Genomic DNA, 50,557 nt, shown 5'->3' with positions numbered 1-50,557 from the left:
TAGTAACACATTTATTAGTTTGTAAATGTGTCTACCTATATCAGGATAAGACAGTAAACAAGCGGTAAATACAATACGCTGATTTAAAGGGAAGTATTCAGTATAAGATTATGGCAGTATTTCACCTTCCGCTGTCACCTTTACGTAGATTTCCCTTTCCCCTTGCTCCATCTCTACCAAAAAGTAACTGCCATCGGGAGTCTCAATAAAGTCGGCATCATCAATGACATAACCGGGATGGGCAGCCGTAACGGCGTTCTTCACTACATCCTCCAGATGTCTCTTACTGATATCCCAGATAGTATAGACCCATGCACCCTCAGCGGTGAACATCACATCCTTGCTGATACTTCCGTGCACGATTTCGACTTCCGTCATACCGTTCTTTTCTTTTTCAATATCCACAATGCGGGCATTGGGATATTTCTCTGCTATAAAATCTTTGATGGCAGCGGAAATATCAGAAGGGAGATAATCTTCGGGAGAACCGCCGTTGTGCGCATCGGCCACTTCCTTCACCAGAATGCCGTCCTCCGAATAATAGAGGTCCATTTCCTGATTACCTTTCTCCACTTCGATGATGTAGACAACAGCCATTTCCTTACGTTCCAGCTTGTCTACATCTTCCACCTTCCATACATTATAATAGGTACTACTCTCGTAAGAGCTTCTCACCGGAGCGGGAAGGTCTGCATAACGGAGGTCGGTTTCGGTCATCTGCCATACACCGTCTTTGGTGAACCAGGCCTCCTTTTCGAAATTGTCCTCATGGAAATCAGCCACATAATATGCACCTTTTGTTTCCCATTCTATACGCTGGGCATTGGGATGCTCCTTGGCCAACGCATTACTCAGTTCCGCGGGCACGGAGATTCCGTCGTTGTCGTCATCATCACAGCTTTGCAAGGCAAAGGCAAACACGCCTAACGCCAATAATAAGAAGTACTTTTCCAGTTTCATAGTCATTTCGTTTTTTTACATTATCAATACCAAGTTTGTTCATTTTGTATGGCAAAGATGAAGCCTAAATCTGGAAAGAATCTGGAAGAATACTCATATTTTGCAGAAAACAGCTATCTTTGTGCCACTAAAAGCGTTCATAACAAAAGAGATACATAATAACACAATGGAAAAGAAATTCAAACGTACCACCGTGACCTCGGCATTGCCGTATGCCAACGGCCCGGTTCATATCGGACACCTGGCAGGCGTTTATGTTCCTGCCGACATCTACGTCCGCTACCTGCGACTGAAAAAGGAAGATGTTATCTTCATCGGCGGCTCCGACGAACACGGAGTGCCCATCACCATCCGCGCCAAGAAGGAAGGCATCACCCCGCAAGACGTGGTGGACCGCTATCATACGCTTATAAAGAAGTCTTTCGAAGAGTTCGGCGTCTCCTTCGACGTGTACAGCCGTACTACCTCAAAGACGCATCACGACACGGCTTCCGACTTCTTCCGCAAGCTGTACGATAAGGGAGAATTCATCGAAAAGACCAGCATGCAGTATTACGACGAAGAAGCCAAGACCTTCCTTGCCGACCGCTACATCACCGGCGAGTGCCCCCACTGCCATGCCGAAGGCGCTTACGGCGACCAATGCGAGAAGTGCGGCACCAGCCTCAGCCCCACGGACCTGATTAATCCGAAGAGTGCCATCAGCGGCAGCCAGCCCGTGATGCGTGAGACGAAGCACTGGTATCTGCCGCTGGACAAACACGAGGAATGGCTTCGCCAATGGATTCTGGAAGACCATAAGGAGTGGCGTCCCAATGTTTATGGCCAATGCAAGAGCTGGCTCGACATGGGCTTGCAGCCGCGTGCCGTGAGCCGCGACCTGGATTGGGGTATTCCCGTTCCCGTAGAGGGTGCCGAGGGCAAAGTGCTCTATGTATGGTTCGACGCCCCTATCGGCTACATCAGCAACACCAAAGAGTTGCTGCCCGACACATGGGAGAAATGGTGGAAAGACCCCGAAACGCGTCTGGTACACTTCATCGGAAAAGACAATATCGTGTTCCACTGCATCGTGTTCCCCGCCATGCTGAAGGCAGAGGGTAGCTACATCCTGCCGGACAACGTGCCGAGCAACGAGTTCCTGAACCTGGAGGGCGACAAGATTTCCACTTCACGCAACTGGGCGGTATGGCTGCACGAGTATCTCGTTGACTTCCCCGGCAAGCAGGATGTGCTGCGCTACGTGCTGACCGCCAACGCACCGGAGACAAAAGACAACGACTTCACCTGGAAGGACTTCCAGGCACGTAATAACAACGAGCTGGTTGCCGTTTATGGCAACTTCGTGAACCGCGCCCTGCAACTCACCAAGAAGTACTTCGACAGCGTAGTGCCCGCCGCAGGCGAACTGAACGACTACGACCGCGAGACGCTGAAAGAATTTGCCGACGTCAAGGCAGAAGTGGAGAAGTTGCTGGATGTATTCAAATTCCGCGACGCACAGAAGGAAGCGATGAACCTTGCCCGCATCGGAAACAAATACCTGGCAGACACCGAGCCGTGGAAGCTTGCCAAGACAGACATGGAGCGCGTAGCCACCATTCTCCACATCTCGTTGCAGTTGGTCGCCAACCTTGCCATTGCTTTCGAACCGTTCCTGCCCTTCAGCAGCGAGAAGCTTCGCAAGATGCTGAACATGGACAGCTTTGACTGGGCAGAGCTGGGACACACCGACCTGTTGCCTGCCGGACATCAGCTGGGCACCCCCGAACTGCTGTTCGAAAAGATAGAAGACGACGTCATCCAGGCACAAGTAGACAAGCTGCTTGCCACCAAGAAGGCAAACGAAGCCGCCACCTACAAGGCAAACCCCATCAAGCCGACCATCGCCTTCGAAGACTTTGAAAAGCTGGATATCCGCGTAGGTACAGTGCTTGAATGCGAGGCAGTGCCCAAGATGAAGAAGCTGCTGAAGTTCAAGATTGCCGACGGGCTGGAAAACCGCACCATCGTCAGCGGCATTGCCCAGCACTACAAACCGGAAGAACTGGTAGGCAAGCAAGTGCTGTTCATCGCCAACCTCGCTCCACGCCAATTCAAGAACGGGCTGGTAAGTGAGGGAATGATTCTCTCTGCCGAGAATTATGACGGCTCGCTGGCGGTGACTTCACTGCTGAAAGAGGTGAAGCCGGGCAGCGAGGTGAAATAAAACAGTAACAAGGTAACGAGTTAACAAGGCTACAAGGAGGAAGGAAAAGCCTCGTGGCCTTGTTAACTCGTTGCCTTATCAACCAATAAACTATGTCCGATACATCACTCAAAGAAAAAACAGCCAAAGGCCTCTTCTGGGGAGGATTCAGCAACGGCATACAGCAGTTGTTAAATCTGGGATTCGGAATAGTCCTTGCCCGTCTGCTGGATGCTTCGGATTATGGTATGGTAGGGATGCTTACCATCTTCTCCGCCATTGCCGCCGCCTTGCAGGAGGGTGGGTTCATTTCGGCACTGACCAACCGGAAGGAGACTTTGCACAAGGATTACAACGCCGTGTTCTGGTTCAGCCTGATGTGCAGCACTACTATATATATATTACTCTTCTTTGCCGCACCGCTGATTGCCGACTTCTACGATACGCCCGAGCTGATACCGCTGTCCCGTCTCTCCTTCTTGGGATTCGTCATTTCCAGCATGAGCATTGCACCGAGGGCATATCTATTCAAGAACCTCAGAATCAAGGACACTACCGTCATTTCTATTTCAAGTCTGATAGTCTCCGGTATTGTGGGCATCACATTGGCGGCAAACGGATTCGCCTATTGGGGGATTGCATTGCAAAGCATCTCTTTCATCACCGTAATGACGATTCTTAACTTCTACTTCTCGCATTGGAGACCCCGCTTCCGGTTCGACTTCACACCCATTAAGGAGATGATAGGGTTCAGCAGTAAGATAATCATTACGAATATCTTCACCATAATCAATAACAATTTGTTTTCCGTCTTGTTGGGTAAGTTCTATTCGGAACGGGAAGTGGGTAACTTTACGCAGGCAAACAAGTGGAACGGCATGGGACATACCACGATTACGGGCATGATAAACGGCATTGCACAACCCGTCTTTACCCGGGTTGCCGACGACAAGGCACGGCAACTTGCCGTATTCAGAAAGCTGCTGCGCTTCACCGCCTTTATCTCTTTCCCCGCCATGCTGGGATTGAGCTTGGTATCGAAAGAACTGATTATAATCACTATCACGGAGAAGTGGCTGCCCAGTGCCGATATCTTGCAACTGTTATGTATTTGGGGAGCATTTATTCCCGTCATCAATCTGTTCTCCAACCTGCTCATCAGCCGGGGACATTCTTCTATCTATATGTGGAGCACCATCAGCTTGAGCCTGCTGCAAATAGCAGCTGTATGCGCCATATACCCATACGGGTTGGAATGGCTGCTGCGTATTTTCGTCATTATCAATATCGGCTGGCTGTTTGTATGGTTCCGTTTTGTCAAGAGGGAGATAGGATTAAGACTGCGCGATATGCTGAAAGACATCTCTCCTTATCTCTCCCTATCCATTGTACTCGTAGTGTCAACTCACTATGCTACTCAGCCCATAGAAAACCTATACTTAAATATGGCAGCCAAAATCATTATGGTAGCTGGGCTTTATGCACTGGTTTTGTGGAAACTACAATCTACCATCTTCCGGGAAAGCATTGAATTCCTCTTAAAGAAAAAAAGAGCATGAGCCGCATAGCCTACATCATATCCGCCTACAAGGATGCCCCACACTTGGCACGCCTGGTTGCCGCACTGGATGACCGGGCAGACTTCTACGTGCACATCGACCTCAATGCCGATATACACCCTTTTGAAGAAGCCTTGGGAGACAAGGTCACTTTCGTGCCCCGCCACCGGATAAGCTGGGGAGGATGGGAACAAGTGGAATATCAGAAAGAATTGCTTGCCGCCGTATTGCACAGCGGCATCCCCTATACCCGTGTAGTATGCCTGAGCGGGCAAGACTATCCGTTATGGAACAACAACGCCATCCACCACTATTTCGAGGAGCATCAAGACACTGAATTCATCGGCGGTTTCAACCTGACACGCTGCACCGTGAAACAGCAGTTGCACAAGATAACCCATTACCACCCTTTCCGTGACCTGCCTTGGAAGAGTATATGGTGGAAGAACAAACTCATCGTAGCATCGCGCAAGCTGGCACAGATACTCCCCATCCGGAAAGCCCCTTTTGCACCCTTGGAGGGCAAGCAGGCAGATGTCTATTTCGGTTCCGACTATTGGGCCATCACGTTGCCCTGCGCACGATATGTATATGAAAAGTTGTGCACGGAGGAGAAGCTGGTGAAGTATTTCAGAACCAGCTTTGTACCCAGCGAACTGTGCATACAGACCATCGTATTCAACTCCCCTTTTGCCTCAAAAGGGCTTCTTTTAGAGGGAGAATACCCCGGACTTACCCGTCTCACCCCCTTGCACTACATAGACTACGGCGCATCCATCCGCGTGATGACACTCGAGGACCTGCCGGTATTGCAGCAGTCTGGAAAGATGTTCTGCCGGAAAGTGGTAAGCGGGGAGTCCGACACACTGATAGAAAAACTCAAGTCCGATTTCGCAAAAGAAGATTGAAATGGAAAGTGCTCCTTTCAACTATTATCATTATTTTTGCAGACATCAATCAAAAATGGTATCCATGGTGAAGCAATATACCCCAGAAGAACTGACCCAACTACATCAGGTGCTATACGAAATACTGGAAGAGATTGTGCGCATCTGCGACAAACACAATATTCCCTATTTTGTAATCGGCGGAACAGCAATAGGGGCACTCTATGACAAAGCGATTCTTCCTTGGGATGACGACATAGATATAGGTATGAAACGGGAAGACTACAATAAGTTTCTCCAGATAGCCTCCCAAGAACTGAGAGAACCATACTTTCTTTCATGGATACATACCGACCCTCATAGTCCTTATTACTTTGCCAAAGTCAAGAAAAACAACACCTTGTTTGTCGAAGAGATGTTTAAAGATGTACCTATGCATCAGGGAATCTTTGTCGATATATTCCCTTTTGACCGTATTCCAAACAATAAGCTATTAAGGAAGATACAATATGAAGCCGTCAACTTTCTGAAATGCTGCCTGATGGGAAAAGAGGTATGGCTATGGAAACACTTCGGAAAATGTCAAATATCCAACCCTACCAATCGTGGAGCTGTTGCCTGCCTTCTGAACCGGATAGTTGATATGACACTCTCTAAAAAGACAATCTACCGTTTGATGGTGATAATGCAAAGTTGTTTCAACTCATGGAAAACTTTGTATTACAACAATGTGATTACCACTACCGACCATGTTTTGGAGACGAGTCTCAACCATTTACAACCAATCAAATTCGGTCCACTTTATCTGAAAGCACCTGATGGATTGGAAAACTTTCTACGGTACAACTATCCCACTTTACACCGGTATACAGAAGAAGAGCAGGACAAGATAAACAATCATTATCCGGCAGTTCTTTCTTTCAACATACCAAATGACCATATAGCCACCTCCTAATCCAACAAAATTGCCATGAAACCAGCCCTTGTAGATGTATCTGTACTGATTCTTTTCTTCAACCGCCCCAAACTGCTGGCGCAAGTATTCGAACAAGTGAAGAAAGCACGCCCCGCACGACTGTTTCTCTATCAGGACGGCCCGCGCGGCGAACGCGACATGCCGGGCATAGAAGCTTGTCGCAAAGTAGTGGCAGACATCGACTGGGAATGCGAAGTACACCACAACTACCAAGAGAAGAACTACGGCTGCGACCCATCGGAATACATGGCACAGAAGTGGGCATTCTCCTTGTCGGACAAATGTATCGTGCTTGAGGATGACGACGTGCCTGCCGTCTCTTTCTTCGGCTTCTGCAAGGAACTGCTCGACAAGTATGAGCACGACACACGCATCAGCATAATTGCCGGATTCAACAACGAGGAGATTACACCGGACATCACTTCCGACTACTTCTTCGCCACCACCTTCTCCATCTGGGGATGGGCGAGCTGGCGGCGGGTGACGGACCAATGGGATGAATTCTACACCTTCCTGGACGACAAGGAGAACATGCGGCAACTGAAGAACCTCATCCACACACGGCGCTACCGCAAAGACTTCATCTACATGTGCCAACGCCACCGCGAACACGGGAAAGCCTATTACGAAACCATCTTCCACGCTTCCATGTTGTTCAATTCGGGTCTGAGCATCGTGCCCACCCGCAACATGATAAACAATCTGGGAGCCACTGCCGACTCCACCCACTTTGCCGGCTCCGTACACACCATGCCGCGCGGTTACCGCCGCATCTTCACCATGAAACGCTACGAAGTGGAGTTTCCGCTGAAGCACCCTCGCCACGTCATCGAGAACACTGCCTACAAGGATAGCGTTTACCGCATCATGGCATGGCGGCATCCCTGGATAAAGATTGCACGGTCGTTCGAGGAACTGGCGTTGAACCTACGGTACGGCAACTTCACCATCATATGGCAAACGCTGCAAAAGCGTATCCGGAAATGGATGAAACAAGACCGGCATCTGTAACAAGAAAAAACATTCAAAAAAGAAGAAACGAACAACAGTCATGAGAGTACTACTTATCAATACATCCGAACGCATCGGCGGCGCAGCCATCGCCGCCAGCCGTCTGATGGAATCACTCAAGAACCACGGCATCAAAGCCAAGCTGCTGGTACGCGACAAGCAGACCGACCAAATCTCCGTTGTGTCACTGGACCATAACTGGCGCATGGTGTGGAAGTTCGTCTGGGAGCGCATCGTCATCTGGAGCGCCAACCGCTTCAACAAGAAGAACATCTTTGCCGTAGACATTGCCAACACGGGGACAGACATCACCTCACTGCCCGAATTCCAGCAAGCAGACGTCATCCATCTGCACTGGATAAACCAAGGGATGCTCTCGCTGAAGAACATCGAGAAGATTCTCGCCTCGGGCAAGCCCGTCGTCTGGACCATGCACGACATGTGGCCCTGCACTGGCATCTGTCACCATGCCCGCGAGTGCACCCACTACCAGCAGGAATGCCACAACTGCCCCTTCATCCACGGAGGCAGAGGCAAACGTGACCTTTCCTACCGCATCTTCCACAAAAAGCAGGCATTGTATCGCAACCGTCACATCAACTTCGTCACCTGCAGCCGCTGGCTGGAAGAACGTGCCCGGACAAGCGCCCTCTTCTGTGGACATGCCGTGACGTGCATCCCCAACCCCATCAACACCAACCTCTTCAAGCCCCGCAACCGACAGGAAGCCCGCAGCCGTTGCCTACTGCCGCAAGACAAAAAGCTCATGTTGTTCGGCTCGGTGAAGATTACGGACAAACGGAAAGGCATTGACTACTTGATAGAATCGTGCCGACTGCTGGCCGACAAGCATCCCGAACTCCGGGAACAGTTGGGTGTCGTCGTCTTCGGCAACCAATCGCAACAACTGGAAAACCTGCTTCCATTCAAAGTCTACCCGCTGAACTTCGTCAGCAACGAACACCAACTGGTGAACATCTACAATGCCGTGGACATCTTCGTGACCCCCTCGCTGGAAGAGAACCTGCCGAACACCATCATGGAAGCCATGGCATGCGGCATTCCCTGCGTCGGATTCAACGTGGGCGGCATCCCTGAGATGATAGACCATCTGCACAACGGCTACGTGGCACAATACAAATCCTCGGAAGACTTTGCCAACGGCATCTACTGGACGCTGACCGAACCCGACTACCCCAGCCTCTCGGAACAAGCCTGCCGGAAAGCCATCTCCCACTATTCGGAGAACGTCGTCGCCAAGAAATACATTGACCTTTACAACAAAGTAACCGGAAGAAATGCATAACCACCCCACCCCGAAATTCAGCATCATCACCGTGACCTACAATGCCGAAGCGGTACTGGAGGACACGATTCAAAGCGTTATCTCGCAAACCTACCACCACGTAGAATACATCATTGTGGACGGTGCGTCCAAAGACAGCACGCTCTCCATTATCGACCGTTACCGCGACCGCATCACCCGCATCGTGAGCGAACCGGACAAGGGACTGTACGACGCCATGAACAAAGGCATCCGCCTTGCCACCGGCGATTACCTCTGCTTCCTCAATGCTGGCGACAGCTTCCACGAGGACGACACCTTGCAGCAGATGGTGCGTTCCATCTCCGGCAACGAACTACCCGACGTGCTGTACGGCGAAACGGAACTGGTGGACAAGGAAGGTCACTTCATCCGCATGCGCCGCCTCGCCGCCCCGGAAGTGCTTACCTGGCGAAGCTTCAAGCAGGGCATGCTGGTCTGCCATCAGGCCTTCTTTGCCAAAGCTTCCCTTGTAGAACCCTACGACCTGCAATACCGCTTCTCCGCCGACTTCGACTGGTGCATCCGGGTGATGAAGAAGGCACGGACCTTGCACAATACCCATCTCACCCTCATCGACTATCTGGAAGAGGGAATGACCACCCAGAACCGGCAAGCATCCCTGCGCGAACGCTTCCGCATCATGGCGCGGCATTACGGACTGATGAGTACCGTAGCCCATCATGCCTGGTTCGTATTACGGGCCGTGATAAAGAAATAGCACAAATTTCGAGGACAAATATACTTTGTTCCCGCAAGACCTATACCTTGCGGGAATCTCCCCTATACCCAGCTCTCTACAGTATAGGAGTGAGTACCCAAAACATCCCCATGTTTTCACCTAAAACATCCGGATGTAATGGAGCAAAACATCCCCATGTTTTGGGGTAAAACATCCGGGTGTTTTGGAGAAAGACATCCGGATGTTCTGCATATTAAGTCCTATACCGTGAGGGGCTAAGTCCTAAGACGTAGGAGATTAAGTCCTAAGGCAAAGGAGGCTGGGTAACTGTAAGCAGCGCCTTCAACTCTTTTACCCCTTCCGAAGCTCCCTTTTGAATGACATGTATCGGACGCATGACGTGCGTGTCCACCGGCTTGGGGTCTATCAGATACACTTCGGCGGCACGGGGCACGTAGTTCAGCAGTCCCGCAGCGGGATAAACGTTCAGGCTGGTGCCGATGATGACGAAGATGTCCGCCTGCTCCACATACCGGATGGCAGTCTCAATCTCCGGCACCGACTCGCCAAACCACACGATGAACGGGCGGAGCTGCGTACCGTCGCCCGCCTTGTCGCCCAACTTTACTTCATATTCCTCCGGCGCCAGTTCCTTGACGAAATGCGGATTATAAGGGTCGCGGCTGGAACAAACCTTCGTCAGTTCCCCATGCAAGTGTATCACGTGCGTACTGCCGGCACGCTCGTGCAGATTATCTACGTTCTGGGTGACGACCGTTACATTGAAATCCCTCTCCAGGTCGGCAACGCCCAGATGCCCGGCATTCGGCACCACATCGAGCAACTGCTTGCGACGTTCGTTATAGAAATTAATGACCAGTTCCGGATTACGTGCATACCCCTCGGGAGTCGCCACCTGCTCCACCGGATATTTGTCCCATAATCCGCCCGCATCACGGAATGTGCTGATGCCGCTCTCGGCGCTCATACCAGCACCCGACAATATGACCAAGTTCTTCATTTTCCGCTCCTTTCCTTTATTAAAGTAAGACAAATATAAGAAGAATGTTCAAGTTGTGATATAAATAAGAAAAATTAAATACTTAAAAGCCTTATCATTCAAATAAAAGACGTACTTTTGCCATTCGTAAATTTGCAATAGACTGGAAAAGAAACCAATCCGGTCGTCAACAAAAGAATCTTATGGACAAATTCAGTTATGCTATCGGCCTTGGAATAGGTCAGAATCTTTTAAGCATGGGTGCCAAAGGCATTGCAGTAGATGACTTTGCACAAGCAATCAAAGACGTTTTGGAGGGCAACCAGACGGCAATCAGCCACACAGAAGCCCGTGACATCGTCAACAAGTACTTCGCCGAACTGGAGGAGAAGATGAACGCAGCAAACATAGAAGCCGGCAAAAAGTTCCTGGAAGAGAACAAAAAACGCGAGGGAGTTGTTACGCTTCCCAGCGGACTTCAATACGAAGTTATCACAGAAGGAAACGTCGGTCACTATGCCAAAGCAACCGACCAGGTACAATGCCACTACGAAGGCACACTGATTGACGGAACGCTGTTCGACAGCTCCATCAAGCGCGGCCAGCCTGCCACATTCGGTGTAAACCAAGTGATACCCGGTTGGGTGGAAGCCCTTCAGCTTATGCCCGAAGGTGCCAAGTGGAAACTCTACATCCCCAGCGACCTGGCATACGGAGCGCAGGGTGCCGGCGAGATGATTCCTCCCCACAGCACGCTCGTATTCGAAGTCGAATTACAGAAAATTTTATCTAAATAAACAAACAAGTAAAAGCAAAATGAAAAAAGTAACATTTCTCATGGCTCTTGCAGTAGCTGCCGGCATGGTATCTTGTACTGCTCAAAGTCCGAAAGCTGATTTGAAGACGGACATCGACTCATTATCTTACGCCATCGGTATGGCACGTACAGAAGGTTTGGACCAGTATCTTGCACAACAAGGCATTGACTCAACCCAGATGTCAGAATTCCTGAAAGGTTTCAACGAAGGCGCAGCCAAAATCGATAAGAAAGACGTGGCTTACATGGCCGGTCTGCAAGTAGGCCAGATGGTCAGCAAGCAATGGGTGGAAGGCTTCAACCAACAAATCTTCGGCAACGACTCCACACAGAGCATCAGCCGCGAAAATCTGCTGGCAGGTTTCGTAGCAGGTGTCATCGGCAAGGGTGGTGCTATGGATATGATGAAAGCTCAAGAGTACATGCGTACTCAGATGGATGCCATCAAAGAAAAAGCAACTGCAGAAAAGTATGCTGACAACAAAGCTGCCGGTGAAAAGTTCCTGGCTGAGAACAAGGCTAAAGAAGGTGTAGTAACTACCCCGAGCGGTCTGCAATACAAAATCATCACCAAGGGTAACGGTGCCGTTCCTGCCGACAGCAGCAAGGTGAAAGTAAACTACAAAGGTACGCTGATTGACGGAACAGAATTCGATAGCTCTTACAAGCGCAACGAACCTGCTACTTTCCGTGCCAACCAGGTAATCAAAGGCTGGACAGAGGCCCTCACCATGATGCCCGTCGGCTCTAAGTGGGAACTCTATATCCCCTACGACCTGGCATACGGTTCAAGAGAAACCGGTAGCCAAATCAAGCCGTTCTCTACTTTGATATTCGAAGTGGAACTGCTGGGTATCGAGAAGTAATGTAACAATCCGAAGGGAGGGGCAAAACCCTCTTGATACTTCTTTTAGGCGCGGATTACGCGGAATACGCGGATTTGGTAAACTAAATCCGTGAAATCCGCGTAATCCGCGCCTTATCGTTACCCCTCACTTTTATTCATTTTTCCGTCCCTTTTTATAGATAAATTAAAATAAAGTCCTATATTTGCTTACTATTTGATAACAACAAGAACTTTACTTATTTACTATTATGGAAAAAATAGACAATCTTGACCGGCAGATTCTGGAAATCATTTCCCAAAATGCCCGTATCCCTTTCAAGGACGTAGCTGCTGAATGTGGCGTGTCACGTGCTGCCATCCATCAACGTGTACAGCGCCTGATTGACCTTGGCGTTATTGTTGGCTCAGGCTATCATGTAAATCCCAAGTCCCTTGGATACAGAACCTGCACTTACGTAGGAATCAAGCTGGAAAAGGGCTCCATGTATAAGACGGTAGTTGCTGAGCTGGGCAAGATTCCCGAAATCGTAGAATGCCACTTCACCACTGGTCCGTACACCATGCTGACCAAGGTATATGCCCGCGACAACGAGCATCTGATGGATTTGCTGAACAACAAGATGCAGGAGATTCCTGGCGTAACCGCTACCGAGACCTTGATTTCCCTGGAACAGAGCATCAAGAAGGAGATTCCTATTTGCCCCGAGAAATAACGAACAACAATGGATTTCTTGAACGAATATCATCTGTCGGGCCTTGTCATAGGTATCTGCACATTCCTCATCATCGGCTTGTTTCACCCCATAGTTGTGAAAGCCGAATATTATTGGGGCACCAAGTGCTGGTGGATTTTCCTTTTACTCGGCATCGGCGGCATCATTGCCTCCCTTTATACGGAGAACATCATGATAGCCTCCCTTTTGGGCGTCTTTGCATTTTCCTCGTTCTGGACCATCAAGGAGATATTCGAGCAGGAAGAACGAGTGAAAAAAGGCTGGTTTCCCAAGAATCCAAAACGAACTTATAAGTTCTAAGGACAAAGGTTATAAGGAATTTTATCCAAAAGTCTTGCATATTTCAATAGAAAATGCTACTTTTGTCCCCGCTATCCAAGCAAGGATGCATCGGACTTGTAGCTCAGTTGGTTAGAGCAACAGACTCATAATCTGGAGGTCCCTGGTTCAAGCCCAGGCTGGTCCACAAACTAAAAGGCTCATCTCTAACGAGATAGAGCCTTTTTTAGTTCATGGAGACCTCCGATTAAGGGTCTGTTGCTTGGTTATATTTAGTATTGTATTAGGTATTTGTTGACTAATTGTTGACTGATTTAAACATTACTAACATGCTGACTATCAAAGCCGAAATCAAGAAGAGTGAACTAAAAGTTGACGGAACGTACAATGTTAAGATTAGATTTACTTTAGACCGTAAGGTTAAAAGACTATCAACTAATCTATTTATAACTTCAAAAGACCTAACTAAATCCCTCAAATTTAAAGAGGACACTTCCATTAAAAGAGCGATAGATGGACTGGTGCTTTATTACAGAGAACAGTGTTTCAAACTACAATTAGACCAAAATCATTATTCGTTAGATGAGATAATTGAATTCTTAAACGGAGAACAAGAGAAGCAACAAACCATTGACTTTATAAAGTTCAGTCGTGAGTGGATAGCTTCTACCACCATAAAAGGAGCACCCAATTATACAACTGCCATCAATGCTTTGGTACGGTTTGTTGGCAAGGAAGAATTGGATATTAATTTGATTACCCTTGACTTCTTAGAAAGTTTTAAAGCATTCTTGAATAAAGAACGCGAGATACGGACTAAAAGATTAATGCAGCAGGGTAAACGGATACCTTCCAATCGTTCACTCTCTCTATATTTGATAAGCATTAAGAAGCTGTTCAATGAAGCCAAGAAGAAATACAATAAGAAGGAGAAGAATTTAATCCTAATCCCCAACTCACCCTTCATGGAACTTGAAATACCCAAGCAGGAAGCAACAAGAAAGAGAGCCATATCCGCAGATATTATAAAGAAGCTATGGAAGCTACCCTATAAAGATATGAAGAAAGGCTACAAATCTACCTGCCGTTATAATTTGGCAAAGGATTGTTTCATTCTATCATTCTGTCTTATGGGAATCAATTCAGCAGACCTTTACAATGCCACTGAAATGGAAGGTAATACAATCGTCTATAATCGTACCAAGACGAAAGACCGTAGATTGGATAAGGCTCAAATGAAGGTTGACATACCCAGATTAGTCCTGCCTCTTGTTGAGAAGTACAAGGACAAGACTGGTAAACGTCTCTTCAATTTCTATCAATATTATGCTGACGAGAAGGGTTTCAATAAGGCTATCAACTACGGCTTAAAAGAAATTGGTACAATATTAGAAATTGACGATTTGGAATACTACGCAGCAAGGCATAGTTGGGCTACCATTGCACTTAATAAAGTTGGCATTGATAAATATATAGTCCATGCAGCACTTAACCATATTGACGATGCAATGAAAGTAACGGACATCTATATTGAACGTGATTTCGTAAATGAGAACAAGGCTAATGCCAAAGTCGTGAAGTACGTGTTTGGAAAGCAGTAGTTACAATCTGTAGTAATTTATAATGCCGCTCTGTTGCATAATGGAGTGGCATTATTTATCTTTACGGCACTAATACAATTAACCATGCCAATAGATAATTTCACAACAGATAAATATGTAGGGCAAGAAGAGGAATTACTGGAATATGTAACTGTAATTGCCGATAAGTTTCACCCAGACATGGAAATTCAAGAAGATGGAAGCTCTGTTCTTTTACCGTCACAATCCCCTTATCAATTCATGCAACGGTACAATGCAGGTAAGCTAAATGTATTCTTCAATTATGACAACTATATGAGGAATGACAATATAGACAGTATTCAAGCCATCATAAAGGCATTGGGCATTGACTCCGATAAATTCTGGTATCTACTTCTGTTTATAAGCGATTACGTTAGTGGGAAGGCATTAAATACTTGGAAATTCAATGACACGTCCAAAGGAGAGATAACAAAGTTCATTGAAATGGTAAAGCTGAATGAAGCTGATTTTAATGATGCAATAGGTTTCTCCCATAAACTCCCAATGACATTAAGTTTACAAGTGAAAGGCAAACGACTAATCATCGATAACCCCAATACCATATCATTCATGGCGGCTTTCTGTGAGGAAGTATTGGCAGAGGTTTCAGAACATGGTTTGTTCAATCAAGCAAGGTTTGAGCCAAACGGCTACAATACATCAGACTCCGTACAGATATGGCTGTTCACCCAAATGCTACTGTACTTCTTTGAAGCCTATCCCCAGTTCGATAACCAGCGTGGCAAGAGCGGTGACACTCCCAAGAGCAAACTACTGTTCATATCCAAACTGGTCTATTTCACCAAGCTGACCAGAAATGAGGCATATAATGACAATGACGATAATATAAAGAAGATAATCAAGCAATACAAGGATACTAAGATAAACACAATAAACCCCATATACGGATAGTATAACTATCTGATAATTAAGCAATCCACTTTTATATTCTCTTAAGGGGAGTATAAAGGTGGATTATTTTATTCCCTAATGCCCTCCCCTAATATCCCCAACTTTGCAGCGTAATCGAAAGACAAACGGTGCGCACCACTCTCGATTCACAAAATAAACTAATGTCTAATTTCTAAATTTTAAGATTATGTCTAAATTTAGTTTACAAGGTTTGGGCACACCTAAAAGTGCATCCTACGACAATGAGAGTGCGTACAAAGAATTACTCTCAAGAATGGATAAAGGTGAACGGCTTACTATAGAAGTTTACACAGACAAGGATGGTTACTCCTCATTTGGTATTCAGACCGGGGTAGTATCTAAATTCAAGCTGAGACTCAACCAAGACATCTTACTCAAGATAATGCAATACTTGACCAACAATGAAACGGAGGATGTGAAAGTAGAGCCCAATGATGTAGAGCCTTATGGAGAAGGCAAGGACTTCACAATGGACTTGTTCAAGCTTATGGTCGATAATGGGTTCAAACCACAGACCGTTCCCTTGTTTAGAGCAGTCTATGGCAAGGTCAAATCGATATTCCATTTCCCCAAAGGACGGGTAGAGTTTAATCTTGAACGTACCGACGAACTGATGGACTACTTGGCAGATAAGCATCTGTTGTAATCTGTACACTCAAGGGGAGAGTTACCAGTAAAGCTCTCTCCTTGTTTCCCCCAATCAATAACATTTTAAAGATATACCATTATGAAGATTAATACTATAAAACTGAATAAAGACAAGAACGGTAAGGTTCCCTATCTGAAAACCATCCTAAAAGAGTAACGGCACAGACTTTGAATGATTACTTTAACTATACCCGAACCACCATCAACGGTAAGGAGGGTTTAAAGATAATCAGCGAACTTTATTAGCGAGGTCTGGGGAAATTCGGAGGAAGCTTACTTTATAGACCCCCTCCCAGAAATACCAGCCTCTCGGAATATACTACCTCCATATGCTTGTGATGTAGTAATAAATAGCTCCAACCTTCATGGGCATGGAGTTATTTGCATTTAGGGGCATTCCTGCTATCCTAAAGTCCAATACGCTGCATTATATACCCCAACTCAAATTAGGCAGTCTCTAAATAATACCCCCTCCCTTCCAGATACGGAAACTCTTTCCATACAGTTATTAAGACTGCATAAAGTGCAATTATCAGCCAGAAAGCAGGCATGAGGTGTATATTATGCGCTTAATTGTCATGTTACCCCTAATGTCCCTCACCTCTCTTAGATGGGAAATGAACGGTTTAACGCAATCGCATTCCAGACCGCAAACGCTTTGGCTACGGTATTACTGGCTACTACAGTAATGTCTGTGTATTACAGAGCACAATTGCGGAAGTCTATGGGGCATTACGTTATAAAGCGCGCCATTCCCTTTAATTCACTTATTACTAACCAATAAATTATCGCTTATGGAAGATTTAAAGGCAATTCTGACGGTTGGTGCAATACTCGTTGTACCGTTCATTGCAGCACCAAAGGCAATGTTTGCCATAGTGCTGTACATTATCATTTATATGGCATTCAGATGGAGAAATTTCTAATTATCAACTTAATAATTTACAGATTATGGAAGCATTACAGATTATGCCAGTCATGGCACAGAGAAGAAACTGCAATTTAGGCGAATTTGCAGAGGATGCAACGGTTGTAACGGACGATACAAAGGGGAAACGACCTCTGTTCATAGAGGCTAATACAGTTGAAGCGACCTTACAGCATTTGAGGGACGACTGTATAATTCCAGTATTCGCCAAAGACAACGAGGCTACACTGTCGCACGTCTCGTTCATTGAGACGGTGCAGGATGCAGCACATACTTTCTTTAACGGTGAACGGATAGGGCAGCCGGATATAAGGGTGTCACACGTTATCAAGGGTCGTATTCCAGAAGCAATACATAAGCCTGCCAATCAGTTATTGGAGAGTGACAAGACCATTTATTACGAGCGTTGCGCTTTCGTGATTGAAATACCTACCATCTACGAGACGGTGAACGGTAATAGGCTGACCCTTACTGTAGGTGGAGTTAGGGCTTATAACCATACCAATCTGTACAGTAAAAAGGGTGCAGAGCGTTTTAAGGTGTTCATAGGGTTTACATGCCAGGTATGCACCAACTTGTGCGTATCTACGGACGGTTATATTAGCTGTCTGGAGGTCACTAATACAAGTGAGCTGTATCGTGCTGTATTGGAAATGTTCAACAAGTACGACCCTGCCAAGCACATACATCTGATGCAGACACTTGGCAATACCAGTATGACAGAACATCAATTCTGCCAGTTACTTGGGAGAATGAGGCTTTACCCACTGTTACCGCAAGGCTATCAGAAAGCTATCCCCAGAATGCTGCTTACTGACACACAGATAAACAGTGTAGCCAAAGCATATATCAATGATGATAACTTTGGCAGTCTTGGCAGTGACCTATCCATGTGGAAGTTCTACAACCTGCTTACTGGCAGCAACAAGAGCTGCTACATAGACAGCTTTCTGGATAGAGCCTACAACGCTACAGAACTGGCAACGGGTATTGCATCCGCTCTGCATGGTGATGAAAGATACAGTTGGTTTCTTTCTTAGCTGTATCTGGAATTATACTCTATTACTGGTTTCTCAAAACTGGAGATTATGCTACGGAATTTATTCTATGTGTTACTGGCGACTTTGGTATTCTTCATTGCAATGGCATTGTTTCCATTTATAGCGGTGGGATATATCCTGCTGCTGGGCTATGCCATTGTTAAAGGATAGCTTGGTATGGAGGGCATCTATATAATAAGGTATAGGTGCTCTTTTTATTTATAAACCTCTTAAATATTAAAAGATATGGTAATAGAAGACAGTCGCGAATACAAGGCAGCGCAAGAACTTGAAAGAGCCTTGAACGATTATAGTTGGAATCCTAAAAGGTTTGCAGAGAGTACGAGGTATTATCACCGTACACTACAGCAGGAGCTTATGAGAACCATTGTGGCAATCATTCAAATGGTTGGTGATGAAAGCTATGGTACAGACCTTAGAAATCAAGCCTCACATGAACTTTGCAAAAAGATTATTGAGAGCGGTGCATTGGATGAAGCCTATTTGCCGTTCATATAGGCTTGAACGTAACAAAGGACATCATTAACTTGGTGTCCTTTATTTATTATATTCACTTCTGTTATTAGTGAATGTTTCTTTGATTATCAATAAGTTGGATATTTCAACTTAAAAATGATATTCACTTTTATTCATTTCATTATAAGACTGAACGTTATGTCACTTAAATATTCAAGTACAACCGCAGATTATCTGCAATGGAGCGAGGCAATGAACTTGATAAGGAAGTTAGCCAAAGACGGGAATTATAAAATCTCGCTTCTTGTTGCTCTGGGCTGTTTTACTGGCTTAAGAATATCTGACATTCTGGCTTTACGCTGGAAGCAGATATTAAATGCGGAGGAATTTACCGTTATCGAAATCAAGACGGGAAAGCAAAGGACTGTGAGAATTAACATGCAGCTACAGAAGCATATCTGTGACTGCTACAAGCATATCAGTCCTATAGGCATAGACGCGCCTATATTGGTAAGCCGGAAAGGTACGGTCTATTCCATACAGAGGATAAATGTAATCCTCAAAGAGGTTAAAAGGAAGTATAGGTTGCATATAGGCAACTTCTCATGCCACAGCCTTAGAAAGACTTTCGGCAGGCAGGTCTATAACATGAACAGCGAAAGTTCGGAGCTTGCACTTGTCAAACTCATGGAGCTATTCAATCATTCCAGTGTATCAATTACCAAGAGATACTTGGGATTAAGGCAGGAAGAACTACTTAATACCTATGACTGCCTTAGTTTTTGATTACTGGCGGTTGCGCTCACCAATTATTAAGAATGGAGTGGAACAGCCTTTTAAGCCAATAATTCAAGTTGGGAGTAAATTTCTACTTATATAGACCTTTTACAAATTTGCTCCTAACCTTGATTTATGGAGTAGGAATGCCTTTCTGCATTTAATAAACAATAAGTTCTTGCCAATCAAACGTAAATTCGTAACTTTGCAGCAATTCTAACAGCCTAATGCGTTGGGAAGTTGGAAGGACATATTAGTTAACGAAGAGCGTTTAAGATATTATCCTAAGTTGAAATCTGGACAATTTCATGCACAAGGATAATAGGCAAGGACGCTCACGTCAGTGTTATATATTCACCTCTGTAGGGTGAACTATATACATATCTGGCGTGGGCATTGTTTATTATTTGTGCAAGGCAGTCCAGAGCCTCAACTTGGTAATATTCAATGTTCCCACGCTTCTTTATTGTATAACGGTCAGTAAGGGAACACTGGCTACGATACAGATATTCACAAAACAGACAGTTCTATTTCTAACGTGGCAATCAATCAAATTGCGTGCAGCTTTATGCTGTGTACTCTGTGCACTTATTCAAGCCATTTCATCCATATATCCATATAAAAGAAGGCAAGAGTGTATAGAGTGGTAATAATTAATCTGATTAACTTATTTAAATCTGGTAGTAATGAATAGAAAGGACTTGGGGAAGATTTCCGTAATAGTCTCTACTTACAACCGTTGCGATGCTCTGCAAGTATGTTTACTCAGCTTGTTCAAGCAGACAGTCCTGCCCGATGAGGTCATTATAGGAGACGATGGCTCTACGGAAGAGACCGCCTCGTTGATAGCAAGGCTGCAAGAGCAGGCACCGTTTCCAATCATACATGTGTGGCATGAGGATAAAGGTTTCCGATTGGCTATGATGCGCAACAAGTGTGTAGCCCGTAGTACGGGAAACTATATCATAGAGATAGACGGTGATGTGTTCCTGCATCCAAAGCTGATAGCCGACCATCTCCGTGAAGCTGGCCGTGGCATTTACGTGAAAGGTGGAAGGGTAAACTTGGGCAAAGAGCTGACAGAGGAAATATGTAAGTCCGGTATGGTACGCCCGATTCATGTCTGGACGAAAGGAATTGAAAGCAAGCCGGAGAATGCAATCCATTGTATATGGCTGGCTCGCTTCTTGGCTCCGAGATACCGTAGAAAGCGTTCGGCTGCATTGGGCTGTAACATGTCCTTCTTCCGTGAGGATTTTATCAAGGTAAACGGTTATGATGAATTCTATGAGGGTTGGGGAAGTGAGGATATTGATTTGGGCAAGCGTCTGCTGAACAGTGGTTGCCGGAAACGGTATTTGAAGTTCGCAGGTATTGTTTACCACCTTTGGCATGAGGATAAGTTCATGTACAATAAGACAAAGAACTTGCAGTACATGAGAATGCTGGATGAACGGAAGACGGTACGCTGTACAAATGGAGTGGATAAATATTTATAAACTATATTACTAACTTAATTTATTAATTAAAATGAGAACATTAAGATTTATTGGAATGGCTATCGTAGCCGTAATTATGAGTGTTAACTTCGCAGCATGTAGTGATGATGACGAAGAAGAAAGTACACCTACTACAGAGAACATTGTAGGTCAATGGGTACTAACTTACGAAGAAGGGTATGAAATAGAGCCAGAATATCCTGAAGAAAACAGAGAATGGAGTCATGCACCTAAAGATGAATGCGAATATTTTGGTAATCTTACATTCAGAGCTGACGGTACATATACTGAATATGATTTGGATAATTCGGAATTAGATGAAGGGAAATGGGCATTGAGTAATAAGCTGCTGACACTTAGACCTATTGATGCCACTTATGCTCTTGATTTGAATGTTCTTGAAATATCCAACAGCAAGTTAGTTCTTGAATATATGGAGAAAGAGGATGATGGAGGGGTAGAATATGCTAAAATGACTTATAAAAGGAAATAAGTATTGAAGTATAAAGGCAGCATGGAATTAACTCCCTTGCTGCCTTGACTGTTTCCGCTTCTTGACTAATTTAGGCTTTCGTTTACTTGCCGCATCTTTAAAGAACTGTTCCAGTCTCTCTCTGGTAATAGGCAGGTAACTGACCTCTGTAACCATAGTTTCTTTAATCTCTTGTGGTAGGTAGTAGATAGTGTAACTTTTAGGAGAGTTCTTCTTGGTAAGTCTCATAATTGTATTAATTTGATAATTGATAATTGAATTAATCTGATACGAAGTTAACCATATTACAGAGGGGAAACTAATGTTAATATCTCATTATTAAATACTGGAATGGAGAGATGGCTGTATTTCAACTATACACTACTTAGCCATTATAAAAGATAAAGAGGTTAATGGAGAGACCCATTTAACTCCATGTATGGACTAATACGACCTTTTAGAGAGGATACCCCCTATTACAGAAATGTTGAACAAATCCTTAAATCAAATGGAATGAAACATCTTAAAATAAACAAGAATTTGTATATTTGTATCGTAAATTTGATGTTGACTAATTGTTGACTAACAAGCTTACAAAGAGATTATAAACTTGTTGATAAATAGCCTTTTATAAAGTCTAAATATAAAGTCTCATAATCTGGAGGTCCCTGGTTCAAGCCCAGGCTGGTCCACAAACAAGAGGCTCATTCTTAATAGAATAGAGCCTCTTTTAATTTTTGGACTCCGCTATACAAGCCCGGTATTTGTGTAATAAAACAACCTTCATCATGAAATACGGAGTATCTCCAAATACACTGCTCATAACTGCCGGAACCATATGGTCATTGGCAGGAGTCAATATTCTGCGTATAGGCCTGACCTGCTGGATAGATGACGGACATTATTGGCTATTCAAAGTCTGCGAAGCCAGCCTGGTATTCCTTCTGTTCTTCGGCATTATTTTCCATAGGCTGTACAAGAAACATACTCTCCGTATCTCACAGAAGAAAGGGAAGCACTGCCCCTTTTCCTTTTTCGACGTAAAAGGATGGATTGTCATGATAGGCATGATTGCAATGGGAATTGTAATACGTACCTGCCACCTTCTGCCCGACTCCTTCATCGCAGTGTTCTATACCGGACTTTCTCTCGCGCTTCTCGGCACCGGGCTACGCTTCATCTGGTATTGGTGGAGGAACAGATAACTCCGGATTCACCGATTCCCATCCTATGCAGGCTCCGGCAAAGTGCTGACCGCCTCGCTCTTTATCCTTTCAGGCTTATTGCTATTCGCACGCAATATGGGTATCATCACCGAAGCATGGTTCAATATGCTGGTTGCCTGGCACTCCTTATTTATAATAGCAGGTATCTATACCATGATACGCAAGCACTATCTGTCAGGAGGTGTCCTATTGCTGGCGGGACTCTACCTCTTGGGAAGCAAACTCATGCTATTCCCCGGCAATTTCCAAGCCATGCTGTGGCCCTTGGCCCTTATCCTCATCGGCATCTTCTTTCTCAGACATCACCATAGGAGAAACTGGACACACCAAAGGACAGTGCATCGCCGTGCCAAGATGGTACAACGGATGATGAACAAGAGAATGGGAGAGCAAGAGGAACAACAATGCCAGTCTGACGACGGATTCCTCTACTCCAACAACTCCCTGAGTGCCGTACGCCACGTCGTACTCGACGAGCTTTTCAAGGGAGCGAACATACGCACCTATTTCGGCGGTACTACCATCGACCTGCGCCACACGAACATAGCACCCGGAGAAACCTACATAGACCTGGACTGCAGTTGGGGAAGAGTGGAACTGTACATACCCGCCGACTGGCAAGTACGCATAGAATGCAGCTGCTTTTGCGGTGGATGTGAAGACAAACGCTGGCAAGGCACACCTGCCAAACAAGAATGGTGCGTACTTATGATACGCGGAAACATATCCTTCGGAGGCCTTGAAATAAAAGATTAAGCGATGGAAGCACACCCGATAACAGATTATCTTTACCGCTGGGTACCGGCACTTGCCTACCTTGCATGGTTTATTGTAGGCACCGTCTCCATGTATAGAACGAATGTCATCGTAGCCATAGCCGGCGTTCTCTTCTGGCTGTCCGGCAGCTTCATGATATGCGACATAATGGTAAGAATAGCCGGAATAGCATACATCCCCTTTGCCCCCACCATTCCTTTCTGCCTCTTGTTCGGTATTCCTGCCTGGACAGCTATCCTTTTGTGGTATCATCTGCAGATTGTGGCAGGCACTTCATTACAAACAGAAAATTTCACCGCCCCGAGGCAGAAAAGGCCGCTCCCCTGCCACAAGAAGAAAGTATTGACCGGATCACGGTAAAAGACGGCTCCCGGATTCACATCATCAAAGTGGAAGACCTATTATACATCCAGGCTTGTGGGGACTACGCAACCCTGGTGACATCAGACGGAGAGTACATCAAGGAACAGACCATGAAAAACTTCGAGACACATTTGCCAGCAGATAACTTTGTCCGCATCCACCGCTCGAGCATTGTCAACGTAACCCAGATATCACGAGTAGAACAGTATGGAAAAGAGACCTACCAAGTGACGTTAAAAAGTGGCGTCAAGCTACGGGTAAGCCTCTCCAGATACCGGTTACTGAAGGAACGGTTGGGCATATAAATGCCGCAACCAGTCCTTCAGAATACTTCCTGCAGAGGAAAAAGACAATTAATCTTAAAATACAGCGGAATATATAACTTTGTCCAAAGTTATTTGTTCCTTTACCTTACTATGATGAAACATCTGTATTACATACTTATGTTTACCTTCCTCTGTCTGGGTTTGACTGCCATCTCCCAGGAGGAACAGCCGGACTCACGGAATACTACCATGAGTCCGGCGGGAATAGTTGTCGGAAGTCCGGCCTCCGAATGCTCCTTTACCGCCTACACACAGTGCGCATCGTACACAGCCACCCACCGTTCACTATTCAATGACGAAAATACCGACTGCTGGACCAACGAAGCGTTGTGTCCGAACAGCCTATACACACATAACCACGCCTCTCCGAAATTCCTGAAGATGAGAATTCTGAAACCAGCCGGGCAACTGGAGCATCTGCTTTCCAGCCATCTGTCTGCCGGAGAGAGCGCCAACCTTTCATTCAATCCCAGTGCCCTCCGCTATTCCTGCGGATACTACATCTATGCACTGCTGCATATCCTGATTTAGACTTTATCGGACTTATTGCAAACCATTACCGGAGGTGTACTGCATGTACATCTTTCGCTTTTTTATTATCCATTTCATCACATTAATATCATAACTATGTCCGATTTATTCCTCCCCACCCTTGAGATGATGGGGCTCACTTTTGCAATCGGTTTCTTTGTGGCATTCATCATCAAACTGATAGCCAGCGCAGCCGATTCACTCGATTTCTACAGTTCCCACCAGCAGGAGTTACTCCGCCTGCGCCGTATAAAGAAGTTCCGCCAGAAGATGGAACTGATGCTACACACCCCCTCCATGCACGGAAACATCTTCGGCAACGACACGCGCGAAGACTACAGCCGGGGTGTGGACCGTGAAAACGAAAAGCCTCGGGGCTATTACCACGGAGTAAGCCACGGTGTCTCCAAAAGAAACCTGGTAGACTACTTCTACCCAGAAGATACCCATATGATGTATCTGGAAGATGCCATCAGCCACCGTGACAACAAGAACAAGACTAAAAAGAACAACGACACCAAAAACAAAGACTAATCATGGAGAATATAGATTTTGCAACCTTGTTCCAAGGATTCGGAACAATGATGGAAAGCGGCTGGCTGCTCTCCTCTGCCCGTGTATTTTTAATAGCCCTGGGCCTGCTGCTCATATACCTGGGATGGAAAGGCGTACTGGAGCCTATGGTCATGATTCCCATGGGACTGGGTATGGTCGCCATTAATTGCGGCACCCTTTTCATGCCCGACGGTACATTGGGGAATCTCTTTCTGGACCCGATGCTTTCGGATACGGACGACTTGATGAACACCATGCAGATAGACTTCCTGCAACCGGTCTACACCCTGACCTTCAGCAACGGATTGATTGCATGCTTCGTATTTATGGGTATCGGTACCCTGCTCGATGTGGGCTTCCTGCTACAGAAACCGTTTGCCAGCATATTCCTTGCCCTATGTGCCGAATTGGGAACTTTCCTGACTGTACCCATCGCATCTGCATTGGGACTGTCCTTGAAAGAAAGCGCTTCCGTAGCCATGGTAGGAGGTGCGGACGGACCGATGGTGCTTTTCACTTCCTTGGCCCTGGCCAAACATCTGTTTGTACCCATCACAGTAGTGGCCTATCTCTATCTGGGACTGACATATGGCGGTTACCCCTATCTGGTGAAGCTGCTGGTGCCGAAACGCCTGCGCGCCATCAAGATGACGAGCAAGAAGCCGCCCAAAAACTATGATGCCAAAGTAAAACTGGCTTTCTCGGCTATATTGTGTGCTGTACTGTGTTTTCTGTTCCCGGTTGCCTCACCGCTGTTCTTCTCCTTGTTCCTCGGAGTGGCAGTACGCGAATCGGGGATGAAGCATATCTACGATTTTGTAAGCGGTCCGCTGTTGTATGGTTCTACTTTCATGCTCGGCCTGTTGTTGGGCGTACTTTGCGACGCACATCTGCTGCTCGACCCTAAAATTCTTAAATTGTTGGTATTGGGCATGGGCGCACTGTTGCTCTCCGGTATCGGCGGAATCATTGGAGGATACATCATGTACTTCATCAAGCGGGGCAATTACAATCCGGTCATCGGAATTGCAGCCGTGAGCTGCGTGCCTACTACGGCGAAGGTTGCCCAGAAGATAGTAAGCAAGGACAACCCCAATTCCTTCATCTTGGGAGATGCCTTGGGGGCTAATATTTCAGGAGTAATCACTTCGGCCATCATTACGGGTATCTATATTACTATAATTCCCTATCTGTAGCCTGCGTAGTGGGTTTAGGTGACGGAAAGAGGTTGTGGCAATCACAATCTCTTTCTTTTTATGATACATGGGGCAAGCTGTTGCATTTCAGATAAAATCCTTTACCTTTGCCGGCAAACACATTTATCAAGATATCAGGATGAAGAAAGTATTTAAATTGGCCGGAGGATTCATGGTCGGGGCATGCATCGGCTTTGTAGGAATAATAGGTGTAAGAGTCCTGGTTTTGGGAGACTCGTTCGACGGTTTACACAGCAAGTTTGCCGAAACCGGCATGCTGGAGACAGTAGGAGTTTCCTTGTTAGCCATACTGATTCTGCTGTTCTCCATCTTCCTGCAAGTGCTTCTGCACGAAGGCGGGCATCTTGTCTGCGGACTGGCAACCGGCTACCGCTTCGTCTCCTTCCGCATCTTCAACCTTACCTTCATACGGAAAGACGGGAAATTATGCATCAAGCGTTTCAGCCTTGCCGGAACGGGAGGCCAATGCCTGCTTACCCCACCCGAAAGGCCTCTTGAAGATATCCCAACCACCTTGTACAACCTGGGTGGAGTGCTTGCCAACCTGCTGACCGCCATCCTTGCCTTCCTCCCCCTGCTGACCGTAGACGGGCTGCCTTACCTGCTGAAATTCTTCCTTCTGATGCTCTCTTTGATTGGCATTCTCCTTGCAGGGATGAACGGCATCCCCATGAAGATGGGCGGCATCGGCAATGATGCCGACAACATGCGCCTGCTTCTCAAGGACAGCAAGAGCAAGCAGGCACTGGTCACCCAGCTGCGCATCAACGCACTGGTGCAAGAGGGCATGCGTCCTAAGGACATGCCTGCCGAATGGTTCAGCCAAACGGAAGACATCAACTACAAAGATGCCCTGCAGGTCACCATAGCCTTGATGAGCGCCTCGCGCCTGCTCGACTGCGAAGAATGGGAAGCCGCCTACAATGCATTTGAGAAAATAATGAGCCACCGGCACGAAGTCATCGGACTTTTGATAAAGGAAAACGCTTGCGAGCTGCTCTTCACCGCATTGGTGACAAAGAGGACCGCACGGGCAGAAGAATTATATACCGATGAGCTGGATACCTACATCCGGCAATATAAGGATGTGACGTCTTCCAAACAGCGGCTGCTCTGCGCCCTGGCACTCTACCGGGACAAGGACACAGCAAAAGCAAAGGAGATTTACGAAGCCACCTGCCAACGGAAAAACAAATACTTGATGCAGGGAGAAGTCAGTTCGGACATAGCCTTGATGAAATCAATCCTTACCGCCAAGAATGCCTTGTAAGATGGAACGATATTTCTTTTACTTGTTATATCTGCTGCTTGGCTGCTCACTATGCGGTTGTAGCAGAAAACAAGCGCCAAAGCAGGCACAAGACCCAGATACGGAGACCACCATCCCGTACGCCGACACCATAGCGGCACCCGTCCCTCCGGCTCCGGTTAAAAGCCGGACAGCCCGCTACCTGGACTCCCTCGGTTTCGTCAACATCGCCGAAGCGGACAGCAGCATCGCCATCGACTTGATGTACACCCGTGCCGACAACTTCACCGGAACCCTATTATACGAAGACCTGAAAGAAGCCTACCTGCACCCCGATGCCATGAAAAGCCTGAAGCGGGCACAACGCCTACTGAAAGAACAGTACCCCGGCTACAGCCTCATCGTCTACGACGCAGCGCGCCCCTTGTCCGTACAGCAGAAGATGTGGGACGTAGTGAAAGGAACCTCCAAATACATCTATGTCTCCAACCCCTCACGCGGCGGCGGCCTGCACAACTACGGATTGGCGGTGGACATCAGCATACTCGACGATAAAGGAACTCCTCTGCCCATGGGCACCCCGGTAGACCATCTGGGCAGGGAAGCCCACATCACAGAAGAAGCCGTGCTCGTGGCACAAGGCAAGCTGACGGAACAAGAACGTGAAAACCGGCTGCTGCTCCGGCAGGTAATGAAAGAAGCCGGATTCCACCCGCTACCCAGCGAATGGTGGCACTTCAACCGCGTCAGCAGGCAGACGGCAAAGGAGCGATACCGGGTCATCCCTTAACTCTCACCCCCAGCTTGTCCGGAAACTTAAATTTGCTATCGCTTTGACGCGGATGACGCAGATGACGCGGATTTTTATATTCTTAATCTGTATTATCAGCGTCATCTGTGTCTGAAAAATAATCAGACAGAAAGCTGCGAATTTATGCCCCACTTTGTCCTTTTTGAGATAACTTTGCATCAGAATAAATAAGCCAAGCCATGCCTTTATCCCAAGACACCCTCCGCTTCATCCGCGAGCATCGCCGCGACGACGTGCGCAGCCTTGCCTTGCAGGCACGCCGCTACCCTTCGGTAGACATGCCCGCCGCCATCACACAGATTTCCGGCTGGCAGATTGCCAAAGAGAAGATACCCGCATGGGCCGAGAACGAGCATATACTCTACCCCGCCCACCTTTCTCTGGAACAATGCTCCTCCCAAGCAACGGCACAGTATAAAGCGGAGATTATAACTAACCTGCTACATACAGAACAAGAACATCCCGCGCAGAACAGTACCCCCGCATCAGCCGGCACCTTTACCGACCTCACCGGAGGTTTCGGCATCGACTGCGCCTATCTCTCCTCCCGCTTCGGGCATGCCACTTACGTCGAGCGCCAGGAAACCCTCTGCCAGATAGCCGCGCACAACTTCCCTGTCCTCGGCCTGAACCACATCTCCGTCTGCCACGCAGACAGCGTCTGCCATCTGCAAGAGATGGAGCCCGTGGACTGTATATTCATAGACCCTGCCCGCCGCGACGGACACGGTGGAAAGACCGTAGCCATCGGCGACTGCGAACCCGATATAGCCGCCCTCGAAGAACTGCTGCTGCGCAAGGCAAGACACGTACTGGTAAAACTCTCCCCCATGCTCGACCTCACCCTTGCCCTGAACGATTTGAAGCATGTCCACCAGGCACACATCGTCTCCGTGGGCAACGAATGCAAGGAACTGCTGCTCTTGCTGGGACAAGGCGAAGGAGTGCCGGCAGACGACATCCCCATCCATTGCGTCAACTTCACCGGTGTACCGGCTCCCCAAGCCCTCGTCTTCACCCGCCGGCAGGAGAAGGAGCGTGCATGCCCCTACACCCCTCAACTGAAATCATACCTCTACGAACCGAATGCCTCCGTGCTGAAAGCCAGTGCATTCCGCAGCCTCTCCTCATTGTATAAGGTGGAAAAACTGCATCCCAACAGCCACCTCTACACCTCGGACCACTTCCTGCCGGACTTCCCCGGCCGCAAGTTCCGGATTACCTCCTCCTGCGGCTTCGGCAAGAAAGAAGTGAAAGAGATGCTGGCTGCCGAGAAAAAGGCGAACCTCACCGTGCGCAACTTCCCCGCCACCGTGGCCGAACTGCGCAAACGACTGAAATTGGCCGAAGGGGGAGGCACTTATCTCTTTGCCACTACTCTGGCAGACGAGAAGAAGGTACTTATCCGCTGCCAGGCTACGGGATAAGACACCAACCCCTATACCTTCCCCTGCACGAGATGTACATCTCATGTTGCTCGATATGTACATCTCATACAGTCCGAGATGCACATCTCGTGCATCTTTAGCATCAGTCTGCCAGATGACGGCAAAGGGAGATACCGCCGAAAGGGTACTACCTTCAAGAATTTATGTAACCTCATTGTAACTGAATCGTTATCTGTTCTTCAACGCTCCGCAACCTCCACGTAACGGCAACCCTCTACTTTTGCGGCAGATTATTAACAGATAATAACAAGTATGAAACAGATTTTGAGAGCATTCTTATTCTTACTCCTATTCACCGCCACCGTCAATACGGCCATTGCCGACGAAAAAGCAAATGTCACGAAACAAGGAACTGTACGTGGACGCATCATCGACGCCACTAAACAAACTCTCCCGGGCGCATCCATCTACATCGAGAAACTACACACTGGCGTGACGAGCGACGTCAACGGCTTCTACACTTTCTCTAACCTTGACCCGGGAACCTATACAGTAAAGGTGAGCTACGTGGGCTACTCTCCCGTAGAACTGAAAATCACCATCCCCGCAGGCCGTACACTGGAAAAAGACGTCGTACTGAACGAAGGCGTGGAGTTGCAGGAAGTGGTGGTAGGCGGCGCCTTCCAGGGACAGCGCCGTGCCATCAACTCACAGAAAAACAACATGGGGATTACGAATGTAGTCTCTGCCGACCAGGTAGGCAAGTTCCCCGACTCCAACATCGGTGACGCCCTTAAACGCATCTCCGGCATCAACGTGCAGTACGACCAAGGCGAGGCACGCTTCGGGCAAGTGCGGGGCACGAGTGCTGACCTCAGCTCCGTCACCATCAACGGCAACCGCGTTCCCTCTGCCGAAGGCGATACGCGCAACGTACAGCTCGACCTCATTCCGGCAGACATGATTCAGACCATCGAAGTGAACAAGGTAGTAACCGCCGATATGGACGGCGACGCCATCGGCGGCAGCATCAACCTCGTCACCAAGAACTCCCCCTACAAGCGTACCATTGCCGCCACCGCCGGAACCGGCTACAACTGGGTGAGCGAAAAGGCGCAACTGAACCTTGGCTTCACCTACGGCGACCGCTTCTTCAACGACAAACTCGGCTTGATTGTATCGGCCTCCTATCAGAACTCACCTTCTGGTTCCTACGACACCGAATTTGTATGGGAGCAGGATGACAACGGCAAGACGTACGTCAACGACTACCAAATCCGCCAATACTACGTCACCCGCGAACGCCAAAGCTACTCCGCCGCACTGGACTGGGACATCAATGCCAACCACAAACTCACCTTCAAAGGCATCTTCAACAACCGCAACGACTGGGAGAACCGCTACCGTACCACGCTGAAAGACCTTGACCCCGACGGCAACGCCACCGTACGCATACAGACCAAAGCCGGTACGCCGGACAACCGTAACGCCCGCCTGGAACGCCAGCGCACCATGGACTTTGCCCTCGGCGGCGAACACCTCTTCGGCGCCCTCTCCATGGACTGGCACGCCAGCTATGCCAAAGCCAGCGAAGAACGTCCCAACGAACGCTACATCGACTTCCAACTGAAGAAACAGAAGTTCGACATGGACCTGAGCGACGAACGCCAACCCTTTGCCAGCCCCAAAACAGGCTCTACCATGACATTGAACGATGAATTCAGCCTGAAAGAGCTGACGGAACAGCAGGAAGACATCAAGGAGCAGGACCTGAAGTTCTCCGCCAACTTCAAACTTCCCTTCAAGAACGGCAACAAGCTGAAGTTCGGCGCAAAGGTAGTGCGCAAGACCAAGGATAAAGAAGTGGACTTCTACGAATACTCTCCTCTGGACGAGGATGCCTTCATGACGAACAGCCTAGCAAATACAGTGGACCAGACCAACAAGAACTTCATGCCCAACAACAAATACCAGGCAGGCATCTACGCCAGCAAGGAATACACCGGCTCTTTAGACTTGAACAACGCTTCCCTCTTTGAGAAAGAGCAGGTACAGGAAGAACTTGCCGGAAACTTCAACGCCCGCGAAACCGTGACTTCCGGCTACCTCCGCTTCGACCAAAAACTGACAAAAGACGTGGAACTGATGACCGGACTTCGCATAGAGAACACCAACCTTGCCTATACGGGACGCACCTACGATGCCGACGAAGACCTCACCAGCAAGACCGACCGTCAGCGCAACAGCTACATCAACTTCCTGCCGTCGCTGCTCGTAAAGTGGAATGTAAACGATGACTTCAAAGTGCGCGGTTCGTTTACCCAAACCTTGTCACGCCCCAAATACTCGGCCCTCGTGCCCAGTGTGAACATCAAGCGTTCCGACAACGAAATCACCATCGGAAACCCGGAGCTGAAACCTACCGTCTCCTACAACTTCGACTTGAGTGCCGACTACTACTTCCGCAGCATCGGTCTGATAAGCGCCGGCATCTTCTACAAGAAGATAGACGACTTCATCGTAGACCAGGTGAGCACCAACTACGAATACCAGGGTAACACCTACACCCGCTTCACCCAACCCAAGAATGCGGGCAACGCCAACCTGGTAGGGGTAGAGTTATCCTACCAGCGCGACTTCAGCTTCATTGCTCCCGCTCTGAAATGTGTAGGTTTCTACGGAACGTACACCTACACCCACTCCCGTGTGGAAGACTTCAACTTCGAAGGTCGCGAGAATGAGAAAGACTTGAGCATGCCAGGCTCTCCGGAGCATACCGCAAATGCTTCCCTATACTTTGAGAAAGGCGGTCTGAATCTGCGCCTGAGCTATAACTTCGCTTCCGATTTCATCGACGAAATGGGAGAAAGCACCTTCTACGACCGCTACTACGACAAGGTGAACTATATGGACGTAAACGCCAGCTATACCTTCGGAAAGAAGTTCAAGACTACCTTCTACGCCGAAGCCAACAACCTGCTGAACCAGCCGCTACGCTACTACCAGGGCACAAAAGACCGTACCATGCAGGCAGAATACTACGGCGTGAAAGTGAATGCGGGAGTGAAGATTAATTTTTAAACAGCGAATTCTATCTCAACAAGTTATCAACATTAACTACTCAACAATTTAATAATGACAATGAAGAAAATATTCCTTTTACTGTTTATTGCCCTACTCGGCAACGCAGCCATTGCCCAAATCACCGATTACTCCATCTTCGACAAGAAGTTCAACTTCTACGTAGCCAACGACCTCGGCCGTAACGGCTACTACGACCAAAAGCCCATCGCCGAACTGATGGGACAAATGGCAGAAGAAGTAGGCCCCGAATTCGTTCTTGCCACCGGCGATGTACACCACTTTGAAGGCGTACGTAGCGTGAACGATCCGCTTTGGATGACCAACTACGAACTTATTTACAGCCACCCGGAGCTGATGATAGACTGGTTTCCCCTGCTGGGCAACCACGAATACCGCGGTAATACGCAGGCTGTGCTCGACTACAGTAATATCAGCCGCCGCTGGACCATGCCCGCCCGTTATTATACCAAGACGTTCGAGGACAACGGCGCTACCATCCGCATCCTTTGGGTAGACACCGCCCCGATGATTGACAAATACCGCAACGAAAGCGAGACCTATCCCGATGCCTGCAAGCAGGATTACCAGCAACAACTTTCCTGGATAGATTCCGTACTGACTGCCGCCAAAGAGGACTGGGTTATCGTTGCCGGACACCATCCCATCTATGCCGAAACCCCGAAGGACGAGAGCGAACGCGCGGATATGCAGGCACGTCTCGATCCCATCCTGCGCAAGCACAAGGTGGATATGTACATCTGCGGGCACATCCACAACTTCCAGCACGTACGCGTGGCAGGCAGCGACATCGACTATATCACCAATTCTGCCGGTTCGCTCGCCCGCAAGGTGAAGCCCATCGAAGGGACCGTATTCTGCAGCCCCGAACCGGGTTTCTCCATTGTATCGGCCAGCAAAAAGACACTGGAACTGCGCATGATTGACAAGAAAGGGAATGTATTGCACACGGTGACGCGCAGCAAATAATCCAAGCCGGCACGCAAGCAGGCGCATTCCCCCGAAGCCCTGCCGAACAACCACTTTCCTCCCACGAAGCAAAAGACCATGTTTCGTAGGAGGATTTTTCCATCTCATACGACAAAAACAAAGCCTATCCGCAGGAATACAAGAAAAAGCCCTATATTTGCATTTGTCAATACATAACTATGATGAAGAAGATACACTTCCTGCTACTAATCAGCCTGCTACTTGCCGCTTGCAGTGATGACGACAAAGAGAAACAACCCGCTTTTGTGACCAATATCACCATATCCGATGCCGGAAAGACCTTCAATCCCGGTGATGCCGTGACCGTCAAAGCCGACGGCTTGCAGAGCGGCGACCAAATCATATTGGACATCTACTGGCCGATAGCCGACAATCCTCTCTTTCCCGAAGGGTATTCACGCTACACACGCGCCGTTACCACGGAGCAAACCACCAACAGCATTACTTTCCTTGCCCCCGGACACTGGCCCGCCTCACGGGTAGAAATGTTCCTGGAACGGGCAGGACAGCTTCAGCCTCTCGGCCAGATTTCGGTAGCCGACGGACAATCCCCCGAAGAACCATATCTCTACGGTATCACCAACTCCCACGCCATTTACACACCGACCGTTCCCCGCGGCATCACCCGTATCGACCTGGTAACACAAGAAATATCGGAAGTAATCCAGTTCCATGACGACGAAGATTTCCACCTTGCCGCCAACATCCCCGGCACCAACATCCTCTGCGGGATACGGGAGAAAGACGGCAGTAGTTTCATCGACGGATACGACCTCTGCATGCACTATTGGTGTAACCCGGTAGAACGTAACGCAATTACCATCTGCTCGGACTTCAACAACACTGTTTCCCTGGAAATGGCCGGAGATAAGCTCCTCACCTACTGTAGCATCTCTTATCCGGTATATACCCGGTTGAATATGCCACCGATACATACTCCCGAAATACCATTACCGGATGGACTGAAGCCCGAATCCCTCTCACGCTATCCGGGCGTGATAGCCGACGTCCACATGCTGCTCTCGGCCAACAACGGCGACGACACCTTCTCGCCCGTCGTGGTAGACATCGCCAAAGAAAAGATGCACTGCTACGACCCCATCAAAGCCGAAGCCTTGATACCTTTCCGGATTATGGAACCATCCCCCGAAAACCCAAACAGCCTGCAATGCAAAGGAGGCTATATCGTTTCCCGTGCCAATGGTGGAGATACGCAATTCTGCTTATGGGATACTACTGCCGGAAACTTGAAAGAGCCTTTCGCCACCTACCCCAACGCCGTACGCTCCGCTGCCATGTACTACTCCAAGGACGGGCAGACAAGGAAACTCTACGTGCAGTTTGCAGGCTATCGTGAAGGCGACTTCATCGAAACTTATGATTTCCAGACAAAGGAATGGAGGATGTTTATGTTCTACGTACCGTTTGCAGAGATTTTACTGGCACGATAACCGGCTCCCTTACTGCTTTTTCTCCCGTAAGTCATCCTTGGGTATGGTCGTCTCACTGCCGTCACGCGTAGCTATGTAGTGAGGAGACATGATTTCGATGCCTGCTTCGTTGAAGGCATCCTGGATATTCTGATGCAAATCAGAGTAAATCTGGCTAAGGCTGTTGGCATCCCTGATATAGGCATTCACTTGATAAACCGGATAATAATCCTGAAGGGAAGTCTCCAATACAAACGAACGGGGATCATCTATCACTCCAGGAGTATTCAATGCAGCCTCTATCAACAGCTGATGTGTCTTCCGCCACGGAACATCGTAGCCAATACTGACCTCCGAATGGATAATCAATCCATACTCACGGGCAGACTGGCTGTAATTGACCGTATGGGAAGACATGATGAAAGAGTTCGGAATGGTCACCACCTCATTCTTCGGAGTACGGATGCGGGTGACGAGCGGTGTTTTCTCAATGATGTTGCCCGTAGTATCGTTCAGCTTGATGCGGTCACCCAGCTTGAAAGGCCGCATGTAGGTTATGACCAGTCCTGCAATGATATTGCCGATAACCGTACTGGAACCGAGCGAAACAATCAAGCCGACAAACACGGAGATTCCCTGGAAGACTCCCGACTTGGAACCCGGCAGATAAGGGTAAATCATGGCAATCATAAACGCATAAAGCAAGAAGCGCACAATATGATAGGTAGGAATGGCCCAATCCGGATAGAAGCCGTTTATCTTCAGCCGTTCAGCCTGCACCTCATTGGCAAGATAACGCACCAGTCTGACCAGATACTTCACCGCATAGCATATCACAAAGATAGTGAACAGATTGGGTATATAGTCGGCTATTCCATTCAAGATGACCTTTATAGGATTCCAGATGTAGGAGAATAATGTATAAGCCAAGCTCTTGGTCTGAGGGAAAATGGAGAATAATAACGGAACCGTCAGCAGCAACTGCAACAGCATGACTACATAACGCACCAGGTTGGCAACAAACACCAGCAGGTTGACCTGCTTCTGCGTATCCAGCAATTCATAATCCTGAATAGAGATCGGTTTCAGCTTGGTATCCTTCAGCTTCTGAATGCGTAGTTTGAGTTTTCTGAACAGCCAGTTGGTAAACTTGAACAAGAAGAACTGTCCCACAAGCACCAGGATAAAGTACAAGATACGCTTACCCAACTGCCACAAGCTATGCTCCTTCTGCATGGCTTTCAGTTTGTCCACCACGACATGCCTCTTGCTGGCGGCCAGCTGGTCGCGGGTACAGTTTTCCCACAAAGCATCCTGATCGGTAAAGGAAATGATGACCTTTTCGCCATACATCAAGTCTGTAACAATATCCGTACTCTCTAAATAAACAGAGTCCGGACGCAGATTGAAACGCGTGCCCAATGCTTCGATGACGTTGCTTACATCTTTGGCTCGCTGTTGGGGCGTATGCCCTCCACGCTTGGCATACAGATAGAACAAAGTGTCCTTCTCCACCACCACCGGAATACCCGGTGTCACCGTCCGCAACGAATCAATGCGTTGTTTCTGCAATGCCAGCTTCACCGAATCGGCCGCATAGCCCGCCAACTTCATCTGCTCCATTTCCATCCGCAGGTTCGCCTCATTCAGCCGGGCTGTTTCCAACTCCTGCCGGACAAGCGACAACTGAATCGAATCGGAGTCAGTCCTTGCCACTGTGACACTCCCCACACTATCCTCACCTAAAACACTGAGCACTTTATCTACCAACTGAGCTGACACTCCGTCTGCCAGCATCAACAGCCAACAAAGACAGAAAGCACGGATAACCTTCATATATAAACTTCTTGATTTGATTCTTTAATTATGCAAATATACCCAATAAATGCTTCAAACATACGGAATGTTTTTAACTTCCTATCCTAATCAACATAACTTTTTCATGCAAACATGAAAGTTCTGTATCCGGTTTGCATTATCTTTGTACTCAAAATTGACATACCTATGGATATATTGTTTCTTGTCGGAGGACTGCTCCTCATTCTTCTGGGTGCCAATGGCTTGACAGACGGTGCCGCATCCGTTGCCAAACGTTTCCATATACCGTCCATCGTCATCGGGCTTACCATTGTCGCCTTCGGTACTTCCGCACCGGAACTCACCGTCAGCATATCCTCTGCCCTAAAAGGCAGTGCAGACATTGCCATCGGCAATGTGGTGGGAAGCAATACGTTCAATACCCTGATGATTGTGGGTTGTACGGCCCTTTTTGCCCCGATAGCCATTACCCGTAACACACTGAAACGCGAAATACCCCTTTGCATCCTTTCATCCTTCGCCCTGCTGATTTGTGCCAACGACGTCTTACTGGACAGCAGTGGGGAGAACATACTCAGCATCACCGACGGCCTATTGCTGCTATGCTTCTTTACCATTTTTCTGAGTTATACTTTTGCCATTGCAAAAAGGGATGGAAGTATGAAGGAACCGGAAAAGGAGCACTTACAGGAAGAAGACGAAATCAGGCTGTTACCCGCGTGGAAATCCGCCCTATACATTCTCGGCGGACTTGCCGGCCTCATCATCGGAGGTAATTTCTTTGTAGACGGTGCCAGCGGCATAGCCCGCGGATTGGGTGTCAGCGAATCCATCATCGGTCTCACGCTCGTAGCAGGCGGCACTTCATTACCCGAACTCGCCACCTCCATCGTAGCCGCCTTGAAGAAAAACCCCGAAATAGCCATCGGAAACGTCATCGGAAGTAATCTCTTCAATATATTCTTCGTACTGGGTTGTTCGGCCTCCATCACTCCACTGCGTCTGACGGGCATCACCAATTTCGATTTGTGGGTACTCGTAGGGTCCAGCATCCTGCTTTGGCTGTTCGGTATCTTTTTCGGGAAACGCATCATCACCCGGGTGGAAGGAAGCATTCTGATTCTCTGCTACATTGCCTACACAGCGGTACTGATATACAACCTCTAACAGCAAATTTACAAACACCCTACGCGGTATTTTAAAGATTATCACGTATTTTTAAATAAGGCAAGCTGTACCTCGGCATAAAAAATAAGCAAGCTTATTTTGTTCTGCTCTCAGTTTGCATTACCTTTGTGGTCTCAATATTGAACAACTATGGCAATTACAATCAAGAAAGTAACCACAAGACGGGAACTGGAGCGCTTTATCCGTTTCAACTACCTGCTATACAAAAACAACCCTTATTCCGTCCCCGACCTTTTCGATGACATGCTCAACACCTTCAACAAGAAGAAAAACGCTGCATTCGAATTTTGTGAAGCCGACTATTTCCTGGCTTATCGGGAAGGTAAAATCGTAGGACGTGTAGCTGCCATCATCAACCACAAGGCAAACCAAACCTGGAACAAAAAGGAAGTCCGCTTCGGCTGGATAGACTTCATCGATGATGCGGAAGTCTCCGATGCCCTGATTCGCACCGTGGAAGAATGGGGAAAAGAACGGGGAATGACACATATACAAGGCCCGCTGGGATTCACAGATTTCGATGCCGAAGGTATGCTCATCGAAGGATTCGACCAGCTCAGCACCATGGCCACCATTTATAACTATCCCTACTATCCGCAACATCTGGAACGCATGGGCTTTGAGAAGGATGCCGATTGGGTGGAGTACAAAATCTACATTCCCGACGCCATACCCGACAAGCACAAGCGCATCTCCGACCTCATCCAGCGCAAGTATAACCTCAAGGTAAAGAAATACACATCTGCCAAGAAGATTGCCCAAGACTACGGTCAGGCCATCTTCGAACTGATGAACGAAGCCTATCAGCCACTCTATGGCTATTCTGCACTGAGCCAACGGCAGATTGACCAATACGTCAAGATGTACCTGCCCATCCTCGACCTACGCATGGTGACATTGATTACCGATGCCGATGACCAGCTGCTTGCCGTAGGCATTTCCATGCCGTCACTCGCCGAAGCGTTGCAAAAAGCCCACGGGCGCCTGCTTCCTATGGGTTGGTATCACCTGGCCAAGACCATCTTCTTGAAGAAATATCCCAAGATGCTCGATTTGCTGCTGGTTGCCGTGAAACCGGAGTATCAGAACAAGGGGGTAAATGCATTGTTGTTCTCCGACCTTATCCCCGTCTATCAGCAACTTGGTTTCGAGTATGCCGAGAGTAATCCGGAGCTGGAGCTGAACGGCAAGGTGCAAGCGCAGTGGGAGTACTTCAAGACGGAACAGCATAAACGGAGAAGATGCTTTGTGAAAGGAATAAAATAAGTTCTAAATCCAGAATATAAGCTTGTCAGAAGTCCATAAAAGACATTATTTTTTTGCGAACCCCCGAATTTCTCATTACCTTTGTCGCAATGCGCAATATGAAGGAATAACGTACTTATGGAAGATAACAACAATATGACCCTGCCGCTGGAAGAAGCAGACAACAATATCACAGAGAGCCCCGTTTCCAGCGTGGAATATACCGACGACAACATCCGCCACCTGGACGACATGGAGCATATCCGTGTCCGTTCCGGTATGTACATAGGCCGTCTGGGCGACGGCTCACAGAACGATGACGGCATCTATGTGTTGCTGAAAGAAGTGATGGACAACAGCATCGACGAGTTCAAGATGGGTGCCGGAAAGCGTATAGAAGTGACTATAGAAGACAGTCTGCGTGTCAGCGTACGCGACTATGGACGAGGCATTCCGCAAGGCAAACTGGTAGAGGCGGTCAGCAAACTGAATACCGGGGGTAAATATGACTCGAAGGCTTTCAAGAAAAGTGTCGGACTGAACGGCGTAGGTATCAAGGCAGTCAATGCGCTGAGCAGCCGCTTCGAAGTACGCAGCTACCGCGACGGCAAGGTACGTATCGCCATCTTTGAAAAAGGAACGCTGTTGAGTGATGTGACCGAAGACTCGACAGAAGAAAGCGGAACCTATATCTTCTTCGAACCGGACGCCACACTCTTCTTGAACTATTCCTTCCAGAACCAGTTCGTAGAAACCCTGCTGCGCAACTACACCTACCTGAATACGGGCCTCACCTTCATTTACAACGGCCAGCGCATCGTTTCCCGCCACGGGCTGGAGGACTTGCTGAAAGACAACATGACCAGCGAAGGCCTTTACGACATCATCCACCTGAAAGGAGAGGACATCGAGATTGCCTTCACACACACCAACCAATACGGCGAAGAGTACTACTCCTTTGTCAACGGGCAACACACCACCCAAGGCGGCACACACCAGACTGCCTTGAAGGAACACATTGCCCGTACCATCAAGGAGTTCTACAACAAGAACCAGGAATATGCCGACATCCGCAACGGACTGGTAGCCGCCATTGCCATCGACGTGGAGGAACCCATGTTCGAGAGCCAGACCAAAACGAAACTGGGCAGCAACAACATGTGGCCTGCCGCGCCGCAGGAACACAAGCCCGCCGGCCCCACGGTGAACAAATACGTAGGAGACTTCATCAAGACGGAAGTGGACAACTACCTCCACAAGAACCCGCTTGTGGCCGAAGTGATGCTGCAAAAGATACAAGACTCCGAGAAAGAGCGCAAAGCCATTGCCGGCGTCACCAAGCTGGCACGCGAACGCGCCAAGAAAGCCAACCTGCACAACCGCAAGCTGCGCGACTGCCGCTACCACTTGAGTGACGGTAAAGGCAAAGACCAGGAAACCGAATCCTGCATCTTCATTACCGAGGGAGACTCCGCCAGCGGTTCCATCACCAAGAGCCGCGACGTGAATACCCAAGCAGTATTCAGCCTGCGTGGTAAACCGCTAAATTCCTACGGACTCACCAAGAAAGTAGTTTATGAAAACGAAGAATTCAACTTGCTTCAAGCAGCCTTGAATATAGAAGACGGCATAGAGACACTGCGCTACAACAAAGTCATCGTAGCTACCGATGCCGATGTGGACGGCATGCACATCCGCCTGCTCATCATCACCTTCTTCCTGCAGTTCTTCCCCGACCTGATAAAGAAAGGGCATGTATATATCCTGCAAACCCCTCTCTTCCGCGTGCGCAACAAAAAGAAGACAAGTTATTGCTATACAGAGGAGGAACGTGTGAAAGCCATTGAAGAACTGGGTCCCAACCCCGAAATCACCCGATTCAAAGGTCTGGGAGAAATCTCGCCCGACGAGTTCAAGCATTTTATCGGCAAGGATATGCGTCTGGAACAAGTGTCCCTGCGCAAGACAGACCTCGTAAAAGAGCTGCTGGAATTCTACATGGGTAAGAATACCATGGAACGACAAAACTTTATTATCAACAACTTGGTTATAGAAGAAGATTTGGCATCATGAGAAGAGCTATCTTTCCGGGAACATTCGACCCGTTTACTATCGGACACTCTTCGGTAGTGAGCCGTGCACTGACTTTTATAGACGAAATCGTCATAGGCATCGGCATCAATGAAAATAAGAATACGTATTTCCCCTTGGAAAAGCGCGAACAAATGATACGAGACTACTACCGGAACGAGCCGCGCATCATTGTGCAGTCCTATGACTGCCTGACTATCGACTTTGCCCGGCAGGTAGATGCCAGTCTGATAATACGCGGCATACGCACCGTGAAGGATTTCGAATACGAGGAAACCATTGCCGACATCAACCGCAAACTGACCGGCATAGAAACCATCCTGCTCTTCACCGAGCCGGAACTTACCTGCGTCAGTTCCACCACCGTGCGCGAACTGCTGCAATACGGCAAGGACATAAGCATGTTCATACCGGAGGGAATGGAGATTAGGGATTAAGGATAAAGGATTAGGGATTAAAATGGAAATGATGAAAAAACTATTTACTATTATAATATGTATATGCGCGGTGACGGCACAAGCGCAAAAGCCGAACAATGAAGCCCTGCGCAAACTGCAAATGGCAGAGTTTGCCATCACCAACCTTTATGTGGACAAGGTGGATGAAGACAAGCTGGTGGAAGAAGCCATCATCAAGATGCTGGCACAACTCGACCCGCACTCCACCTACAACAACGCCGAAGAAGTGAAGAAGATGAACGAGCCGTTGCAAGGCAATTTCGAGGGCATCGGCGTACAGTTTCAGATGATAGAAGATACCCTGCTTGTGATACAACCCGTGAGCAACGGACCTTCCGAGAAGGTGGGCATCCTTGCCGGCGACCGTATCGTAGCCGTCAATGACAGCGCCATTGCCGGAGTAAAAATGAGCACGGAAGATATTATGAGCCGCCTGCGCGGACCGAAAGACTCGGAAGTGAAACTCACCATCGTGCGCCGTGGCGTGGACGACCAGCTGTACTTCACCGTGAAGCGTGACAAAATTCCCATCCTCAGCCTGGACGCATCTTACATGATACAACCCAAAACCGGCTATATCCGTATCAACCGCTTCGGGGCAACCACCGCCGAAGAGTTTGCAGAAGCCCTGAAAAGCCTGCAAAAGAAAGGAATGAAAGACCTCATCCTCGACCTGCAAGGAAATGGAGGAGGGTATCTGAATGCCGCCATCGACCTTGCCAACGAATTTCTGAAGCAAAAAGAACTCATCGTCTACACCGAAGGAAGGGCCGCACGCCGCAGTGATTTCTTTGCCAAAGGTACGGGCAACTTCAAGAACGGCCGTCTCATCATATTGGTGGACGAGTACTCCGCTTCTGCCAGTGAAATCGTGACCGGAGCCATCCAGGACTGGGACAGAGGCGTGGTAGTAGGACGCCGCACCTTCGGCAAGGGATTAGTACAGCGTCCTATCGACCTGCCGGACGGTTCCATGATTCGCCTCACTATCGCCCGCTACTATACTCCTTCGGGCCGTTGTATCCAGAAGCCTTACGACAGCACCGCCAACCTCGACGGCCGCCTAACCGGCGAGAACAGTCAGGATAAGTATAACCAGGAACTGATAGACCGCTTCAATCATGGAGAAATGATTCATGCGGACAGTATCCATTTTGCCGACTCCCTGAAAGCACAGACCAAGCGTATGGGACGTACCGTTTACGGAGGTGGAGGTATCATGCCCGACTTCTTCGTCCCCATCGACACTACCCAGTACACAGACTATCACCGCAACCTCGTAGCCAAAGGCGTGGTTATCAAAGCCACTACCGGCTACATCGAGAAGCACCGGAAGGAGTTGCAGAACAAATACAAGAAATTCGAAGCCTTCAACGAGAAGTTCGAGATAGACGATAACTTCCTTGCCGAAATACGTACGCTTGCCGACAAAGAGAAAATCAAGTTTGACGAGAAACAGTACAACCAATCCCTACCGCTCATCAAGACACAACTTAAAGCCTTGATAGCCCGTGACCTATGGGACATGAACGAATACTTCCAGGTGATGAACAGCACGAACCAGAGCGTGCAGCAAGCTCTAAAAGTGCTGAACGAAGGCATCTACAGCACTATTATCCAATAGCCGACTTGAAACAAACTTAGGCGCGGATTATGCGGATTTAGTTTATCTAACTCCGCGTATTCCGCGTAATTCGCGCCTAAAATCATTCTCCGAACAGCCACTTATTCAGCCACTTGTTGACGTAGATGTTGACCACAGCACATCCAGCACCGATTGCAGCCCCCGCCAACACATCTGACGGATAATGCACTCCCTCGTTCATACGGGAAACTCCCACGGAACAAGCCCACAGGGCAGACGGAGCTATCACATACCATTTAGGATACTTTACACTGAGCGAGGTGGCAAGGGCAAAAGCCGTCGCCGTATGTCCGGAAGGAAAAGACGGGCTGCCTTCATGGCTATATGCATGCACTCTGTCGGGATATTTATCATAAGGACGCTCACGGTCCACCAGATATTTCATTCCATAAGTCACAACAAAAGCCCCCGCTACACTTGTACCTACGTAGACCGCATCTTTCAGCAAACCCTTATCATGTTTTATCCAAGCGGCAACCGCCATCGCCACCGGAACACCGACAGCAACATAGGGCTCCGAACGTGAAATTATCTTATTATAGTTACGGACAAACTTGCCATCCCAACTGTTAACCCGATGCAAAGTGTTAATATCCCAATTCTGTGCCGAAAGACCGGATACAACAAGGCAGATAAAATATACAAAAAAAATAGCCTTTTTCATAAGTCCTTTATATTAGTTTGACGCAAAGATAGGACAAATAGATAGAGTTTTCACAAAAAAATTCTATCTTTGTTGCCACATTTATAATAATTCGCTAATCATTTCATGAGACTGGAAACTTGCTGCAACCGACAGATTGATTGTATGGTATGTCCCCAAAAATCAGAAGGAGTATTGGTTTACCGCCACTACCCCAAGGGACAACATTTCTCTGCTGAAAAGTGCACACAGAACTGCATGATATTTATGCTGAAAGGTGAATTACTTGTAAACAGTGACGAATATCCGGGCACCACTCTCCAAAGCCGCCAGCTCATCTTGCAAGCCATCGGCTCCAAAGTAGAACTCCTGGCTTTGACCGAAGTGGAATATATTGTCTATTGGTTCACCGAGCTTCCTCTGATTTGCGAAGAGCGCTACAAGGAGATACTGAAACGCTCGGAAGCCCCCTTGACTTATACCCCGCTTACCGCGATTTCCATGCTCGAAGGGCTCCTGAAAAGCCTTGCCTGCTACCTCAACGAGCAACCCTATGCGTGCAGCAAATACATTGAAATGAAATGCCAGGAATTGGTATACATATTGACATGCTACTATCCGCTACACCAAATCAGTACATTCTTCTACCCCATCAGCACTTATACGGAAAGCTTCCAATATTTCGTCATGCAGAACTACGACAAGGTGAAGAATGTGGAAGAGTTTGCCCACCTCGGTGGATATACCACCACCACATTCCGCCGTCTGTTTAAAAATATGTATGGGGTCCCGGTCTATGAATGGATTCTGGACAAGAAACGTGAAGGAATTCTGAACGACCTGCAATACACCAAACAACGCATTTCAGTCATCAGCGCCCGCTATGGCTTTGATTCCCTATCCCACTTTGCCCACTTCTGCAAAGACTCTTTCGGAGACACGCCCCGCGCCCTGAGAAAACGTTCGGCAAACGGAGAAAAGATTTCCATTATCTGCAAAGAGCAAGGCAAAGACCAGGAGGACGAGTAAACCTTTTACTTGTCCGTAAACTTCGCATTCTGCCGGATTACGGAATTATTTCTTTAATCGCTTGCTTTATCGCTGGATTTCTCCTATTTTTGCGAAACATTTACAGAAGTATCCTGATAGAACAAATTTTCAAACTATTAAATAACTTAAATTCAATCATTTATGTGGTTAAGTAATTCATCTGTAGGAAGGAAAGTGGTGATGAGCGTTACCGGTATCGCCCTTGTCCTGTTTCTGACATTTCACATGGCGATGAACCTGGTTGCATTAGTCTCGGCTAATGGCTACAACATGGTTTGTGAGTTCCTGGGAGCAAACTGGTACGCATTGGTGGCTACGGTAGGTCTGGCTGCCTTATTCATCATCCACATCATCTACGCTTTCTGGCTGACTATGCAGAACCGTAAGGCACGTGGTAGCGAACGCTATGCCGTTACAGAAAAGCCCAAGACTGTGGAATGGGCTTCTCAGAACATGCTCGTACTGGGTATCATCGTAATCGTGGGTTTGGGCCTGCACCTGGTAAACTTCTGGGCTAAAATGCAGCTTCCCGAGTTGATGCACAACATGGGCATGCATGCCGACACCCTCACGCTGGCATATGCAGCCAACGGTGTCTATCACATTCAAAACACCTTCAGCAATCCGGTATTCGTAGTGCTTTACCTCGTTTGGCTGGGCGCATTGTGGTTCCACCTCACTCACGGTTTCTGGAGCTCCATGCAGTCTTTGGGCTGGAACAACAAAGTATGGATTAACCGTTGGAAATGTATCTCCAACATCTATTCTACTATCGTTGTCCTCTGCTTCGCTCTGGTAGTTGTCGTATTCTTTGCAAAATCATTGTGCGGCGCTTGCTAAATTCAAATTGTAAATGACTAAATTGTAAATTGCATTATGACTAAGATAGATTCTAAAATACCGGAAGGACCGGTGGCTGAGAAATGGACCAATTATAAGGCTCACCAAAAATTAGTAAACCCTGCCAACAAACGTCGTCTGGACATCATCGTAGTAGGAACCGGACTTGCCGGTGCCAGTGCTGCCGCCTCTCTGGGCGAAATGGGTTTCAGAGTATTCAACTTCTGCATCCAGGACTCTCCGCGCCGTGCACACTCCATCGCTGCACAAGGTGGTATCAATGCTGCTAAGAATTACCAAAACGACGGTGACTCTGTATACCGTCTGTTCTACGATACAGTAAAGGGTGGCGACTACCGTGCCCGCGAAGCTAACGTTTACCGTCTGGCTGAAGTATCCAACAATATTATCGACCAATGCGTTGCACAAGGTGTTCCTTTCGCCCGCGAATACGGCGGTACACTGGACAACCGTTCTTTCGGTGGTGCTCAGGTATCCCGTACTTTCTATGCCAAGGGTCAGACCGGACAACAGCTGTTGCTGGGTGCATACTCTGCATTGAGCCGCCAGGTGAACGTAGGCACTGTGAAACTGTATACCCGCTACGAAATGGAAGACGTTGTCCTCATTGACGGACGTGCCCGCGGTATCATTGCAAAGAACCTCGTTACCGGTAAATTGGAACGTTTTGCCGCCCACGCTGTGGTAATCGCTACCGGTGGTTACGGCAATGCCTACTTCCTTTCTACCAATGCAATGGCATGTAACTGCTCTGCAGCAATGGCTTGCTACCGTAAAGGTGCCTGGTTTGCCAACCCTGCTTACGTACAGATTCACCCCACTTGTATCCCGGTTCACGGTGACAAGCAGTCTAAGCTGACTTTGATGTCCGAATCTCTGCGTAACGATGGTCGTATCTGGGTTCCGAAGAAGCTGGAAGATGCCAAGAAACTGCAGGAAGGTACACTGCAAGGAAAAGATATTCCCGAGGAAGACCGCGACTACTACCTGGAACGCCGTTATCCAGCATTCGGTAACCTCGTTCCGCGTGACGTTGCCAGCCGCGCAGCCAAAGAACGCTGCGACAAGGGTTATGGCGTGAACAACACCGGCCTTGCCGTATTCCTTGACTTCTCCGAAGCTATCAACCGTCTGGGTAAAGATGTCGTTGCACAACGTTACGGCAACCTCTTCGATATGTATGAAGAAATCACTGATGTCAGCCCATACGAAAACCCGATGATGATTTATCCGGCTATCCACTATACCATGGGCGGTATCTGGGTTGACTATGAACTGATGACCTCCATCAAGGGTCTGTTCGCTATTGGTGAATGTAACTTCTCCGACCACGGTGCAAACCGCCTCGGTGCTTCTGCGCTGATGCAAGGTCTGGCCGACGGTTACTTCGTATTGCCTTACACTATCCAGAATTACCTGGCCGACCAGATTACAGTTCCCCGTTTCTCTACCGACCTGCCCGAATTTGCAGCTGCAGAAAAGGCTGTTCAGGACAAGATTGACTGGATGATGAATATTAAGGGTAAGAAGTCTGTAGACTCTATCCACAAGGAACTGGGCCACATCATGTGGGAATATGTAGGCATGGGACGTACGGCTGAAGGCTTGAAGGAAGGTCTGAAGAAGCTGAAAGAAGTCCGCAAGGAGTTCGAGAAAGAACTGTTCATCCCGGGCGACAAGGAAGGTATGAATGTAGAACTCGACAAGGCTATCCGTCTGTACGACTTCATCACTATGGGCGAGCTGGTTGCTTACGATGCACTGAACCGTAACGAAAGCTGCGGTGGTCACTTCCGTGAAGAATATCAGACTGAAGAAGGCGAAGCCAAGCGTGACGATGAAAACTACTTCTACGTGGCTTGCTGGGAATATCAGGGTTCTGACGAAAAGGAACCGGTATTGCTGAAAGAGCCGCTGGTTTACGAAGCAATCAAGGTACAGACTCGTAACTACAAGAGCTAATCGGGAAGTTGAACATTTAAAGAATTAAAGAAAATGGATAAAAATATATCATTTACGCTCAAGGTATGGCGCCAGAAGGGTCCGAAAGCAAAAGGCGCTTTTGAAACATACCAAATGAAAGATATCCCGGGCGATACTTCATTCCTCGAAATGCTGGATATCCTGAACGAACAGCTGATTTCTGAAGGTAAAGAACCGGTTGTATTCGACCACGACTGCCGCGAAGGTATCTGCGGTATGTGTTCGCTCTACATCAACGGACATCCCCACGGTCCTGCAACCGGCGCTACGACTTGCCAGATTTATATGCGTCGTTTCAACGACGGCGATACCATCACTGTTGAACCGTGGCGCTCTGCCGGTTTCCCGGTTATCAAGGACTTGATGGTCGACCGTACGGCCTACGACAAGATTATGCAGGCAGGCGGCTACGTCAGCGTACGTACCGGTGCTCCCCAGGATGCCAACGCTATCCTGATTCCGAAGCCCATCGCTGACGAGGCTATGGATGCTGCCAGCTGTATCGGTTGTGGTGCTTGTGTGGCTGCTTGTAAGAACGGTTCTGCTATGCTGTTCGTTTCTGCCAAGGTGAGCCAGCTGAACCTGTTGCCCCAAGGCAAACCGGAAGCATTGCGCCGTGCCAAGGCTATGTTGAGCAAGATGGACGAACTCGGTTTCGGTAACTGTACAAACACTCGTGCGTGCGAAGCTGAATGCCCGAAGAATGTTTCCATCAGCAACATTGCTCGCCTGAACCGCGACTTTATCATTGCGAAACTGAAAGACTAATCCGGTCTTTCTGCAAATAATATAGGATGCGCTTCGGATAAACCTTTTGAGCAAGCTCAGATTTATCACTCAGCTTTCACTATATTTGATTAATATCACAAGAGACTCCTCTGCCGGGAAACCGCCGGAGGAGTTTTTTTATGACATGCCGTTTACTTCAGATAAATTGCCGGCACGCAAGCTACGGGGAGAAGCCCCGAAATTCTTTTTGCAGAAATTGGAAAAATGAGGCAGCGATTCAAAGCCATATTTATAGCAAATCTCTGATATAGAAGCATCCGTATAACGAAGTTCATAAACCACGCTTTCCTTCCTCCGTTCCATCATCCACTCGTACACCGGTTGATGAAAAACAGAATTGAATATACGCCGGAAAGTAGCTACTGTATATCCTCCCAACTGGGCAAGTTCCTCTACCGTCTTGACTTTGGCATGATTCTGCAAGACAAAGTAGTGGAAGGAATTAGTATACTGGGCAAGAGGATGTATCAGCATGGAAAGCTCATAGTCGGAGTAGTAATTTCCAAGAATGAAAGCAAGTTCTTTCCGTTTGAAACAAAGCATTTCCCGGCAAATCTTCTCCTCGGACAAATAGGCCTTGGAACTTTCCAGAAAGAGCTGCAACTCGGGAGTAATGGTCAAAGGATAGAATATCAATGGAGGGGTAACCTCTTTCATAATATGGTTATACCGGTCCTCACAGAAGAATTCAGGCTTACTGAACCGGTAACAAACGCATTCCACATCCGTCATGGCAAGTATTTCGTACTTGGAACCAATAGCTTGAAGGATGAACTCACCTGCATGCAACACAGTTCCCGCATACTCCTTACTGTTGACAAGCACTTCTCCTTTCAGCAGGAAAATTATAATATTTTCCTCACACTTTCGCGCCGGCAGATGGAATCCTCTGAGGTGGGAAGCATATATTATTGCATTGTCCACAGCCTTGGGACATTGAGCGCATTGTTTTTTACCTCTGCAAGCAGAAGAGTTGGGCATCGGCAAGTAGATTTGTTTGTTTGTTGCAGTGACAAAAATAGATAAATAATACTCATAAAAGAAACATTCCCCGAAAACTTTCATAAAGAAGTTTCGGGGAATGAATAAAATAGAAGTAATTCAGTTTTTTAGGCAGTATCCATAATTTTGTGTAAATAGAAACGGGATTCAGTTATAAGT

At 47.8% G+C, this 50,557-nt stretch carries 46 protein-coding genes, 1 tRNA gene and 1 pseudogene; 42 read left to right on the top strand and 6 right to left on the bottom strand.

Translation table 11 applies throughout. The annotated features are described in order from the left end of the window. Positions 1–108: 108 nt before the first annotated feature. The gene (locus DXD78_RS19155) at positions 109–960 is read right to left on the bottom strand and encodes a PepSY-like domain-containing protein (RefSeq protein ID WP_034529245.1); all 852 of its coding nucleotides are present in this window, start codon (positions 958–960) and stop codon (positions 109–111) included. Positions 961–1,126: 166 nt separating this feature from the next. Here DXD78_RS19155 and metG point away from each other — a divergent pair, with 166 nt between their 5' ends. The 7 genes from metG (at position 1,127) to DXD78_RS19120 (ending at position 9,626) form a co-directional block, all read left to right on the top strand. After that, complete coding sequence (metG, locus tag DXD78_RS19150; RefSeq protein WP_009037611.1) at positions 1,127–3,169, top strand: methionine--tRNA ligase; 2,043 nt, start codon at positions 1,127–1,129, stop codon at positions 3,167–3,169. 92 nt (positions 3,170–3,261) lie between these two features. Next, positions 3,262–4,707, top strand: coding sequence for a lipopolysaccharide biosynthesis protein (locus tag DXD78_RS19145; protein WP_009037610.1), 1,446 nt, complete (start codon positions 3,262–3,264; stop codon positions 4,705–4,707). Further along, the gene (locus DXD78_RS19140; protein ID WP_009037609.1) at positions 4,704–5,615 is read left to right on the top strand and encodes a beta-1,6-N-acetylglucosaminyltransferase; all 912 of its coding nucleotides are present in this window, start codon (positions 4,704–4,706) and stop codon (positions 5,613–5,615) included. Before DXD78_RS19145 ends, DXD78_RS19140 begins: the two co-directional genes overlap by 4 nt. A 64-nt stretch (positions 5,616–5,679) precedes the next feature. After that, a complete protein-coding gene (locus DXD78_RS19135) occupies positions 5,680–6,549 on the top strand; it encodes a phosphorylcholine transferase LicD (protein WP_005834345.1) in 870 nt (289 codons plus the stop codon). 15 nt (positions 6,550–6,564) lie between these two features. Further along, entirely contained in the window at positions 6,565–7,581 is a 1,017-nt protein-coding gene (locus DXD78_RS19130; RefSeq protein WP_008662502.1) for a hypothetical protein, read from the top strand. A 40-nt stretch (positions 7,582–7,621) separates the two neighbouring features. Then, positions 7,622–8,887, top strand: coding sequence for a glycosyltransferase family 4 protein (locus DXD78_RS19125; protein ID WP_005830834.1), 1,266 nt, complete (start codon positions 7,622–7,624; stop codon positions 8,885–8,887). After that, positions 8,880–9,626 carry a glycosyltransferase family 2 protein gene (locus DXD78_RS19120; RefSeq protein ID WP_009037608.1) on the top strand — a complete coding sequence of 249 codons (747 nt, stop codon included), beginning with the start codon at positions 8,880–8,882 and terminating at the stop codon, positions 9,624–9,626. Before DXD78_RS19125 ends, DXD78_RS19120 begins: the two co-directional genes overlap by 8 nt. 265 nt (positions 9,627–9,891) lie before the next feature. Here DXD78_RS19120 and DXD78_RS19115 read toward each other — a convergent pair whose 3' ends face one another. Beyond that, positions 9,892–10,608 carry an NAD-dependent deacylase gene (locus DXD78_RS19115; RefSeq protein WP_008662496.1) on the bottom strand — a complete coding sequence of 239 codons (717 nt, stop codon included), beginning with the start codon at positions 10,606–10,608 and terminating at the stop codon, positions 9,892–9,894. 182 nt (positions 10,609–10,790) lie between these two features. Between DXD78_RS19115 and DXD78_RS19110 the strand changes: the two genes are divergently transcribed. From DXD78_RS19110 to DXD78_RS19050, 14 genes are all read left to right on the top strand, one after another. Continuing rightward, positions 10,791–11,384, top strand: coding sequence for an FKBP-type peptidyl-prolyl cis-trans isomerase (locus DXD78_RS19110; protein ID WP_005830842.1), 594 nt, complete (start codon positions 10,791–10,793; stop codon positions 11,382–11,384). 19 nt (positions 11,385–11,403) lie between these two features. Beyond that, positions 11,404–12,270, top strand: a complete 867-nt coding sequence (locus tag DXD78_RS19105; protein ID WP_009037607.1) for an FKBP-type peptidyl-prolyl cis-trans isomerase — start codon at positions 11,404–11,406, stop codon at positions 12,268–12,270. Positions 12,271–12,499: 229 nt separating this feature from the next. After that, positions 12,500–12,964: an Lrp/AsnC family transcriptional regulator gene (locus DXD78_RS19100; RefSeq protein WP_005830846.1), complete on the top strand. Its 465-nt coding sequence runs from the start codon at positions 12,500–12,502 to the stop codon at positions 12,962–12,964. Positions 12,965–12,973: 9 nt separating this feature from the next. Beyond that, entirely contained in the window at positions 12,974–13,285 is a 312-nt protein-coding gene (locus tag DXD78_RS19095; protein WP_005830847.1) for a DUF4491 family protein, read from the top strand. Between the two features lie 92 nt (positions 13,286–13,377). Continuing rightward, a tRNA-Ile gene (locus tag DXD78_RS19090) sits at positions 13,378–13,451 on the top strand. 142 nt (positions 13,452–13,593) lie between these two features. Next, entirely contained in the window at positions 13,594–14,865 is a 1,272-nt protein-coding gene (locus DXD78_RS19085) for a phage integrase SAM-like domain-containing protein (RefSeq protein ID WP_034529244.1), read from the top strand. Between the two features lie 84 nt (positions 14,866–14,949). After that, positions 14,950–15,798, top strand: a complete 849-nt coding sequence (locus tag DXD78_RS19080; protein ID WP_009037605.1) for a hypothetical protein — start codon at positions 14,950–14,952, stop codon at positions 15,796–15,798. A gap of 187 nt (positions 15,799–15,985) precedes the next feature. Continuing rightward, positions 15,986–16,465, top strand: a complete 480-nt coding sequence (locus DXD78_RS19075; protein ID WP_009037604.1) for a hypothetical protein — start codon at positions 15,986–15,988, stop codon at positions 16,463–16,465. Positions 16,466–17,418: 953 nt separating this feature from the next. Next, positions 17,419–18,435, top strand: a complete 1,017-nt coding sequence (locus DXD78_RS19070) for a DUF3871 family protein (protein ID WP_117652913.1) — start codon at positions 17,419–17,421, stop codon at positions 18,433–18,435. A 48-nt stretch (positions 18,436–18,483) separates the two neighbouring features. Beyond that, a complete protein-coding gene (locus DXD78_RS21455; RefSeq protein ID WP_255342452.1) occupies positions 18,484–18,606 on the top strand; it encodes a hypothetical protein in 123 nt (40 codons plus the stop codon). A 75-nt stretch (positions 18,607–18,681) separates the two neighbouring features. Beyond that, positions 18,682–18,954, top strand: a complete 273-nt coding sequence (locus DXD78_RS19065) for a hypothetical protein (RefSeq protein ID WP_009037602.1) — start codon at positions 18,682–18,684, stop codon at positions 18,952–18,954. 156 nt (positions 18,955–19,110) lie between these two features. Next, positions 19,111–19,698: a tyrosine-type recombinase/integrase gene (locus DXD78_RS19060; protein WP_009037601.1), complete on the top strand. Its 588-nt coding sequence runs from the start codon at positions 19,111–19,113 to the stop codon at positions 19,696–19,698. A gap of 677 nt (positions 19,699–20,375) precedes the next feature. Next, positions 20,376–21,188: a glycosyltransferase family 2 protein gene (locus DXD78_RS19055; protein WP_008665367.1), complete on the top strand. Its 813-nt coding sequence runs from the start codon at positions 20,376–20,378 to the stop codon at positions 21,186–21,188. Positions 21,189–21,219: 31 nt separating this feature from the next. Next, positions 21,220–21,681 carry a lipocalin family protein gene (locus tag DXD78_RS19050; protein WP_009037600.1) on the top strand — a complete coding sequence of 154 codons (462 nt, stop codon included), beginning with the start codon at positions 21,220–21,222 and terminating at the stop codon, positions 21,679–21,681. 27 nt (positions 21,682–21,708) lie between these two features. Here DXD78_RS19050 and DXD78_RS19045 read toward each other — a convergent pair whose 3' ends face one another. Beyond that, a complete protein-coding gene (locus tag DXD78_RS19045; protein WP_008665371.1) occupies positions 21,709–21,909 on the bottom strand; it encodes a hypothetical protein in 201 nt (66 codons plus the stop codon). Positions 21,910–22,448: 539 nt separating this feature from the next. Here DXD78_RS19045 and DXD78_RS19040 point away from each other — a divergent pair. The 12 genes and pseudogenes from DXD78_RS19040 (at position 22,449) to DXD78_RS18980 (ending at position 35,646) form a co-directional block, all read left to right on the top strand. Further along, positions 22,449–22,865, top strand: coding sequence for a hypothetical protein (locus tag DXD78_RS19040; RefSeq protein ID WP_005834337.1), 417 nt, complete (start codon positions 22,449–22,451; stop codon positions 22,863–22,865). Between the two features lie 96 nt (positions 22,866–22,961). Further along, positions 22,962–23,642: a LiaF domain-containing protein gene (locus tag DXD78_RS19035; protein ID WP_083790048.1), complete on the top strand. Its 681-nt coding sequence runs from the start codon at positions 22,962–22,964 to the stop codon at positions 23,640–23,642. Positions 23,643–23,645: 3 nt separating this feature from the next. Beyond that, a pseudogene (locus DXD78_RS21530) lies at positions 23,646–24,331 on the top strand (LytR/AlgR family response regulator transcription factor). Positions 24,332–24,442: 111 nt separating this feature from the next. After that, complete coding sequence (locus tag DXD78_RS19025) at positions 24,443–24,883, top strand: hypothetical protein (protein WP_196029313.1); 441 nt, start codon at positions 24,443–24,445, stop codon at positions 24,881–24,883. Between the two features lie 96 nt (positions 24,884–24,979). Next, positions 24,980–25,417 (top strand): hypothetical protein, encoded by a 438-nt coding sequence (locus tag DXD78_RS19020; RefSeq protein ID WP_005830882.1) that lies wholly within the window; start codon positions 24,980–24,982, stop codon positions 25,415–25,417. A gap of 2 nt (positions 25,418–25,419) precedes the next feature. Then, positions 25,420–26,634, top strand: coding sequence for a sodium ion-translocating decarboxylase subunit beta (locus tag DXD78_RS19015; protein WP_005830884.1), 1,215 nt, complete (start codon positions 25,420–25,422; stop codon positions 26,632–26,634). Positions 26,635–26,773: 139 nt separating this feature from the next. After that, positions 26,774–27,925 carry a hypothetical protein gene (locus DXD78_RS19010; RefSeq protein ID WP_034526008.1) on the top strand — a complete coding sequence of 384 codons (1,152 nt, stop codon included), beginning with the start codon at positions 26,774–26,776 and terminating at the stop codon, positions 27,923–27,925. Position 27,926: 1 nt separating this feature from the next. Next, positions 27,927–28,694 carry a M15 family metallopeptidase gene (locus tag DXD78_RS19005; RefSeq protein ID WP_034529238.1) on the top strand — a complete coding sequence of 256 codons (768 nt, stop codon included), beginning with the start codon at positions 27,927–27,929 and terminating at the stop codon, positions 28,692–28,694. Between the two features lie 200 nt (positions 28,695–28,894). Next, positions 28,895–30,142 (top strand): SAM-dependent methyltransferase, encoded by a 1,248-nt coding sequence (locus DXD78_RS18995; protein ID WP_009037583.1) that lies wholly within the window; start codon positions 28,895–28,897, stop codon positions 30,140–30,142. Between the two features lie 273 nt (positions 30,143–30,415). Then, positions 30,416–33,184 (top strand): TonB-dependent receptor, encoded by a 2,769-nt coding sequence (locus DXD78_RS18990; RefSeq protein ID WP_005834321.1) that lies wholly within the window; start codon positions 30,416–30,418, stop codon positions 33,182–33,184. A 60-nt stretch (positions 33,185–33,244) separates the two neighbouring features. Then, positions 33,245–34,174, top strand: a complete 930-nt coding sequence (locus DXD78_RS18985; RefSeq protein ID WP_005830908.1) for a metallophosphoesterase — start codon at positions 33,245–33,247, stop codon at positions 34,172–34,174. A 179-nt stretch (positions 34,175–34,353) separates the two neighbouring features. Beyond that, the gene (locus tag DXD78_RS18980) at positions 34,354–35,646 is read left to right on the top strand and encodes a WD40-like domain containing protein (protein WP_009037582.1); all 1,293 of its coding nucleotides are present in this window, start codon (positions 34,354–34,356) and stop codon (positions 35,644–35,646) included. Positions 35,647–35,655: 9 nt separating this feature from the next. Here the strand turns inward: DXD78_RS18980 and DXD78_RS18975 are convergent, their stop codons facing one another. Beyond that, positions 35,656–37,461, bottom strand: a complete 1,806-nt coding sequence (locus DXD78_RS18975; protein WP_009037581.1) for a mechanosensitive ion channel family protein — start codon at positions 37,459–37,461, stop codon at positions 35,656–35,658. Positions 37,462–37,629: 168 nt separating this feature from the next. On the opposite strand from DXD78_RS18975, the gene DXD78_RS18970 reads away from it, so the two are divergent. From DXD78_RS18970 to DXD78_RS18950, 5 genes are all read left to right on the top strand, one after another. Next, positions 37,630–38,610, top strand: coding sequence for a calcium/sodium antiporter (locus tag DXD78_RS18970; RefSeq protein WP_050756856.1), 981 nt, complete (start codon positions 37,630–37,632; stop codon positions 38,608–38,610). 150 nt (positions 38,611–38,760) lie between these two features. Beyond that, a complete protein-coding gene (locus DXD78_RS18965; protein ID WP_005830912.1) occupies positions 38,761–39,897 on the top strand; it encodes a hypothetical protein in 1,137 nt (378 codons plus the stop codon). A gap of 117 nt (positions 39,898–40,014) precedes the next feature. Beyond that, positions 40,015–41,949 (top strand): DNA topoisomerase IV subunit B, encoded by a 1,935-nt coding sequence (locus tag DXD78_RS18960; protein WP_005834312.1) that lies wholly within the window; start codon positions 40,015–40,017, stop codon positions 41,947–41,949. Next, entirely contained in the window at positions 41,946–42,404 is a 459-nt protein-coding gene (gene coaD / locus DXD78_RS18955; protein ID WP_005830918.1) for a pantetheine-phosphate adenylyltransferase, read from the top strand. Before DXD78_RS18960 ends, coaD begins: the two co-directional genes overlap by 4 nt. A 31-nt stretch (positions 42,405–42,435) precedes the next feature. Further along, the gene (locus DXD78_RS18950; protein ID WP_034529349.1) at positions 42,436–44,049 is read left to right on the top strand and encodes a S41 family peptidase; all 1,614 of its coding nucleotides are present in this window, start codon (positions 42,436–42,438) and stop codon (positions 44,047–44,049) included. A gap of 82 nt (positions 44,050–44,131) precedes the next feature. On the opposite strand, the gene DXD78_RS18945 is transcribed toward DXD78_RS18950, so the two are convergent. Further along, on the bottom strand, positions 44,132–44,734 hold the full coding sequence (locus tag DXD78_RS18945) for a phosphatase PAP2 family protein (RefSeq protein ID WP_005830921.1): 603 nt from the start codon (positions 44,732–44,734) through the stop codon (positions 44,132–44,134). Between the two features lie 105 nt (positions 44,735–44,839). Here DXD78_RS18945 and DXD78_RS18940 point away from each other — a divergent pair, with 105 nt between their 5' ends. The 4 genes from DXD78_RS18940 (at position 44,840) to DXD78_RS18925 (ending at position 49,375) form a co-directional block, all read left to right on the top strand. Beyond that, on the top strand, positions 44,840–45,742 hold the full coding sequence (locus tag DXD78_RS18940) for an AraC family transcriptional regulator (protein ID WP_005834304.1): 903 nt from the start codon (positions 44,840–44,842) through the stop codon (positions 45,740–45,742). Between the two features lie 162 nt (positions 45,743–45,904). Then, on the top strand, positions 45,905–46,603 hold the full coding sequence (locus DXD78_RS18935) for a succinate dehydrogenase/fumarate reductase cytochrome b subunit (RefSeq protein ID WP_005830923.1): 699 nt from the start codon (positions 45,905–45,907) through the stop codon (positions 46,601–46,603). A 36-nt stretch (positions 46,604–46,639) separates the two neighbouring features. After that, positions 46,640–48,586 carry a fumarate reductase/succinate dehydrogenase flavoprotein subunit gene (locus tag DXD78_RS18930; protein ID WP_005834301.1) on the top strand — a complete coding sequence of 649 codons (1,947 nt, stop codon included), beginning with the start codon at positions 46,640–46,642 and terminating at the stop codon, positions 48,584–48,586. Between the two features lie 33 nt (positions 48,587–48,619). Further along, entirely contained in the window at positions 48,620–49,375 is a 756-nt protein-coding gene (locus tag DXD78_RS18925; RefSeq protein ID WP_005830925.1) for a succinate dehydrogenase/fumarate reductase iron-sulfur subunit, read from the top strand. Positions 49,376–49,513: 138 nt separating this feature from the next. Here DXD78_RS18925 and DXD78_RS18920 read toward each other — a convergent pair whose 3' ends face one another. After that, a complete protein-coding gene (locus DXD78_RS18920; protein WP_005834297.1) occupies positions 49,514–50,377 on the bottom strand; it encodes a helix-turn-helix transcriptional regulator in 864 nt (287 codons plus the stop codon). Positions 50,378–50,557 lie beyond the last annotated feature (180 nt).

This window comes from Bacteroides sp. D20 (assembly GCF_003436255.1).
Classification (GTDB): domain Bacteria; phylum Bacteroidota; class Bacteroidia; order Bacteroidales; family Bacteroidaceae; genus Bacteroides; species Bacteroides uniformis.
The sequence above is the reverse complement of the archived record's forward strand: the minus strand, read 5'-3'. Positions and strand labels throughout refer to the sequence as shown.

Bases quoted from the DNA above. Each gene is read 5' to 3' on its own strand.
- DXD78_RS19110 (WP_005830842.1), top strand. From the start codon at position 10,791: ATGGACAAATTCAGTTATGCTATCGGCCTTGGAATAGGTCAGAATCTT.
- DXD78_RS19010 (WP_034526008.1), top strand. From the start codon at position 26,774: ATGAAGAAAGTATTTAAATTGGCCGGAGGATTCATGGTCGGGGCATGC.
- DXD78_RS19075 (WP_009037604.1), top strand. From the start codon at position 15,986: ATGTCTAAATTTAGTTTACAAGGTTTGGGCACACCTAAAAGTGCATCC.
- DXD78_RS19145 (WP_009037610.1), top strand. From the start codon at position 3,262: ATGTCCGATACATCACTCAAAGAAAAAACAGCCAAAGGCCTCTTCTGG.
- DXD78_RS18985 (WP_005830908.1), top strand. From the start codon at position 33,245: ATGAAGAAAATATTCCTTTTACTGTTTATTGCCCTACTCGGCAACGCA.
- DXD78_RS19070 (WP_117652913.1), top strand. From the start codon at position 17,419: ATGGAAGCATTACAGATTATGCCAGTCATGGCACAGAGAAGAAACTGC.
- DXD78_RS19025 (WP_196029313.1), top strand. From the start codon at position 24,443: ATGATGAAACATCTGTATTACATACTTATGTTTACCTTCCTCTGTCTG.
- DXD78_RS19105 (WP_009037607.1), top strand. From the start codon at position 11,404: ATGAAAAAAGTAACATTTCTCATGGCTCTTGCAGTAGCTGCCGGCATG.
- DXD78_RS18975 (WP_009037581.1), bottom strand. From the start codon at position 37,461: ATGAAGGTTATCCGTGCTTTCTGTCTTTGTTGGCTGTTGATGCTGGCA.
- DXD78_RS19045 (WP_008665371.1), bottom strand. From the start codon at position 21,909: ATGAGACTTACCAAGAAGAACTCTCCTAAAAGTTACACTATCTACTAC.
- DXD78_RS18970 (WP_050756856.1), top strand. From the start codon at position 37,630: ATGGATATATTGTTTCTTGTCGGAGGACTGCTCCTCATTCTTCTGGGT.
- coaD (WP_005830918.1), top strand. From the start codon at position 41,946: ATGAGAAGAGCTATCTTTCCGGGAACATTCGACCCGTTTACTATCGGA.
- DXD78_RS18980 (WP_009037582.1), top strand. From the start codon at position 34,354: ATGATGAAGAAGATACACTTCCTGCTACTAATCAGCCTGCTACTTGCC.
- DXD78_RS18950 (WP_034529349.1), top strand. From the start codon at position 42,436: ATGAAAAAACTATTTACTATTATAATATGTATATGCGCGGTGACGGCA.
- DXD78_RS18935 (WP_005830923.1), top strand. From the start codon at position 45,905: ATGTGGTTAAGTAATTCATCTGTAGGAAGGAAAGTGGTGATGAGCGTT.
- DXD78_RS18925 (WP_005830925.1), top strand. From the start codon at position 48,620: ATGGATAAAAATATATCATTTACGCTCAAGGTATGGCGCCAGAAGGGT.
- DXD78_RS19155 (WP_034529245.1), bottom strand. From the start codon at position 960: ATGAAACTGGAAAAGTACTTCTTATTATTGGCGTTAGGCGTGTTTGCC.
- DXD78_RS19135 (WP_005834345.1), top strand. From the start codon at position 5,680: ATGGTGAAGCAATATACCCCAGAAGAACTGACCCAACTACATCAGGTG.
- DXD78_RS19055 (WP_008665367.1), top strand. From the start codon at position 20,376: ATGAATAGAAAGGACTTGGGGAAGATTTCCGTAATAGTCTCTACTTAC.
- DXD78_RS19120 (WP_009037608.1), top strand. From the start codon at position 8,880: ATGCATAACCACCCCACCCCGAAATTCAGCATCATCACCGTGACCTAC.
- DXD78_RS18920 (WP_005834297.1), bottom strand. From the start codon at position 50,377: ATGCCCAACTCTTCTGCTTGCAGAGGTAAAAAACAATGCGCTCAATGT.
- DXD78_RS19035 (WP_083790048.1), top strand. From the start codon at position 22,962: ATGGGTATCATCACCGAAGCATGGTTCAATATGCTGGTTGCCTGGCAC.
- DXD78_RS19020 (WP_005830882.1), top strand. From the start codon at position 24,980: ATGTCCGATTTATTCCTCCCCACCCTTGAGATGATGGGGCTCACTTTT.
- DXD78_RS19005 (WP_034529238.1), top strand. From the start codon at position 27,927: ATGGAACGATATTTCTTTTACTTGTTATATCTGCTGCTTGGCTGCTCA.
- DXD78_RS19100 (WP_005830846.1), top strand. From the start codon at position 12,500: ATGGAAAAAATAGACAATCTTGACCGGCAGATTCTGGAAATCATTTCC.
- DXD78_RS18940 (WP_005834304.1), top strand. From the start codon at position 44,840: ATGAGACTGGAAACTTGCTGCAACCGACAGATTGATTGTATGGTATGT.
- DXD78_RS19130 (WP_008662502.1), top strand. From the start codon at position 6,565: ATGAAACCAGCCCTTGTAGATGTATCTGTACTGATTCTTTTCTTCAAC.
- DXD78_RS18965 (WP_005830912.1), top strand. From the start codon at position 38,761: ATGGCAATTACAATCAAGAAAGTAACCACAAGACGGGAACTGGAGCGC.
- DXD78_RS19050 (WP_009037600.1), top strand. From the start codon at position 21,220: ATGAGAACATTAAGATTTATTGGAATGGCTATCGTAGCCGTAATTATG.
- DXD78_RS18990 (WP_005834321.1), top strand. From the start codon at position 30,416: ATGAAACAGATTTTGAGAGCATTCTTATTCTTACTCCTATTCACCGCC.
- DXD78_RS19060 (WP_009037601.1), top strand. From the start codon at position 19,111: ATGTCACTTAAATATTCAAGTACAACCGCAGATTATCTGCAATGGAGC.
- DXD78_RS19080 (WP_009037605.1), top strand. From the start codon at position 14,950: ATGCCAATAGATAATTTCACAACAGATAAATATGTAGGGCAAGAAGAG.
- DXD78_RS19140 (WP_009037609.1), top strand. From the start codon at position 4,704: ATGAGCCGCATAGCCTACATCATATCCGCCTACAAGGATGCCCCACAC.
- DXD78_RS19040 (WP_005834337.1), top strand. From the start codon at position 22,449: ATGAAATACGGAGTATCTCCAAATACACTGCTCATAACTGCCGGAACC.
- DXD78_RS18995 (WP_009037583.1), top strand. From the start codon at position 28,895: ATGCCTTTATCCCAAGACACCCTCCGCTTCATCCGCGAGCATCGCCGC.
- metG (WP_009037611.1), top strand. From the start codon at position 1,127: ATGGAAAAGAAATTCAAACGTACCACCGTGACCTCGGCATTGCCGTAT.
- DXD78_RS19125 (WP_005830834.1), top strand. From the start codon at position 7,622: ATGAGAGTACTACTTATCAATACATCCGAACGCATCGGCGGCGCAGCC.
- DXD78_RS18960 (WP_005834312.1), top strand. From the start codon at position 40,015: ATGGAAGATAACAACAATATGACCCTGCCGCTGGAAGAAGCAGACAAC.
- DXD78_RS19115 (WP_008662496.1), bottom strand. From the start codon at position 10,608: ATGAAGAACTTGGTCATATTGTCGGGTGCTGGTATGAGCGCCGAGAGC.
- DXD78_RS19015 (WP_005830884.1), top strand. From the start codon at position 25,420: ATGGAGAATATAGATTTTGCAACCTTGTTCCAAGGATTCGGAACAATG.
- DXD78_RS19085 (WP_034529244.1), top strand. From the start codon at position 13,594: ATGCTGACTATCAAAGCCGAAATCAAGAAGAGTGAACTAAAAGTTGAC.
- DXD78_RS19095 (WP_005830847.1), top strand. From the start codon at position 12,974: ATGGATTTCTTGAACGAATATCATCTGTCGGGCCTTGTCATAGGTATC.
- DXD78_RS18930 (WP_005834301.1), top strand. From the start codon at position 46,640: ATGACTAAGATAGATTCTAAAATACCGGAAGGACCGGTGGCTGAGAAA.
- DXD78_RS19065 (WP_009037602.1), top strand. From the start codon at position 18,682: ATGGTAATAGAAGACAGTCGCGAATACAAGGCAGCGCAAGAACTTGAA.
- DXD78_RS18945 (WP_005830921.1), bottom strand. From the start codon at position 44,734: ATGAAAAAGGCTATTTTTTTTGTATATTTTATCTGCCTTGTTGTATCC.
- DXD78_RS21455 (WP_255342452.1), top strand. From the start codon at position 18,484: ATGCTACGGAATTTATTCTATGTGTTACTGGCGACTTTGGTATTCTTC.